The sequence below is a fragment of the Bradyrhizobium sp. S3.7.6 genome (assembly GCF_054061875.1).
This window is the reverse complement of sequence record NZ_JBSSEQ010000001.1, coordinates 4055303-4110822: the sequence shown is the minus strand read 5'-3', so window position 1 is coordinate 4110822 and position 55520 is coordinate 4055303. Positions and strand designations below refer to the sequence as shown.

General features: G+C 61.4%; 57 protein-coding genes and 6 pseudogenes (1 of these 63 cut by a window edge). 39 read left to right on the top strand and 24 right to left on the bottom strand.

What is annotated here, in order from left to right:
- The first annotated feature begins 389 nt into the window (after positions 1–389).
- From ACVJ5M_RS19620 to ACVJ5M_RS19605, 4 genes are all read left to right on the top strand, one after another.
- Positions 390–617 (top strand): hypothetical protein, encoded by a 228-nt coding sequence (locus ACVJ5M_RS19620; RefSeq protein WP_354098566.1) that lies wholly within the window; start codon positions 390–392, stop codon positions 615–617.
- 358 nt (positions 618–975) lie between these two features.
- Positions 976–1188, top strand: a complete 213-nt coding sequence (locus ACVJ5M_RS19615; protein WP_354098567.1) for a hypothetical protein — start codon at positions 976–978, stop codon at positions 1186–1188.
- Between the two features lie 7 nt (positions 1189–1195).
- Positions 1196–1381: a hypothetical protein gene (locus ACVJ5M_RS19610; RefSeq protein WP_354098568.1), complete on the top strand. Its 186-nt coding sequence runs from the start codon at positions 1196–1198 to the stop codon at positions 1379–1381.
- Positions 1382–1408: 27 nt separating this feature from the next.
- A complete protein-coding gene (locus ACVJ5M_RS19605) occupies positions 1409–1585 on the top strand; it encodes a hypothetical protein (RefSeq protein ID WP_354098569.1) in 177 nt (58 codons plus the stop codon).
- A 1082-nt stretch (positions 1586–2667) separates the two neighbouring features.
- On the opposite strand, the gene ACVJ5M_RS19600 is transcribed toward ACVJ5M_RS19605, so the two are convergent.
- Complete coding sequence (locus tag ACVJ5M_RS19600; RefSeq protein WP_354098570.1) at positions 2668–3057, bottom strand: Crp/Fnr family transcriptional regulator; 390 nt, start codon at positions 3055–3057, stop codon at positions 2668–2670.
- Between the two features lie 70 nt (positions 3058–3127).
- On the opposite strand from ACVJ5M_RS19600, the gene ACVJ5M_RS19595 reads away from it, so the two are divergent.
- Positions 3128–3472, top strand: coding sequence for a response regulator (locus ACVJ5M_RS19595; RefSeq protein ID WP_354098571.1), 345 nt, complete (start codon positions 3128–3130; stop codon positions 3470–3472).
- Between the two features lie 889 nt (positions 3473–4361).
- On the opposite strand, the gene ACVJ5M_RS19590 is transcribed toward ACVJ5M_RS19595, so the two are convergent.
- From ACVJ5M_RS19590 to ACVJ5M_RS19575, 4 genes are all read right to left on the bottom strand, one after another.
- Positions 4362–4628, bottom strand: coding sequence for a hypothetical protein (locus ACVJ5M_RS19590; RefSeq protein ID WP_354098572.1), 267 nt, complete (start codon positions 4626–4628; stop codon positions 4362–4364).
- Between the two features lie 230 nt (positions 4629–4858).
- Positions 4859–5014, bottom strand: coding sequence for a hypothetical protein (locus ACVJ5M_RS19585; protein ID WP_354098573.1), 156 nt, complete (start codon positions 5012–5014; stop codon positions 4859–4861).
- 260 nt (positions 5015–5274) lie between these two features.
- The gene (locus ACVJ5M_RS19580) at positions 5275–5493 is read right to left on the bottom strand and encodes a hypothetical protein (RefSeq protein ID WP_354100402.1); all 219 of its coding nucleotides are present in this window, start codon (positions 5491–5493) and stop codon (positions 5275–5277) included.
- 11 nt (positions 5494–5504) lie between these two features.
- The gene (locus tag ACVJ5M_RS19575; RefSeq protein WP_354098575.1) at positions 5505–5915 is read right to left on the bottom strand and encodes a hypothetical protein; all 411 of its coding nucleotides are present in this window, start codon (positions 5913–5915) and stop codon (positions 5505–5507) included.
- Positions 5916–6186: 271 nt separating this feature from the next.
- Here ACVJ5M_RS19575 and ACVJ5M_RS19570 point away from each other — a divergent pair, with 271 nt between their 5' ends.
- Together ACVJ5M_RS19570 and ACVJ5M_RS19565 are read left to right on the top strand one after the other, a co-directional pair.
- Positions 6187–6399 (top strand): PRC-barrel domain containing protein, encoded by a 213-nt coding sequence (locus ACVJ5M_RS19570; RefSeq protein ID WP_354100404.1) that lies wholly within the window; start codon positions 6187–6189, stop codon positions 6397–6399.
- 1038 nt (positions 6400–7437) lie between these two features.
- Positions 7438–7851 carry a hypothetical protein gene (locus tag ACVJ5M_RS19565; RefSeq protein ID WP_354100403.1) on the top strand — a complete coding sequence of 138 codons (414 nt, stop codon included), beginning with the start codon at positions 7438–7440 and terminating at the stop codon, positions 7849–7851.
- Positions 7852–8499: 648 nt separating this feature from the next.
- Here ACVJ5M_RS19565 and ACVJ5M_RS19560 read toward each other — a convergent pair.
- Positions 8500–9535: pseudogene (locus tag ACVJ5M_RS19560) on the bottom strand (IS110 family RNA-guided transposase).
- A gap of 77 nt (positions 9536–9612) precedes the next feature.
- Here ACVJ5M_RS19560 and ACVJ5M_RS19555 point away from each other — a divergent pair.
- A pseudogene (locus ACVJ5M_RS19555) lies at positions 9613–9875 on the top strand (SOS response-associated peptidase); the annotation flags it as partial.
- Positions 9876–10039: 164 nt separating this feature from the next.
- Complete coding sequence (locus tag ACVJ5M_RS19550) at positions 10040–10213, top strand: hypothetical protein (RefSeq protein ID WP_354098576.1); 174 nt, start codon at positions 10040–10042, stop codon at positions 10211–10213.
- Between the two features lie 284 nt (positions 10214–10497).
- Here ACVJ5M_RS19550 and ACVJ5M_RS19545 read toward each other — a convergent pair whose 3' ends face one another.
- On the bottom strand, positions 10498–10683 hold the full coding sequence (locus tag ACVJ5M_RS19545) for a hypothetical protein (RefSeq protein WP_354098577.1): 186 nt from the start codon (positions 10681–10683) through the stop codon (positions 10498–10500).
- Between the two features lie 382 nt (positions 10684–11065).
- On the opposite strand from ACVJ5M_RS19545, the gene ACVJ5M_RS19540 reads away from it, so the two are divergent.
- The 4 genes from ACVJ5M_RS19540 (at position 11066) to tnpC (ending at position 15173) form a co-directional block, all read left to right on the top strand.
- Positions 11066–12226 carry an IS30 family transposase gene (locus ACVJ5M_RS19540; RefSeq protein WP_354100742.1) on the top strand — a complete coding sequence of 387 codons (1161 nt, stop codon included), beginning with the start codon at positions 11066–11068 and terminating at the stop codon, positions 12224–12226.
- A 542-nt stretch (positions 12227–12768) separates the two neighbouring features.
- A complete protein-coding gene (tnpA, locus tag ACVJ5M_RS19535; protein ID WP_144030647.1) occupies positions 12769–13221 on the top strand; it encodes an IS66-like element accessory protein TnpA in 453 nt (150 codons plus the stop codon).
- Positions 13218–13574: an IS66 family insertion sequence element accessory protein TnpB gene (tnpB, locus tag ACVJ5M_RS19530; RefSeq protein WP_007606730.1), complete on the top strand. Its 357-nt coding sequence runs from the start codon at positions 13218–13220 to the stop codon at positions 13572–13574. Before tnpA ends, tnpB begins: the two co-directional genes overlap by 4 nt.
- Before the next feature lie 69 nt (positions 13575–13643).
- Positions 13644–15173, top strand: a complete 1530-nt coding sequence (tnpC, locus tag ACVJ5M_RS19525) for an IS66 family transposase (protein WP_283018506.1) — start codon at positions 13644–13646, stop codon at positions 15171–15173.
- A 279-nt stretch (positions 15174–15452) separates the two neighbouring features.
- On the opposite strand, the gene ACVJ5M_RS19520 is transcribed toward tnpC, so the two are convergent.
- Positions 15453–16115: a response regulator transcription factor gene (locus tag ACVJ5M_RS19520; RefSeq protein ID WP_354099204.1), complete on the bottom strand. Its 663-nt coding sequence runs from the start codon at positions 16113–16115 to the stop codon at positions 15453–15455.
- A gap of 373 nt (positions 16116–16488) precedes the next feature.
- Positions 16489–16872, bottom strand: coding sequence for a response regulator (locus ACVJ5M_RS19515; RefSeq protein ID WP_354099203.1), 384 nt, complete (start codon positions 16870–16872; stop codon positions 16489–16491).
- A gap of 326 nt (positions 16873–17198) precedes the next feature.
- On the opposite strand from ACVJ5M_RS19515, the gene ACVJ5M_RS19510 reads away from it, so the two are divergent.
- The 12 genes and pseudogenes from ACVJ5M_RS19510 (at position 17199) to ACVJ5M_RS19455 (ending at position 31585) form a co-directional block, all read left to right on the top strand.
- The gene (locus ACVJ5M_RS19510; protein WP_354099202.1) at positions 17199–17906 is read left to right on the top strand and encodes a Crp/Fnr family transcriptional regulator; all 708 of its coding nucleotides are present in this window, start codon (positions 17199–17201) and stop codon (positions 17904–17906) included.
- Positions 17907–18852: 946 nt separating this feature from the next.
- The gene (locus ACVJ5M_RS19505) at positions 18853–19059 is read left to right on the top strand and encodes a hypothetical protein (protein WP_354099206.1); all 207 of its coding nucleotides are present in this window, start codon (positions 18853–18855) and stop codon (positions 19057–19059) included.
- A 15-nt stretch (positions 19060–19074) separates the two neighbouring features.
- A pseudogene (locus tag ACVJ5M_RS19500) lies at positions 19075–19239 on the top strand (DNA polymerase IV); the annotation flags it as partial.
- 626 nt (positions 19240–19865) lie between these two features.
- Positions 19866–20015 (top strand): hypothetical protein, encoded by a 150-nt coding sequence (locus tag ACVJ5M_RS19495; RefSeq protein WP_354099201.1) that lies wholly within the window; start codon positions 19866–19868, stop codon positions 20013–20015.
- A 494-nt stretch (positions 20016–20509) separates the two neighbouring features.
- The gene (locus ACVJ5M_RS19490) at positions 20510–25669 is read left to right on the top strand and encodes a trifunctional serine/threonine-protein kinase/ATP-binding protein/sensor histidine kinase (protein ID WP_354099200.1); all 5160 of its coding nucleotides are present in this window, start codon (positions 20510–20512) and stop codon (positions 25667–25669) included.
- Between the two features lie 157 nt (positions 25670–25826).
- The gene (locus ACVJ5M_RS19485) at positions 25827–26423 is read left to right on the top strand and encodes a DUF427 domain-containing protein (RefSeq protein WP_354099199.1); all 597 of its coding nucleotides are present in this window, start codon (positions 25827–25829) and stop codon (positions 26421–26423) included.
- On the top strand, positions 26347–26892 hold the full coding sequence (locus tag ACVJ5M_RS19480) for a DUF427 domain-containing protein (protein WP_354100474.1): 546 nt from the start codon (positions 26347–26349) through the stop codon (positions 26890–26892). The genes ACVJ5M_RS19485 and ACVJ5M_RS19480 overlap by 77 nt, the downstream gene beginning before the upstream one ends.
- Before the next feature lie 345 nt (positions 26893–27237).
- Positions 27238–27948 (top strand): annotated as a pseudogene (locus tag ACVJ5M_RS19475) (SDR family NAD(P)-dependent oxidoreductase).
- Positions 27949–28059: 111 nt separating this feature from the next.
- Positions 28060–28593 carry a YkgB family protein gene (locus ACVJ5M_RS19470; protein WP_354099198.1) on the top strand — a complete coding sequence of 178 codons (534 nt, stop codon included), beginning with the start codon at positions 28060–28062 and terminating at the stop codon, positions 28591–28593.
- 132 nt (positions 28594–28725) lie between these two features.
- A pseudogene (locus ACVJ5M_RS19465) lies at positions 28726–28836 on the top strand (haloalkane dehalogenase); the annotation flags it as partial.
- A gap of 407 nt (positions 28837–29243) precedes the next feature.
- A complete protein-coding gene (locus ACVJ5M_RS19460; protein WP_354099197.1) occupies positions 29244–30605 on the top strand; it encodes an NAD(P)/FAD-dependent oxidoreductase in 1362 nt (453 codons plus the stop codon).
- A 419-nt stretch (positions 30606–31024) separates the two neighbouring features.
- Positions 31025–31585, top strand: a complete 561-nt coding sequence (locus ACVJ5M_RS19455; RefSeq protein ID WP_354099196.1) for a phosphotransferase family protein — start codon at positions 31025–31027, stop codon at positions 31583–31585.
- A gap of 223 nt (positions 31586–31808) precedes the next feature.
- On the opposite strand, the gene ACVJ5M_RS19450 is transcribed toward ACVJ5M_RS19455, so the two are convergent.
- On the bottom strand, positions 31809–33065 hold the full coding sequence (locus tag ACVJ5M_RS19450) for a chloride channel protein (protein WP_354100471.1): 1257 nt from the start codon (positions 33063–33065) through the stop codon (positions 31809–31811).
- Positions 33066–33370: 305 nt separating this feature from the next.
- Here ACVJ5M_RS19450 and ACVJ5M_RS19445 point away from each other — a divergent pair, with 305 nt between their 5' ends.
- Positions 33371–33523 carry a hypothetical protein gene (locus tag ACVJ5M_RS19445; protein ID WP_354097546.1) on the top strand — a complete coding sequence of 51 codons (153 nt, stop codon included), beginning with the start codon at positions 33371–33373 and terminating at the stop codon, positions 33521–33523.
- Between the two features lie 304 nt (positions 33524–33827).
- On the opposite strand, the pseudogene ACVJ5M_RS19440 reads toward ACVJ5M_RS19445, so the two are convergent.
- Positions 33828–34866, bottom strand: a pseudogene (locus tag ACVJ5M_RS19440) (IS110 family RNA-guided transposase).
- Here ACVJ5M_RS19440 and mddA point away from each other — a divergent pair.
- Together mddA and ACVJ5M_RS19430 are read left to right on the top strand one after the other, a co-directional pair.
- Entirely contained in the window at positions 34866–35603 is a 738-nt protein-coding gene (gene mddA / locus ACVJ5M_RS19435; RefSeq protein ID WP_456679374.1) for a methanethiol S-methyltransferase, read from the top strand. The pseudogene ACVJ5M_RS19440 and the gene mddA sit on opposite strands and share 1 nt — an antisense overlap.
- 21 nt (positions 35604–35624) lie before the next feature.
- Positions 35625–36026 carry a nuclear transport factor 2 family protein gene (locus tag ACVJ5M_RS19430; protein ID WP_354097545.1) on the top strand — a complete coding sequence of 134 codons (402 nt, stop codon included), beginning with the start codon at positions 35625–35627 and terminating at the stop codon, positions 36024–36026.
- A gap of 69 nt (positions 36027–36095) precedes the next feature.
- On the opposite strand, the gene ACVJ5M_RS19425 is transcribed toward ACVJ5M_RS19430, so the two are convergent.
- Positions 36096–36944 carry a LysR family transcriptional regulator gene (locus tag ACVJ5M_RS19425; protein ID WP_354100473.1) on the bottom strand — a complete coding sequence of 283 codons (849 nt, stop codon included), beginning with the start codon at positions 36942–36944 and terminating at the stop codon, positions 36096–36098.
- 103 nt (positions 36945–37047) lie between these two features.
- Between ACVJ5M_RS19425 and ACVJ5M_RS19420 the strand changes: the two genes are divergently transcribed.
- Positions 37048–38040 (top strand): zinc-dependent alcohol dehydrogenase family protein, encoded by a 993-nt coding sequence (locus ACVJ5M_RS19420; protein ID WP_354100470.1) that lies wholly within the window; start codon positions 37048–37050, stop codon positions 38038–38040.
- Between the two features lie 44 nt (positions 38041–38084).
- Here ACVJ5M_RS19420 and ACVJ5M_RS19415 read toward each other — a convergent pair whose 3' ends face one another.
- Positions 38085–38276, bottom strand: a complete 192-nt coding sequence (locus ACVJ5M_RS19415) for a hypothetical protein (RefSeq protein WP_028150253.1) — start codon at positions 38274–38276, stop codon at positions 38085–38087.
- 315 nt (positions 38277–38591) lie between these two features.
- Positions 38592–39575: an aldo/keto reductase gene (locus ACVJ5M_RS19410; protein WP_231142216.1), complete on the bottom strand. Its 984-nt coding sequence runs from the start codon at positions 39573–39575 to the stop codon at positions 38592–38594.
- Positions 39576–39678: 103 nt separating this feature from the next.
- Here ACVJ5M_RS19410 and ACVJ5M_RS19405 point away from each other — a divergent pair, with 103 nt between their 5' ends.
- Positions 39679–40572, top strand: coding sequence for a LysR family transcriptional regulator (locus ACVJ5M_RS19405; RefSeq protein ID WP_354097544.1), 894 nt, complete (start codon positions 39679–39681; stop codon positions 40570–40572).
- Between the two features lie 275 nt (positions 40573–40847).
- On the opposite strand, the gene ACVJ5M_RS19400 is transcribed toward ACVJ5M_RS19405, so the two are convergent.
- Positions 40848–41921, bottom strand: coding sequence for a hypothetical protein (locus tag ACVJ5M_RS19400; protein ID WP_354097543.1), 1074 nt, complete (start codon positions 41919–41921; stop codon positions 40848–40850).
- 244 nt (positions 41922–42165) lie between these two features.
- Here ACVJ5M_RS19400 and ACVJ5M_RS19395 point away from each other — a divergent pair, with 244 nt between their 5' ends.
- Positions 42166–43209: a patatin-like phospholipase family protein gene (locus ACVJ5M_RS19395; protein WP_063982500.1), complete on the top strand. Its 1044-nt coding sequence runs from the start codon at positions 42166–42168 to the stop codon at positions 43207–43209.
- Positions 43210–43228: 19 nt separating this feature from the next.
- Here the strand turns inward: ACVJ5M_RS19395 and ACVJ5M_RS19390 are convergent, their stop codons facing one another.
- Both ACVJ5M_RS19390 and ACVJ5M_RS19385 read right to left on the bottom strand, forming a co-directional pair.
- A complete protein-coding gene (locus tag ACVJ5M_RS19390; protein WP_063982499.1) occupies positions 43229–43657 on the bottom strand; it encodes a CBS domain-containing protein in 429 nt (142 codons plus the stop codon).
- Positions 43658–43847: 190 nt separating this feature from the next.
- Positions 43848–44654, bottom strand: a complete 807-nt coding sequence (locus tag ACVJ5M_RS19385; RefSeq protein ID WP_071912648.1) for a rhomboid family intramembrane serine protease — start codon at positions 44652–44654, stop codon at positions 43848–43850.
- Between the two features lie 466 nt (positions 44655–45120).
- On the opposite strand from ACVJ5M_RS19385, the gene ACVJ5M_RS19380 reads away from it, so the two are divergent.
- The 3 genes from ACVJ5M_RS19380 to ACVJ5M_RS19370 all read left to right on the top strand — a co-directional run bounded on the left by ACVJ5M_RS19380 (position 45121) and on the right by ACVJ5M_RS19370 (position 47106).
- On the top strand, positions 45121–45675 hold the full coding sequence (locus ACVJ5M_RS19380; RefSeq protein WP_041958462.1) for a PAS domain-containing protein: 555 nt from the start codon (positions 45121–45123) through the stop codon (positions 45673–45675).
- A 64-nt stretch (positions 45676–45739) separates the two neighbouring features.
- A complete protein-coding gene (locus ACVJ5M_RS19375; RefSeq protein ID WP_028150261.1) occupies positions 45740–46168 on the top strand; it encodes a cupin domain-containing protein in 429 nt (142 codons plus the stop codon).
- Positions 46169–46311: 143 nt separating this feature from the next.
- Positions 46312–47106 (top strand): Crp/Fnr family transcriptional regulator, encoded by a 795-nt coding sequence (locus ACVJ5M_RS19370; RefSeq protein ID WP_283016914.1) that lies wholly within the window; start codon positions 46312–46314, stop codon positions 47104–47106.
- Positions 47107–47398: 292 nt separating this feature from the next.
- Here the strand turns inward: ACVJ5M_RS19370 and ACVJ5M_RS19365 are convergent, their stop codons facing one another.
- Positions 47399–47884 carry a phasin gene (locus ACVJ5M_RS19365; RefSeq protein WP_354100469.1) on the bottom strand — a complete coding sequence of 162 codons (486 nt, stop codon included), beginning with the start codon at positions 47882–47884 and terminating at the stop codon, positions 47399–47401.
- A 535-nt stretch (positions 47885–48419) separates the two neighbouring features.
- On the bottom strand, positions 48420–48806 hold the full coding sequence (locus ACVJ5M_RS19360; RefSeq protein WP_063982498.1) for a COG4315 family predicted lipoprotein: 387 nt from the start codon (positions 48804–48806) through the stop codon (positions 48420–48422).
- 146 nt (positions 48807–48952) lie between these two features.
- Between ACVJ5M_RS19360 and ACVJ5M_RS19355 the strand changes: the two genes are divergently transcribed.
- Positions 48953–49459 carry a GNAT family N-acetyltransferase gene (locus tag ACVJ5M_RS19355; protein ID WP_354097556.1) on the top strand — a complete coding sequence of 169 codons (507 nt, stop codon included), beginning with the start codon at positions 48953–48955 and terminating at the stop codon, positions 49457–49459.
- A gap of 117 nt (positions 49460–49576) precedes the next feature.
- The gene (locus ACVJ5M_RS19350) at positions 49577–49873 is read left to right on the top strand and encodes a hypothetical protein (RefSeq protein WP_354097541.1); all 297 of its coding nucleotides are present in this window, start codon (positions 49577–49579) and stop codon (positions 49871–49873) included.
- A 77-nt stretch (positions 49874–49950) separates the two neighbouring features.
- Here ACVJ5M_RS19350 and ACVJ5M_RS19345 read toward each other — a convergent pair whose 3' ends face one another.
- A complete protein-coding gene (locus tag ACVJ5M_RS19345) occupies positions 49951–51924 on the bottom strand; it encodes a DEAD/DEAH box helicase (RefSeq protein ID WP_354097540.1) in 1974 nt (657 codons plus the stop codon).
- A gap of 178 nt (positions 51925–52102) precedes the next feature.
- Here ACVJ5M_RS19345 and ACVJ5M_RS19340 point away from each other — a divergent pair, with 178 nt between their 5' ends.
- The 3 genes from ACVJ5M_RS19340 (at position 52103) to ACVJ5M_RS19330 (ending at position 53711) form a co-directional block, all read left to right on the top strand.
- Positions 52103–52498 (top strand): hypothetical protein, encoded by a 396-nt coding sequence (locus tag ACVJ5M_RS19340; RefSeq protein WP_354097539.1) that lies wholly within the window; start codon positions 52103–52105, stop codon positions 52496–52498.
- Positions 52499–52552: 54 nt separating this feature from the next.
- Positions 52553–53293: a metallophosphoesterase family protein gene (locus tag ACVJ5M_RS19335; protein ID WP_354097538.1), complete on the top strand. Its 741-nt coding sequence runs from the start codon at positions 52553–52555 to the stop codon at positions 53291–53293.
- A 64-nt stretch (positions 53294–53357) separates the two neighbouring features.
- Entirely contained in the window at positions 53358–53711 is a 354-nt protein-coding gene (locus tag ACVJ5M_RS19330; protein ID WP_028154742.1) for a cupin domain-containing protein, read from the top strand.
- Positions 53712–53732: 21 nt separating this feature from the next.
- Here the strand turns inward: ACVJ5M_RS19330 and ACVJ5M_RS19325 are convergent, their stop codons facing one another.
- The 4 genes from ACVJ5M_RS19325 to ACVJ5M_RS19310 form a co-directional block, all read right to left on the bottom strand.
- Positions 53733–54245, bottom strand: a complete 513-nt coding sequence (locus ACVJ5M_RS19325) for a hypothetical protein (RefSeq protein WP_354097537.1) — start codon at positions 54243–54245, stop codon at positions 53733–53735.
- Positions 54246–54340: 95 nt separating this feature from the next.
- Entirely contained in the window at positions 54341–54757 is a 417-nt protein-coding gene (locus ACVJ5M_RS19320) for a VOC family protein (protein ID WP_354100467.1), read from the bottom strand.
- 105 nt (positions 54758–54862) lie between these two features.
- The gene (locus ACVJ5M_RS19315) at positions 54863–55345 is read right to left on the bottom strand and encodes a DUF5680 domain-containing protein (protein ID WP_456679373.1); all 483 of its coding nucleotides are present in this window, start codon (positions 55343–55345) and stop codon (positions 54863–54865) included.
- Positions 55346–55348: 3 nt separating this feature from the next.
- Positions 55349–55520, bottom strand: the end of a protein-coding gene (locus tag ACVJ5M_RS19310; protein WP_166342414.1) for a zinc-binding dehydrogenase. It continues 980 nt past the right edge of the window; only the last 172 of its 1152 coding nucleotides appear in the window; the start codon falls outside the window, past its right edge — the gene reads right to left on this strand; the stop codon is at positions 55349–55351.

Genomic DNA, 55520 nt, shown 5'->3' with positions numbered 1-55520 from the left:
GCACGAGAGCGTCGTTGAGTGACTGACATGGGCTCGCATCCTCGCGGCGCATTTCGCCCGAGCTTTGCCTGATCGCCTCACCCTCGAATGAAAGAGGGCGCAGGGAAGACCGGGAGCCCGCTGGCACCCGAGGTCCACTGTGCGGAGTTGTAGTGAGAAGTCTGCACAGCGGCATACAGGTGTAGCCAGGACATCCCGGCCTTCCCTGCGCAGGGAAGAATTCAAGAGCAAAAAGCACAATTAAATCAATGGTATGCGGTTGTCGTGTTTACATTTCTATCGCGATCCGGTGAACGATCCGGCCGCGAAAATATATATGAATGCCTATCAAGCCCTGTGGATGGCGGCGGACGTGATGGTCAAGCTACGATCAGCAGATGGCGAATCCCATGTCCAAGATCCTGCTCGCACTGGCTGCACTCGCTGTTCTGGCGACCGACGCCTCGGCTGACCTGCTGAGATGCAAAATCGAAGGCTTCAGCGACAGCATTTTCATCACGTCTCCACCCGACACCAATCAGAACGACGGTCAATACGCGCGGATCGGCATCTCCCCCGGCATCGGAAACAGAGCTTTCGCTTTCGCCGACCGCATGGGCGCTCACCTATTCGTTTAATTGAATGCTGACGGTACGCCCGTTGGGTTGGACGGTTCAGAAGGATATGCGCGTGGTCAATTCACGTCAGTCAATCGATCCTTCGGGCATGGTGTTTGCGCCATCCCAAACTGTGGGCGTGTGTACTCGATGCGAGTCGCTAAAGGCCTGTTCGTCACGATGACCAAGAGATATCGCACTCCTCGCGTTCGCGATGATGATGACCGAGCGTCGGCGCAATCGCCGCTTGCCGTCGCCAAAAAATACAGCGAAGCCGCATTAACCAGCTACGGCTTGTCCAGCGGCGAGCCCGCCAAAAATGGCTTTTCGAAAATGCGCCGACAAGTGGCGCTAAGCCTTTAAGCTCGTCGGTCAACAGATGGATGCAAATCCGGCGCTCAAAGAGGCACAAGAAACCTGCATCAAAAAATCAGGTCCATCGTCTTGCCCAGCACCGCTGCCGTCGATCGTCCATCTGATGAACGCAGTACAACGGACCTTCCAAAATTACACTGTGACCAAAGTCTTCGACATCCGCGCCAAGACCGCCGGGAATAGGATTGGCGCGCAGCTCGTCACAGCTCTGTTCTGATGCCAGAATGACCTACCCCGTCAAGATCACCTTCGGCGAGATGCGCGAGATGGGCGTCCGCGGCGTGCTGATCTACTGCCGCGACTATCGCTGCTCGAACCACACCAAAGCCAATGCCGACCACCGACGACGTCAGGCTGCCCGATGTCAGCCCAAGTTTGTCTGCACCGCCTGTGGCCAACGCGGCGCCTAGATCCGCCCAGATTTCGGGCCGGCCAAGATGGGCAGCGGTTCGGTGTCTGAAGTTGGCGAGCGCAATGTGGGTGGCTTTTTCGACGACATCGAGCGCATCGCCGCGCCGTTCGATGCGACCATTATCGACGCGGGGATGGTGCGAGGACCTAGCGCTGTTCTGCCTCCCGGCGTGGCCAGGCGCAGCACTACAGTTTTAGGCTGACGGCGCCTTTGCGTTCGTTGCCTAGTCTAGGGGCTCAGCTTCGCCGCAGACAAACCAATTGCGGGGGCGGAAAACCGCTGAACGATGCTAACCTATTGATTGGGAGTGCGGTTCCGAGCCCGCAATCGTCAAATTAGCCTGTCGCGCCTCTGGTCTTCAAAACTGCGCACGAATTTTTCTGCGATGTCAGTCGCTTAAGGCCATAGCGAGCGAGTACCGCAATCATCAGCGGTTTTTTCCCGAAAGCGCGCATGACCGCCGCATCGCCGGCGTCTTTCGCCCGTTGATCATCGCTGGTCAGAGCGCCTTCGAGCAACTCGCGGTGCCGTTGTTAGAAGGCGAGCGCCTGGAGGCCATCAACGCGGTATTCGAGTTTCTCTTTCATAAACTGAAGTGCGGCATAAGCCGCAAAGCCCCTGCGCATGAGAAGTATGTGCGCAAAAAAACCTTTATTAATCAATGTGATGCGACTTTAGTGTCGTCATTTGTGTCGCGATCCGCCGGGCGACCGATAGCTGTGCATAATTCTGCGATGCGCGCCCATGCAATGGTTGCTTGCACCCTGATTTCGCCCTGCGCTGTGGTTGCAATTTCGGGGCAACTCGCTCGCGTCACAGGGACGCGCGCTGGTGCGTCTGCGGGCTACGCGCGTCATTCGATGCGCGACGGGGCAGACACGCACCACGGGGCGTCCCTGCACAGTCAGTGTGTCGGAAGCCGGACAGACAGAAATGCCATAGGGATATAGCTTGAGGCATGGCGGGACTGCTGGCCCGTCCATAAAAGGACGGCCCCGGCCATTGCCACCAGCCCCGCAATGCTGGGGCCGCTTCTTCAGGACCCGTCGCGGCACTTAATGATTGCCATCTACCATAACGGGTCAGCGGCCACCGCAGGGGATGCGGCTGCAATGACAGATCAGTCCCACGAGAACCCGCAGGACTTCCGTACCCTCGTTCGCATAGTCTCAGCTTGCACGTTGGGCCTCTGGGCATTTGCAGCAGGTTTGCTAATCGGGGTCTTTCTATTTTAGAGATAGAGTGTCTGCCCCTGCCGCCGAATTTTTTTGGCGCGCGTACATTCTAGTCTAAAGGTCCCAGCAATTCCTCATAGCGTCGCTCGATCCGGTCGTAGCAATCGCACGCGACCGCGTGGAGGCCGTTCACGTCTAAAATGGAAAGCCGACCTCTCCCGACCTGTATGAGACCGGCGTTCTGTAGGCTGCGTTCGACCAGATTGATGGTCGTGCGCTGCACTCCGAGCATCTGCGCAAAGAATTCCTGGGTCAGCGGAATATCGTTGCTACCTAGCCGTCTCCTGCACTGCATGAGCCAGCGCGCGGCCCGGCTCTCGACCTGGTGCGGCGCTTGGCATGCGGTCGATTGCTGTGACTGCGCCAGCAAGGAAAGGTCGAACGCCAGCACCGACCAGGGCGCAACCGCCGAGAGACGAAATTGACTGTCGTCCGTCATTTAACGGCCGAGAATGTCTCGGCAGGACGGGTCCGAAATGCCGTAGACGCCAGATCGAAACCTCGTTTTAGTGGTCGACGACGACCCCGGAATGTTAAGGGGAGTAGAGCGTCTGCTCCGGCGGCACGGCTACGAACCCATCCTGTTTTCGTTCGCGCAGGCTTTCAAGAGCCACACCGATTTCGAAAAGGCGGCTTGCGTCATCCTCGACATCAACCTGAACGACGGGTTAGGGATCGAGCTGAGACATGGTCTCAACGAAGCAGGGATTTCCGTGCCCGTGATCTACATGACCGGCAATGAGGACCCTGCCGTTCGCAGATCTGCGGTGGCCTCCGGCTGCATCGCGTTTTTAACAAAGCCCTTCTCGTCGCAATCGCTCATTGAGCCGCTCAAGAGAGCATCGGCAGGTTAGTGATAGGCTCGATCAGGCTCAGCTTGCCATTGCTTTGGGGTCCTTCCCCAGAGGGAGATAAATGGGGGGACCGCGCAACGGCACGTCGTGAAGATATTTAACCCGGGTGTTATCCAGATTGCGTTGCGGAGGCGGTGCTGCCTAAGAATGGGCCGGGGCCTTCGAGGTTTGCCCTTACGAGCTTGGGCGTCGGGAAAACTCGGCAAAAGCCGCGATGTTCCTGGCGCCGATCCGGTCGGCAATCGAGCCTTGTCCCTGCCCGGCGGGTGTGAGTTCCGACAACCGTAGCGAGCAGATTGCGGACGAACTATTCCCAGCGACCACTCAGCTTGGTTCGCGCGGCGATCGTCGTCTCGATTTCCTAAATCATGTCCCGGAGCCGTTCGGCAAGCCGTCCGAATAGGGCACGCGTCTGCCTGTCTGGCGCAGTTCTCGCCAATCGGCCGCAATACTCTGCCTCCGCCCGAAACTTATCGAGCTGGGCCATCAGTTCTTCCATCCCGCGACGTCCCACCCAAGCGATCCAATGGGCGGAAGATGTAGCGCCCAGCGACTGGGCCGGACACTTGGGAAATTTCCCAGGGTGCGAGCTCTACGCTTGCGCGGCAGAAGAAAGATTGCGGAGGCGGTTGCCGTCTAAAAAGGAACCCCGGCTTTGGAGCATGAGCCGGGGCCTTGAGGCTGCCCTCACGGCTTGAGGGTAGCCGGAAAACTTGGCAAAAGCCGCGATGTTCCTGGCGCCGAGCCGGGACCCACGTCACGGGTCGATGCTGCGAGACAAACCGCGTGTGTTTCATGCCGCGATGCCGCTACCCGATATCGGTCGCTCCCCTCGCGCCGAGACGAACCGTAACGGCATTTTTCTCTCTCGTGGCTGCAATCAAGTGCTTTACCGCCGCACTCCGACGCGATTGACGCCGCCATTTGCATTGCCACCGGCGTTATGACGGACTGCAGCGCGCGCCACCGGACGGGGACTGAGCACGACGCCAGCCCGGGCAACGCAACCAGCCGGGTATGCAGTGTACTGGCAGTACACGACCGCATTGGCTGGGGACGGATTGAGTGTGAGACCTGAAAGGCCTAACAGGGCGCTAGCGGCAATCCCGGCAACTGTCGCTGACTTGATCGAAAGACGCCTTCTTGAATGCTGCATGGCGGACCTCCTTCTTCTTGCGTCACTGATAAGGTGACGGGAGCCGCCTCAGGCGGCTGAACATAGCGTGAGCGCCAGAGGATCGCTGACATTGACCTAGATCAAGGGAGGGCCTGTGCCGATGCGTCGCTCCCGTTGTGACGCTGGCGCGCTCGGCGTGCTGATGAAGCGATGACGTGGTGTCGTCCGCCATCGGTTGCCAGTCCGCACCCGGGTTGGCGCGCTTTAAGTCAGTCGCTCTGACGATAGCGATTAGGCCGAAACGGAATGTCGTCGATGTACGGTCGCACAACCCGCTTGGTCTTGAGCATGTCGCGCCACGCATAGGCATAAAACGCGATCAAGACAGATACGAAGGACGTCCACAACAGGATGATCCACTTCATCTGCGTCCTCCTCTCGATGTAGGCGAGCAGATAGCGTCTATGCGTATCGGAACCCAGTTTGGAGGTGCTTGCGTTAGATCAACACTCGGGCTGATTGTGGCGTGGCCTACGCGACGGCACGAGCGCGATGTTCCTAGCGCGCCAGAATAGCGGAAGCTGGATATCGACCCGGTCCCCGTACCGGTCCAGAAACGCCTCTAGCGCGCCGGGAAACTTTCCAATTTCGGACGCTTATTTGAGCAGTGCTTCGCGCGCCGACCTCATGAGAAGCGTAATGTCGGCCTTCGAGATTGCGAAGCGGGCCGGATCGACCGGCCGGCGAGCGGGGGTTCGCCTATCCGCCGCATGAGCCATTCGCGAAATTCCTGCCGCTCAAGGCGCAGCGCCGCCCGCAGGCCCGATTGGAAGAACCGCTCGCGCTGCTGCGGGTTGAGCCGCGCCCAGCCCTGCATCGTGGCCTCAAACAGATCACGCGGCATCTCGCGACCTTTCAACAACGTGGTGGCTGTAACACGGGCGATGTTAGAGCCAACAAATCGGATAGGTCGAGGCGGTTTGTCGAAATCTCGTAGCCACGTCTTTCGCCGAGAGCCGGGTTTTCAAGTCCAAAATTGGACTTTCGCGCACCGCCATGCTGCGCCTCCGGATTAATCCGGGCATAGGCCATTGCGCGCTGGCCCGCCGTCATGTGGCGGCGCGGCGATGGCTTGATCCAGATCAGAACCGAGATCAGCGAGGCGCGCAGAGTTGTAGTGAGCGGGGGCGTAAGAATGAAAGCATCGGAGGGACCGATGTGGCCCATGGAAACCTCTGGAAGCCTGATCTTTATCGGATTGGTCGCCGTGATGGTCGCAGTCGCGGTGATGCTGGCGCTGGCGTGATCGTTGATGACCGGCGGCACTGGTGAAGCAAATCCGGCGGCAGGCTATCGACGTACAGGCGGTGCGCAATATGGCGCATGTCGAGCGCCCAGGCGCTGATCTTTCGTCGGTCTTCTTCGCGGCGGTCGCTTGATCGTTCACGCCTGCTGCGGGCGGCGACCCGTCAATGACGCGACCTGCGGCTTTGCCGTTGTCAGCGCGGGTTCCATTGACACCCGTTTGCCGTACACCGGTCCCTACTTGCCCACCTTCAAATGCAAACACCGCCCCAACTCTGGTTCCGGGTCACCTATGCCAACTGTGAAAGACCGTGCGTCCGCAATCCTCGGCGAGTACCAGCAAGCCCAGACAGAGGTTGTCGGCAAGGCCGTGATCCTCTCCGACGGAACGGCCGAGACGGTCGAGAGCGTTTGGCTAGACGATATGCACGGACTGCGAATTTCTATTGTAGGCCACTTTGGGAAGTGGCCTGTCTCCACCATCAAATTCATGCAGCCGGACTGAAAATTGGATTTTAGCTGCGGCGAGCGGCTTAGGCGCGACCGAGACGATCCTGCGCGCGCTCAGCAACCTGCCGATGCGGCTCTGCCTAGCGTTCGTTTCCGCATGTAAGGGCTTTGCTCGGAGACGCGTTTTTGTTCGGGATTGGCCTTGATCTCTTGCACAGTACGCAGACGGGCCGGGTTCTCCGGATTGCCCCAGAAGGCCCAAACGGTCGCACCGACGGTCCCGCCGGTTATAGCCAAAAGGTCCCGCCTCATTGCGTTCTCCTGTTTTATTGGCTCGTTCCGGACTGACAAAGCGCTAAAATCGCTCGGGCCGCAACCCGCGACTTCCAGTTTTGGACCCATAGCGGACCTGCCAAACGTATTCAGACAATGACGCTTTTGACCCCAGCAGCGTCGCTGGGTTGACTTTTGTTCTGGCGTCGCTCTGGTACCGGGTGCACACTGGTTCCGTCACCGCACGGCACCGTGCTTTGCTCGGTGATGAGAACGCCGGTTGCGCTCCCGCCCAATTTCGTCCTCGCACATTAGAACGATGCGAAGCTCGATATGCCCGTCGAGGCCCATGATATGTGCGCGGTACTCTTGCATCTGCTCCCTACGCGCCCAGTCGGCCTGATACGGCCTTATTGCTCAGGGGGTTGCAGACCTGACGACGTCAGCCATTCGTCTATATTAGAAGCGGTTTCGAGCTGGCGCAGTCTGCGTTCTAGAAGATCACGCTGCGATCCTGGCTGCGTATTTTCCAGCTCCGCTATGATGCGGGCTCTTTCCACGTTCAGATTGTCGTCAATGTGGGATTGTGTGCGTCGTCCCATGGCACTCTCCTGTCCCTGCGTGAACCGAAGCCAAGAAGCGCGCCAGATCCTTGGCTGACGGCTTCGACGTAGAGCTGTGGTGTCAAGAGCGAAAGGTCGCGGAATTTAAGAGTGAGTAGCGGCGCCTCGGTCGGCGGCCCTTCGTTGTGCCCGTCACGTCATCCACCGCAATCTGTAGCGGCTTGCCTGTTCCGCGTGGCCCGGCGATCTTGTCTCGTATGGGCACCAAGTCACGCGAGAGGATTTACGGCGCGTCCGTCCGGGCGGCGGCAGAACGCGCGGCCGAAGCGCGGAAGGAGGCCGACCGGCTCGCCGTCGCGGCGTGGAACGCGCGCATGCTCGGTTTCCAGGGTCCAGCGCAGCCGTCGTCCAAGCTCGGCGATGCGCTCAATGCCGGTTACCGCTACCTCGAAGTCCGCTGCCTTGGCTGCGACACCAACCAGACGGTTGCGCTCGACATCGTGCGACGACCGAAGGCAACGCCGGTCCATGAACTGGAACGGTACATGCGGTGTAAGGACTGCTCGCAAGTCCGGGGCTATCCCTACAAGCGAAGCCATCTGGTAGCGCTGCGGGCGACCAAGATCAGCGCGAGCGATCCGCCCTCGACGTGGTGGCCGGGCGAGCGATGATGCAGCCCTTCCGATTTACACTACCTCTGGCCCTCATAGCAGCCGTGCTTTCTGGTTGCTATTCAGATCAAACGCTAGCTCTCGCTACGTGCAGGGACAACGCGGAAAGCCGTGTGGACCGGTCTACTGGCGATGTGGCACAGATGGAAATCTCGGACGCGATCGCGCTTTGTATGGAAGCGTCAGGGTATGAGCGGATTGAGGAGGAATGCCCAAAGTCTTTTCGAACTGCCGGTGTTGTTCGAGGCAGGACGTACGAAGAAACCAGTCGAAAAATCAAGATGCTTGAAAATATGCAGAAGAACGAACCCTCCTGCTACGCACCAATCAAGTGGTTTGGAAAGGCAATGCGCAGGCTAGAAAAAGCATTATCGCTAGCTCCGTCCTACAAGTAGCCTGCATGTGCAACCTCTTGTCTGATTGCGGTTGCTGGCACAAGGGTTCAGCTCGTTACCGACAGCCTGCGAGGCTCGCTCTTGTCTACGAGGTCGACGTTCATAGCCGCCTCACGATGGTAGTCCGAAGATCGGGAGCTGCTATCTATTAGGCGCGTGCTGCAGGCACAGAGGTTGCAGCGCAGTCACCCCGACCTCGTCCTCGCAGGACGTCGTCCCGCCTTTTCGGCGGATCCGCTGAATTGCTAATTGATCATGCGGTCGCCTCCTCGCGGGTCCATCGGAACTCGCTTCCATCTGCCCAGATCCGATGCATCACGATCGCTAATTTTCGTGCGACTGCTACGACCGCTCGGCGAAGGCCGCGTCGCTTGGCCACCCTTACACCCCAAGCTTTCAATGCGGACCAACGCTTGGTGCGGGTTAGAAGTGCAAGCGCGGCCTGATAAAGTATGGTCCTGAGCATCACATCGCCACACCTCGAAATAGCGCCATTCCGATCGGTTTCCCCAGATGCGTATTTGCGTGGCGTAAGGCCAAGATGCGCGCCAACATCGCGGGAGCGTTGAAAGCGATCCGGGTCATCAATGGTTGTTAGAAACGTGATTGCCGTCAGTGCACCTACGCCCGGTATCGTCATGAGCCGCTGACATGTCGGTTCGCGGCGTACTATTTCAAGTACCATCTTGTGCAGGACGCCGTACTGTTCACGCAGCGCGGCTCGAGCCACAAGCATTGGGCGCAGCATCGCCGCGAGTCGTGGATGGCCATCTGTGAGTTCATTAGTCTGCTGCTCAAACCTCGCTTGAGGTATACGACCAGATAGCTTTAAGCCGAAGATCGCGTAAGACGCCGCGAATTTCGTTCTCGATATCGATCTGCTTGATCAAAAGCGTCTTGCGATTGTTGAGAAGCATTCGTAGCTCCTGGCTCACGTCACCCTTGATATGAACAACGGTGTACCAGCCGACCCGCATTACCTGTGCAATGGCGCGAGCGTCGTTTCGATCGGTCTTAATCGGCATCGTCTTAGTCACGCCACGCAGTCTTCGGGGATCGATGCAGACTGCGTGTAAGCCGGCAGCACGCAGTTCGCTGTACAGCCAACGAGCGAGACCACCAATCTCAATCCCGATCTTGACAATGGGCAATCCGCTTTCGTTGAGCCAGGCAACAATAGCCTCCGGTTCCGAAAGTGCCTTGCCCTCGCGAATGACGACGCCATTCTCGTCCACAACACAGATAGCCGTCTCCTTTAGCGAAACATCCAGACCGACATAGTGCTTCATGTTCCCGCTCCTGCTGCCACCGGCTCGCCGGCTTCCCTTCCAGGCTGAGCCTTTCGAGCAGCAACCGCAATCACCCCATCTACAGCATCACGACCAATCAAGCCGCCATTGCTGCGCTGTTCCGCGTCGTCAACCGCTATGTCGGCAATCTCGCGCCGATGCCCGGCGTGTTCCCGGATTATCCGGCGCCCGTCGTGCGCAACACGGACAACGGGCGCGAGTTGAGCATGATGCGATGGGGCATGCCGCCGCCGCCCCCCAGGCGGGCCGCCGGCTACCAACATGCAACACGTCGTCACCGCACTGGCGCGGCTGGCTCAAGCCGGAGAATTGCTGCTTGGCAACCGCACTGAAGAAGGGGGACGGCCTGTTGATCCGAAACGGACCTCATCGCCAACGCCGCGTTCGCGACCCTGCCAGGTTCCTTGATTTGTCCGCTATCGGACTGACAAAGCCCGGGAAGGGTTTTATACTGTCGAGCGGAAATTCGTTGAATGCGCCGATATGAAAAATCCGTTAGACGAGAAACCGACCGGCAAAGAGTCCAAACTGTCCCGTACCGATCAGGCCCGGGAAGTCGCCGAGGAATATGCCGATGATCTGCGCAGGATCATCAAAAAGCTGCTCAAGATGCTCCCGCGCTCGCAGAACCAAGACAGCCCTTCCGGACTTAGCTGATATCGTTAGGTCGTTCGCTCGCGACCGAATAACTGACGATGACTGAGGGCGCGGTCGCTCCCGGAACAATCGGGAGGCTTTCGATGATTTCCGTCAAAGAGTGAAAAACATACACAGCCGAATACAAAATTCTGGGACGCGAACCGCATATTCCTGCTCGCCGATCCACTGTGCTACTTGGCATCTCACGTAGTTCGACGGCTGGCGCACCAACTTGAAAGCCTGACGATGGTAGTCAAAGACGAACAGAAGTAAGGCCGCCGCAGGTGGCGGCAGTTGGCGATCTAAACTATCTCAACCGCCATATCGCTTCCGGGTTTTGCGTGGTCATCGTCCAATCGAAAAATTCTGCGCGGCGCTAAACCCGATACGATAAGCCACTCGTCAGGCTTATTCCCCTCGCCAATAACCACCGTAGCATCCTGATCGGGCAGCGCTTGAAGCGCCTGCACAAGTTCACGAACTTTCATCTGCCATTCCCCTCTCAGCTGGAGGCCGCCTCAGGCATCAAAGAAAGCATAGTGAGCCTGCTGATACTGGCGAGCCCAAACCATCGATTGAGTGATGGTCGCACATGCGCGATACGGGTTTGGTCGCCCATACCAAGCAGCACCTGAGAGTGGGAGGTGAATTGAGATAGATCAATGGTGGAGGATCAACGCCGAGAGGCGGCCTCGGCGAAGACACCCGCCACAACAGCGACAACACGCCTCTTTCATCGGGCTAAGCCTGCGATGTCGCCTTTTGGCCCTGCAGAGACTTGCCGACCTCCACGGTGAATGTCCGCGTTCTAGGGGCGGTCTCAACTGATCGACGCAACACTTTATCTTAGAGGAAAAGATGGAGTGTTGGATGGAACGGAGATTTCATAGAGGTTTCACTGCGGCAGAAAAGACGGAGTTATGGGACCGGTGGAAGCGCGGGGAGTCACTGAAGGCGATCGGGCGAGCTTTTGGTAAGCAGTCATCGTCGATCTATTTTCTAGTTGCTCCGCATGGAGGGTTTCGTCCTGCGGAGCGGCGTCGCTCCAGGCTGGCATTGACGCTTGCGGAACGCGAGGTGATTTCCAGAGGCGTTACGGCACATCAATCGGCCCGGTCGATCGCCAAATTACTTGGCCGCTCCCCATCGACGGTGAGCCGGGAAATGAGCCGCAATGGCGGCTATGACCGCTACCGGGCGACACTTGCGGACGAGAATGCCTGGGCACGATCCCGTCGTCCAAAATGTTGTAAGCTGGCGACCAATCCGCGGCTTCGGCAGGCAGTGGCAAGGAAGCTCAGATTAGATTGGTCACCCGAGCAGATAGCCGGTTGGCTGAAGAGAACGTATCCTGAAGACGAGTGTAATCAGGTGTCACACGAGACCATCTACCGCAGCCTGTTTGTCCAAGCGCGTGGCGTGCTCAAGAAAGAGCTGCATAGTCATCTTCGATCGAGGCGTTCGATGCGCCGCTCTAGGCCGGTTGATCCGAATGGCGATAGACGGGGACACATGAAGGATGCCGTCTCAATCCGTCAGCGACCGGCTGCGGTTGAAGATAGGGCTGTGCCTGGCCATTGGGAGGGCGATCTGTTGTCCGGGCCGAACAACACCTACATCGCGACCTTGGTCGAGCGTCAAACGCGTTACGTGATGTTGGCCAGGGTGGCAGGCAAGGACACCCGGACTGTAGTCAACGCGCTCATCAAGCAGGCGAAGAAGCTACCTAAAGAGCTGTATAAGTCCCTGACCTGGGACCGGGGCAAGGAACTGACGGATCATCGGCGCTTTACGATGGCGACCAACATCGATGTCTATTTTTGCGACCCGCAAAGCCCGTGGCAGCGCGGGTCGAACGAGAATACCAATGGCCTGCTCAGACAGTACTTTCCAAAGGGCACCGACTTGTCGGTGCATTCGCAAGCCCATCTGAACAAAGTGGCTCGTCAGCTAAACGAACGACCACGTGAGACCTTGCAATTTGAAACGCCAGCAGAGAGATTTAATGCCTGTGTTGCGTCGACCGGTTGAGCCGGCCAGGGCAAAGCGGAAAAAAATATACTCGCACTGAATTCTTCTCAGTTTGACCCTGAGCGCGCGCTCGGCGAGGTTTCACTCCCCTTTGCCCCGGGGCGGGGCAGCTGGTCTCTCCCCCTAGAATTCCCAGTGGTCCGTTTTGGCGCGAACTGCGCAGGCTTTCTGGCCTTAACCTGAGTTAGTTTAGGTCATGGGCAGTGAGGCACCAACTGACGCGGCCTTAGTCGTCCCGGCCTAGTTCGCTTTTGAGCCAACGCTTTGTTCTCGGTTTCATTGGTCCTCCCAGCGCCTTGTAGACCAGTTTGCACTTAGGACATTCAAGCGTGCGCAAATCGGGACCAGCAAAGCTGGGCTCGACACCGACCAGCATCATGCAAATCTCGCACTTGGGGCAGCGAGACCGCTCGATCATGCGAGCGGAATGAGATTCCGGCATGTGATGCACTCCCTACGATCAGGGTAAGCGCTGTTTCGGTCCCACCTTCCATTGAAGGCGTCGAGCGAGGAATGATCGATCTCTGATTGGAGATCGGCTTGTGTCTAAGCTTGAACATATGCTTGAGCCCAGGACCTCGGTTCGTCTGGTCGAGGTCATCACGGAGAGCGGCCGACGCCGGCAGTTCTCGGCCGACGACAAGGCGCGGTTCGTCGAGGAGACGCTGGCCCCGGGAGCCGTGGTATCGGAGGTCGCGCGGCGGCACGGATTGTCGCCGCAACAGCTGTTTACGTGGCGCCGGCAAATGCGACAGCCGGTTGCGATCCCTGTGGCTCCCGAGCCGCAGACGTTCGTGCCCGCTGTCGTTACCCCATCGTCCACGCCGCCGGAGCGCTCACCGCGGCAGCGCCGACGCCTCCGGAAGGCGCTCGAGGGCGCCGAGAACAGCAGCATCATCGAGCTCGAGATCAACGGCGTCGCGGTCCGGGTCGGCCGCGGCGCGGATGCCGCGACGATTGCGGCCGTGATCCATGCGCTGAAGACCTGCACGTGATCGGTCCGACGGGCGCGGTGCGGGTGATGGTGGCGACCAGGCCGGTCGACTTCCGCAAGGGTGCCGAAGGGCTCGCGGCCCTGGTGCGTGAGAGCATCCAGGCCGATCCGTTCTCCGGCGCCGTGTATGTGTTCCGCGCCAAGCGCGCCGACCGGGTAAAGCTGATCTATTGGGACGGCACGGGTGTGTGCCTGTTCGCCAAGCGGCTTGAGACCGGTTCGTTCTGCTGGCCCAACGTGCAGGACGGCGTCATTCGCCTGACCGCGGCGCAGCTGTCAGCCTTGCTCGAAGGACTAGACTGGAAGCGCGTCCACGCCGCGCGCGAGACACCGTCGCCGATCCAAGCGAGTTGAACTGCGGCACAGTGAATCAGTATGCATGTCGCGCTCGCGGGATGCCGCGACGCATGGTGTAATCGCATCATGGCGACGACGGCCGACACGCTTCCGGACGATCCCGGCACGCTCAAGGCGATGCTGCTGGCCGAACGGGCGCGCGCCGCGCGGCTCGAGCAGATCATCAAGGAGTTGCAGCGTCATCGCTTCGGCCGCCGGGCCGAGACGCTGCCGGAGGACCAGTTGCTGCTCGGCCTGGAGGAGGTCGAGCAGGTCGAGGCGAGCAGTGATGCGGCGACCGATGCAGCCAATGCTGCCGAGCGATCGAGCCGAGCCGCACGGCGCCGCAGGAACAGAGGAGCGTTGCCGGCGCATCTGCCGCGGGTCGAGATGCTGGTCGACCTCGACGATCACGCCTGCCCGTGCTGTCAGCAGGCGCTGCACCGGATCGGCGAGGATGTGAGCGAACGACTGGATATCGTCCCGGCCCAGTTCCGGGTCCTAGTCGTAAGGCGGCCGAAGTATGCCTGCCGGGCCTGCGAGACCATGGTACAGGCACCGGCGCCAGCGCGGCTGATCGAGGGCGGGCTACCGACCGAAGCCACCGTGGCGCAGGTACTCGTCGCCAAATATGCCGACCATCTGCCGCTGTATCGGCAGGCTCAAATTTACGCCCGCCAGGGCCTCGAGCTGGATCGCTCGACCCTGGCCGATTGGGTCGGGCGGGCAGCCTTCCTGTTGCGGCCGGTGCATGAGCGACTGCTCGCGAGGCTGAAGCAGTCGCCAAAACTATTTGCCGACGAGACCACCGCCCCGGTGCTCGATCCCGGACGCGGCCGCACCAAGACCGGCCAGCTCTGGGCCTATGCCCGCGACGACCGGCCCTGGGGCGGCACGGACCCGCCCGCCGTCGCCTATGTCTACGCTCCCGATCGCAAGGCCGAACGGCCGATCGTCCACCTCGCGGGTTTTGCCGGCATCCTCCAGGTCGACGGCTATGCCGGCTATCGGGTCCTGGCCGAGCGCGGTGACGTAGAACTGGCGTTCTGCTGGTCCCATGTGCGCCGGCGCTTCTACGAACTCGCCGCGGCCGGTCCCGCACCGATCGCCAGCGAGGCACTCGAACGTATCGCCGGGCTCTACGTCATCGAAGCCGAGATCCGCGGCCGCACCGCCGACGAGCGTCGCGCCGTCCGCCAAGAGAAGAGCCGGCCGATCGCCGACGAGTTCGAACCCTGGCTGCGCGCCAAGCTTGGTCTGATTAGCCAGAAGACCAAACTCGCGGAGGCCGTCCGATATGCGCTGTCGCGTTGGGACGGGCTGACGCGCTTCATTGCCGACGGCCGCGTCGAGATCGATTCCAACGTCGTCGAGCGCGCTATCCGCCCAATCGCGCTCAACCGCAAGAACGCCCTGTTCGCTGGCTCGGACGGCGGCGGCGAACACTGGGCCGTCATCGCCTCACTGATCGAAACCTGCAAGCTCATCGGCGTCGAACCCCACGCCTATCTCGCCGACGTCATCACCCGCATCGTCAACGACCACCCGAACAGCCAGATCGACGAACTGCTACCCTGGGCCTATCTCGCTACCCAAGAACGCTGGCGCGTGGCCTGAGAACATCGCTTACCGATCAGGCGGGAGCGCAACACTCTCAGTCACCGATAACAGCCGAGGGTGGGGCGGTGATCAGGTATCCTACACCGGCAAAGATGGCGGAGAGCCGACGTAAAAGTGCAATCTAGGACACGATTTCCAACTGATGCGGCCAATGTCCGAGCCCTCGGAGATGACCCAGCCGGCTCGAACCGAGCGCCGCTTTCCTGCATAGAATACCAACCGTACTACAAAACCCCATACGTCAGTTAAGTGCCCCATAACCGGCCGCTGATTTCCTCAGCGGCTCAATGATCGCTCGGCAAAGGATACTAGGTGCGCGACGGATTGGACCTGCATTTTCTTCATGACCATGTGGCGATGAGCCTTAATAGTACGTTCGGTGCAACCTAGCGCGCAGGAGGCACGCTTGCTGGTGTTGCCGCTAACGATCAGGTCGAACACCTGTCGTTGGCGCGGCGTCAATGCCGCGAGACGAGCATGAGCTACGTCCGACTTGATCTTTAAGTCGCGCGCTGCGTCATGCTGCGCAATCGCCCGCTCAACGACCTCAAGAAGTTGCTTCGATGTTATGGGCTTGATCAGAAAGTCAAGCGCACCCGCCTTTATCGCCGCCACCGTTGCCGGTATGTCGGGATAATCAGCAACGAAGACGATTGGCAGGGTCGCGCCGAGTTCGCTCAATCGAGACTGAAGTACCAGGCCACCCAATCCGGGCATTTGCGCGCTGAGGAGAAGGCAACCTGGGGCACTTTCGCGCGGCAAGTAATCCAGCAGATGCTGAGAAGAATTGTAGGTCGCAATCGCATAACCGGCGCACCTTAAACGGCGTTCTGTCGCTGTCAGGAAGGAGGCATCATCATCGAATATATGCACGAGCGCAGACCGCAGATGCTGGGCGGAACGGGGCTCCGGATCAGAATTAGGATCCTGTTGGTTCATGTCGCGCCAGACAGTTCAGGCGGGAGCATGAAGCACTCTCAGTCACCGATGGATGCCTAGGCGGGTCGATGATGAGATTAAACTAGCTCTGTCCGATACCCGACACAATGGGCGAACAGGGGCCGGAGGGACAGTGTCGCTGCTGAGGTCAGCCAAGCTGCCCCTTTTCGTTGCTCGATGCAGCTCTTGTGGACTAGCGCGATTGATTTCCCGCGATGGCGAGGCGATGTTGGACTGCCTTCGGCTTTGCCTCTGAAAGCCAACATGACACGGGTTCAAGCGACCTTCGGCTAAGGGCCAACTCTAGACCATACCGGCTTCGGCCTGCTTTCTCTCATCGACGGAGCCGCGAAGCAAGAACACTCGGCGAAACCTACGGACCGACCGTTAACTCCCGAAGTGTCGCCATCAATTGAGTGGGATCGTAGGGCTTAGGAAGAAAGCGCCCGCCCTCAGGCAAGTCGTCTGCTCGTACGTCGACGATCCCCGAAGTCGCGACGATCTTGATCGGGGGCCAGCGCCCTCTGACCGCAGCCGCCAGTTTTAGGCCATCCATGCTGCCCGGCATTTGAATGTCCGTGAACAGAATGGTGATGTCCGATCTGGCTTCAAGAATCGAAATAGCTTCATCCGCGTTCGATGCTTCGATCACATCGAACCCGGCATCTTCAATGATTTGAGCCGCATGTAACCGGATCAGCAGATCGTCCTCGACGATAAGGACCACCGGCCGCCTCGCTGCGTGTGCAGAACTCATGGGCCCGTCCTTTATCCAAGACATCTAAACAAATGGCCGCAGGAGCAAACGTTCCTGGCTCAGCGAAGATATATGTCCGGGACCGGACAATTATTCTTCGATTCAATATCCGGCCCCTTGCCCCCATCTAAGCGATAGGCATTGCGGGACAATCAGATCGTTGCACGTCGACTGCAAACGCAAGATTTGGCGCAAAGCACGGTACCGGACGGACAATCCGTATAGTTCGTCACTATATAGAATTCTTCCCGCGAGGACCGCCTTCGGAGCGGCGTCCACCTTCCCCCCTGCGAGAAACGGCCCGACCGATCGGGCAGGATATCGCAGTGCACATCAAAAATTTAGGGCGTCCGTTGGACAATAAGTTGCTTGCTGCTCTGCCGCGCCACCAATTCGATTTGCTGGCGCCCAATCTGACCACCGTTTCGTTGCAGCAGGCCGAAGTCTTGGCTGAGCCGGGTGATGAGTTCGATCAGGTCTACTTCCCCCAAAGCGGAATGCTCTCGCTCCTTGCCGTGCTGCGAGACGGCAAAGCGATCGAGACGGCGACGGTAGGACGTGAGGGGGTTGTCGGCGCGATGGCTGGATTGGGGCTCTATAAATCCCTCGTTCGGGTTGTCGTTCAGCTCCCGATGATGGTGAGCAAACTTCCTGCTTCACAATTCAGAAAAGCCGCGGCTCAAAGCGAGGCGGTCCGAAATATGTGTATCCAGTATAATGAAGTGCTTCTGTCTCAGGCGCGGATCACCGCGGCCTGTAATGCCCTACATGCCGTCGAGGCGAGGTTCTGCCGCTGGTTGTTGCAATCTGCAGATCGCGCCGAAAGCAATACCGTGATGCTGACCCACGAATTTCTTGCCGAGATGCTTGGAGTTCGCCGTACCTCGGTCACAGAAGTTGCGAGCAAGATACAGGCTACGGGGGCCATTAGCTACACGCGCGGGCAAATTACGATTCTGGATCGATCCGCTTTAGAGAGAATGTCCTGTGAGTGCTATCAAACACTGGTGGACCAGTCGGCTATTCTAATCTAGGCCAGCCTTGCTGCGACTCTGATCTCTGCCCGGCGACAAAACTTGCCCGCCTCCTCAGAGACGGACTTACTGCCTGCTTTTAATTTCTGCGATCTTTCTATCTTGGTGCCATACCTCTATGTCGTGGTCGTCCACGTACTGCTCGGCATGCTTTTTGGCTGCTTCATCGTCTTTAGACCAAAACTCGATGCGGTCCTTTATGTGACCATCGGGTCCCATGACATATGCGCTGTAGTCTCGCATCGCCCCCAGCGAAAAACTTTAACAGACCCTAGGATGATAAAATTATCACTTCGGCGGCTGCAAATCCCGGCGACGGTAGCCATTAGTGCATGTGTGAGGCCGTTTCGGCTTGTCGCGCTCGGCGCAAAAGCAACTCGCGGGCCGTACTGCCAGGAGGTTGCTCTTCGGCCGCTTCCGTAAATCGCCGGGCCTCTTCCGCTAGTCGCTCCTCAAAAGTGGTCGTGTGCTTGACCCGCCGTCGCACCATCGTACGGCCCTCACTCTTACGCCCCAATAAAACTAAACTCCTGTTCCCGTTCCCTGTCTGTCCGGGACCGCACACAAATCAGACAAGACACTTCCAAATTCTCTTAGGACACTCGGATCGCCGCCGCCCTATCTGAGCATGCGTGGTCAGTCGATCAACTTAGGAACATGATGGGACGTTCGAGCGGAGGTCGGCTACCCACAATCCAAACGTGCAATTCGCCTTCGCAGATCGTCCCCTCAAACTTTTCTTGTTTCTGTCATCTAAGTTCGCCAGAATTAAAGGGCCGGGATTTCCAGAATTAAAGGGCCAGGATTTAAAGACCCGGCCGATGGGAATGCCGGCGTTGAGAGCGAAGATACTCCGCGCCAGCAACGTCTTTGGAATGTTGCCTCGGGGTCACCTCACCCGTGAAGCAAAAAGGAATGTGATAGTAGCCGTCAAAGGAAGACGATGATGATTGACGACCAGTTGGCGCGTGCACACCGCAACAACATTCGACGCTATCGACACTTATTGCGGACTAGCCTGACAGAGTTCGAGCGCCAGTTTGTCGAAAGGCGTTTGAAGGAAGAGCAATCGAAGCTCGAACTATTAGTCGTCTCGTTCACAAAAGAAGCGCGCCACGATCCTTTCAAAGGGCCGGACAGCAGCTTGGCTTAAGTCGTTCAAGCGGCCGTGGGACCGGCGGCCGCCGAGGCGCTGCCCGTCGGCAAATTTCTCGGCATCGGGCCGGCGACCAGCGCGAAGATGAACTCGCTTAGTCTCTACACTGGGCCCGACATGCGAACTCAGATGTTGGAGTTCATGCAAGCCAACTTCGGCAGGGACGGCACGTACTTTTCGCCATCGGACGTATCTGAGCAGTTCGTCGGCGGCTTTCGCGAAGGCGTGTTGCACGTCTGGCGCGGAGCTTAGGCCTCAGCACAGGGCGGGGCAGCGAGCGTGCACCGGGGCCCGCTCTCCGACAATTTGCCTGCCATAGATTGGCAGGAAACGGCCCATTAACCCCCAACGTCCATCATTTATCCTGTCTAGCGCATAGTCGTTATCAACGAACTCACACAGGAGCCGTCGCTGATCCCAACTCGGCGACGGTCTTTCTGTTGATTGGACCGATGGACTATCGAGCTTTCACGAACGACAGTATCACCATGATGTATGAGAGTGTTCGTGGCGCTCTCGCGTCGGACGATGCTCAGAGGGCTGCCGGAGAGAAACCTCGCTTCCAAGTTCACGAAACATCTGATTGGCAGGAGCATGCCGCCAATCTAGAGACGGAAATGCTTCGGCGAGGCATGTTCTTCGAGATTATTGATTGGTCCGAAGATCAGGGGCGATTGTCTTTCTAGCTCTGCTTTATGGAATTTTAATGGATCGTCGCCCACGTTGAGACCATTGCAATCGTCGCGGCGGCGACACCCGTTTCGCTAACTATTGTCTGGACCTGCTCGGTTGGCAGTCTCTTCATGGGAGAGACCGTTATGCTCAAAGGTTGCATGATTGTTGCTTTCGCGCTGCTTTTTCTGACGCTGTGCGATCATCAAGTATCAAATGGCAAGTATACTGACGCGGTTATCGTCATGGCGAAACAGATCACGCGTTCGTTCGGCGTTTGACGTTGGCGGCGCCATGAGCGAGACGGATTACCTTTTAAGGCGTCGCCTCTCTAGGGACCTCACGACCTCGAATAGGACAAGGATGGACCCGACCATGACGGTTCCGATGGTCAGCAGAAACAGGATCATTCCCAGCTTGATCGGTCTGCGCATGCGATGCCGTAGGCGGGATCGGGGGCGGTCTGGGCAAGCCATTCGTGGACGGGCGCGGCTTGGTTACAGCGCGAGCCAAAAAGGCCCGCCAGCCCAAGGAATCTGCAGCTCACGGGAGAGTTCCCGACAGCCAGAGTTCGCGATCAAATGCAAATCTGCCTGTAACCTTTGTGGCGAGATCTTCGAATAATGGAGGCCAGAGGAGCAGCGTGAAGCGGGCAGGTTCGTTCTGATGAGTGCCGTTGTGGGGGACCTTTTCGGGGATTAGGGTGATGACGGGGCGATTGGACGGTTGGCGCGCTTTCTCCACGGGGCGGCCGGTCAGTTCCGGAGTCCGGCAGATGAATGTGTCCTCGCCGATCCCCACGCACGGAGATGGCGGTCTCGAACTCCTGTGGGACGACGGGGAGCGCGTCTTTTGCCGTGAATGGCGCCGTGGCGCCGATGGCAACGTCAACAATGTCTTGATCGTAAAGGCCGCTACAGAACATCCGCCGGCCGCGGTCCTCGACCGGCTCGCCCATGAATACGCCTTGCGCGACGAGCTCGATGGGACCTGGGCCGTACGGCCGCTGGAGCTGATCCGCGACGGTGGTCGAACCCTGCTGATATTGGAAGATCCCGGCAGCGAGCCGCTCGAGCAGTTGCTCGGCGCGCCGATGAAGCTGGACCATTTCTTGCGATTGGCTCTCGGCATCACCACCGCCGTCGACCAGCTGCATCGGCAGGGCCTGGTCCACAAGGATTTGAAGCCGGCCAATCTTCTGGTGAGCGGGGCAGACGAGGTCAGGATCACCGGATTTGGCCTTGCATCTCGCCTGCCGCGCGAGCGACAGCAGCTCGAACCACCGGAGACCATGGCGGGCACGCTGGCCTACATGGCGCCCGAGCAGACCGGCCGCATGAACCGGTCCGTCGATTCCCGCAGCGATCTGTACGCACTTGGCGTGACGTTCTACCGGATGCTGACGGGCGTACTGCCGTTTACCGCGGCCAATCCGATGGAATGGGTGCACAGCCACATCGCGAGACGTGCCGTTCCGCCTGCCGAACGGATCGATGGCGTGCCTCGCGCCGTGTCGGCGATCATCATGAAGCTTCTCGCCAAGACTGCCGACGACCGCTACCAGACCGCAGCCGGCCTCAAGAGCGACCTCGAACGGTCACTCGCCGAATGGGAAGCGCAGGGGCGGATCGATGATTTCGTTCTGGCCCAAGCCGATATACCGGACCGCCTGCTGATTCCCGAACGGCTCTACGGCAGGGAGCACGAGATCGAGGCGTTGCTCACCTCGTTCGATCGCGTCACCCGGAGCGGCACGCCCGAGCTCGTCTTGATCTCGGGCTATGCGGGTATCGGTAAGTCGGCCGTAGTCCACGAATTGCATAGAGCCCTGGTCTCGCGCGGTGGCCTTTTGGCCTCGGGCAAGTTCGATCAGTACAAGCGCGACATCCCTTATGCGACGCTGACACAGGCCTTTCAAAACATCGTCCGTCGCCTCCTCGCCAAGAATGACGCCGAACTCGCATCGTGGCGCGACGCGATCTGCGGAGCATTGACGCCCAACGGCCAGCTCATGGTCGATCTGGTTCCCGAATTGAAACTGATCATCGGCGATCAGCCGCCGGTCCCGGATGCTTCACCGCAAGACGCCCTGCGACGATTTCAACTGGTCCTGCAGCGCTTCATCGGCGTCTTCGCGCAACCGGACCGGCCGCTTGTGCTGTTCCTCGACGATCTGCAGTGGCTGGATGCTGCGACGCTCGATCTGCTCGAAGAGTTGCTGACCCGATCAGACTTGCAACATCTCCTGCTGATCGGCGCTTATCGCAGCAATGAGATCGATGCCAACCATCCGCTGAGGCGCAAGCTCGCCGCAATTCACGATTCGGGCGCGCGCGTCCGGACGCTCAGCCTGGCACCCCTCATTCGCGCCGACGTCGAGCATTTCATCGTGGATGCGCTTCGCTCCGAGCCGGCCCGCGCCGCGCCATTGGCGCAGCTGATACATGAGAAGACCGACGGCAATCCGTTCTTCCTGATCCAGTTCCTGCACGCACTCTCGGAGGAAAGCTTGCTGGCCTTCGATCATGAGGCAGGCCACTGGCGGTGGGACCTTGAGCGCATCCATGCCAAAAGCTATACCGAAAACGTCGTTGACTTGATGGTCCGCAAGCTGAGCCGCCTGCCGGAAGAAACGCGGACGGCTTTGCAGACGCTTGCATGCCTCGGCAGCGGCGCCGAGATCGCAACGCTGTCATTGATGCTCGGCACATCGGAACAGCAGGTCGATCTGGATCTCGTCGACGCGGTGCGTCTTGAGCTGGTCGAGCGTCAGGACCGGCACTGCAGGTTCGTGCACGACCGGGTCCAGGAAGCCGCCTACGCACTTATTCCCGAATCCGAGAGGCCTGCGTCGCACTTGCGACTCGGTCGGCTCCTGGTGGCAGGCACACCGCCGGAGCAGCGCGAGTTGGCGATCTTCGATATCGTCAATCAGCTCAACCGCGGCCTGTCCCTCGTCGGCTCGCCGGACGAGCGCGAGCAACTCGCCGAGCTCAACTTGATTGCCGGCCAGCGCGCCAAGGCATCCTCGGCCTATAGCTCGGCACTTGCCTATCTCTCCACCGGAAGCGAGCTCCTGACCGCCGATTGCTGGGTGCGGCGGCACGAGCTTGCCTTCGCATTGGAAATCAATCGGGCCGCATGCGAGTTCCTGACCGGCGAACCGGCTGTCGCCGACGATCGCCTGACTGCACTGGCGACGCGCGCGACCAACCCGCTCGAACAGGCCGCCGTCGCATGCCTGCGCATGGATGTCTATACAACGCTCGGTCAATCCAGCCGCGCCGTCGACGTCGGCCTGGGGTACCTGCGGCAGCTAGGCGTGCACTGGTCTCCCAATCCGACTGATGCGGAGGCGCGTCGGGAGTACGATCTGATCTGGACGGGCATTGGGGAGCGCAGCATCGAAGACCTCGTCAAGCTGCCCTTGATGAGCGACCCTGCCTCCCTAGCGACGATGGATGTTCTGACAAAGCTGCTGCCGCCCGCCCTCTTCACGGATATGAACCTGCTTTCCCTCACGATCTGCAGGGCCGTCAATCTTGGGCTCGAGTGGGGCCACAGCGACGGGTCGTGCGTTGCTTATGTACAGCTCGGAATGGTGGCCGGCCTGCAATTCGGCGACTACAGATCCGGCTTTCGCTTCGGAGAGCTCGGTTATGAATTGGTCGAGCAGCGCGGAATAAGCCGCTTCCAGGCTGCGACCTATCTGATTTTCGGCGCACACGTCGTGCCGTGGACCAGACACTTCAGGATCGCGCGCGATCTCCTTCGCCGCGCTTTCGAAAGCGCGCACAGGAGCGGCGATCTTACCTATGCGGCCTACAGCTGCAGCAATCTGAACGGCAATCTTTTCCAGGGAGGCGATCCACTCGTCGAGATTCTGAGCGAGGCCGAGACTGGCCTCGCCTTCGTCCGGAAGATGAGGTTCGGGTTCATCGAGGACATCATCGCCGCGCAACGCGGGCTGTTCCGGACGCTCCGCGGGTTGACCCCAACATTCGGCTCCTTCGACGACGAGCAGTTCGACGAGCTTCGGATCGAACAGCACTTCGCCGCCAATCCGAATTTGTGGCGCGCTGAGTGCATTTACTGGATCCTAAAGCTCCGGGCGCGCTTTCTTGCCGGCGACTACGCAACGGCGGTCGGCATCCTGTCGAAGCTGCAACGGCGGCGATGGACGCCGCTCACTCCGGCGGAGGCAGCTTCGTATCACTTCTATAGTGCGCTTTCTCTGGCTGCACTGCCGGAAGCGATCGCCGCCCAGCAGGGGCACATCGACACGATTGTCGGGCATCATCGGCAACTCCAGGCCTGGGCGGAGAATTGCCCGGACAATTTCGCGCATTGCGCGGCGCTGGTCGGTGCCGAGATCGCCCGGCTGGAGGGCCGCGACTCCAATGCAATGCGCCTTTACGAACACGCAGTTCGCTCGGCCCGCGCAAACGGACTCATTGCCGATGAGGGTCTCGCCTACGAACTGGCTGCGAACTTCTATGCGGCTCGCGATTATGGCGCGTTCGCCGACATATATCGTCGGAATGCGCGCGACGCCTATTCCCAGTGGGGAGCAGAGGGCAAGGTACGCCAGATCGATGAGATGTATCCGCACCTTGCGGAGAACGCACCCGTGGCCATTGCAACTGACACGATCGGTGCACCGATAGAACATCTGGACCTTGTGGCGGCGCTGAAGGTCTCAGAGGCCGTGTCCGGAGAGATCGTCCTCGATAAGCTGATCAACATTCTGATGCGCACGACCATCGAGCACGCCGGTGCGGAACGAGGATTGCTGATTTTGCAGCGGAACGCAGCGCTGCGAATTCGAGCGGAGGCGACGACCCGGGGAGCTTCGATCAATGTCGATCTGTGCGATCGCCCGATCTCCCAGACGGAAATCCCGGAGTCGCTCGTCCTGTACGCGGCTCGCACGCAAGGGAGCGTTATTCTCGACGATGCCGCGGAAAGTGGAACCTTCAGAGGGGACCCGTACCTTCAGCTCGAGAGCGCACGGTCGGTTCTGATCATTCCGCTCACGAAGCAAGGCAGCCTGGTCGCTCTGCTGTATCTCGAGAACAATCTTGCGAAGGGTGTATTTACGCCCGCAAAGGTCGCCCTTCTCAAATTTATCGCGTCCGAGGCCGCGACGTCGCTCGACAACGCTCGTCTGTACCGGGAGCTTCAGGAGCGCGAGCAGCGTTACCGCGAGGCTCAGATGGAGCTGGCCCACGCCAACCGCGTGGCGGTGATGGGACAGCTGACAGCGTCGATCGCCCACGAGGTCAATCAGCCGAACACCGCCGTCATCGCCAGCGCGCAAGCGGCCTTGAGCTGGCTCGATCACCAACCGCCGGCGCTGGAGCAGACGCGCAGGGCGCTGACACGCGCCATCGAGAACGGCATCCGCTCTAGCGAGGTCATTGAGCGAATCCGGGATCTCGTCAAGAAATCACCGCCCAAACGGGATTCCCTGGCGATCAACAACGTCATCGGCCAAGTCATCGAACTCACGCAGGCTGAGGCGGCACGGAACGATGTCGCGATCCGGACGGTATTCGCCGATCGTCTGCCCAAGGTCATCGGGGATCGCGTCGAGCTGCAGCAGGTCACGCTGAACCTGATCCTGAACGCCATCGAGGCGATGAGCGAGACAACGGAGGGCAAGCGCGAGCTGTTGATCCAGACCGCGAGAGCAGATGCCGAAAGCATACGCGTATCGATCACCGATTCGGGACCGGGCTTGTCTGCGGAGGGCCTCGCGCGGCTGTTCGAACCCTTCTACACGACCAAGTCGGGCGGCCTGGGTGTCGGACTGTCGATATGCCGCTCGATCATCGTGGCGCATGGCGGCAGGCTCTGGGCGACTGCAAACGAACCGCGCGGCGCCGTCTTCCAGTTCACTGTTCCGATCGATGACGGCTTTACGGTTGGTTGAATCATCTCGGCTGGCGTCATCACACCGCAAAATTGGTGGGATGACCTGTAACCAAGGCCGGGCCGCGGGCGAAATATGACCATCGGATCGCGCCGGCGAAGCCAAGCACGGGCCGGAACAGATCCGCCATCGACGGCGTGCTGCAGGGAGAGATCAGTTGGGACTGTCCTGGCAACAAGGCCCGCTTTCAACGGGAGCAATCGGCCGCTTTCTCGTCCCCGAGCCGCTGCCCAAGCGTCTCCTGTACGTCGAACCATTACGCCGCCGCCTCCGCGTGCGCTTTGGGGGAAGCTGGATCGCCGAGAGCGAACGAGCGCTCCTGCTTTTCGAACCGGGCCGTTATCCAGTCGCCTATTTCCCGGAGGCCGATGTTTCCCCACATGTGCTGGAACGCACCGAGCACATCACTCAACACGCCGATCTTGGGCCGACGTCCTGGTACAGCGTTCGGGTCGACGAGCAACACATCGCGGCGCGAGGAGCATGGCGGCACACCGACCTGCCCGCCCATGCGGGCGATTTGCAGGGTCTGATCGCCTTTGCCTGGCGGGCCATGGATGCCTTCTACGAGGAAGACGAACGCGTCGTGGGCCATGCCGCCGATCCCTATCACCGCATCGACATCCGCCAGACCTCTCGTAACCTCGTGGTCAACCACCAGGGCCGGGTCATCGCCGATACAAAGCGGCCGGCAGGTCCGTTACGAGTCCGGCTTTGCACCGCGTTGGTATGTTCCACGTGCCGACATCGATGAGTCTGCCCTCACTCCGGTCAAGCTCCAGACCTTCTGCCCTTACAAGGCCCTCTGCAGCTATTACTCCATCGGAGATGCGCGCCAGGCGGCATGGTCGTATCCCGACGCCTATCCCGAAGTCCGCCGCATCTCCAATTTTGTATCGTTCGAGCCGGACATCGTGTCGGTCCATCTCGATGGCACGCAGCTGCGTCTCGAACCCGGCCAATTGGTGGTTCCACGCGGCCCCGATCGCAATCTTGACATCGCCGAGGTGATCCCCGAGCCAACGCTGCTGACTGTGGTAAGCCGCCAGCGAGCATTCAAGCTCGCTGGCGACTTCTCGCTCAAGCAAAAAGGCGATCAAGGAGGCTGGTCGCTGATCCAGACTAGAGGCGTCCGGCGGCGAGCGGCATCGATACTCCGCCATGCTCCAGGTACAGGTCGTTCGCCAACGTCCCGGCGCTCTGTTTCCTCTAGAGCTTTATGATTACGCTCGCGACACGCGCACGAAATCATCGATTTCGGCGAAGCCGTCTCCATTCCCCGAGACCGTATTGGGAAAGCCGCGCTCTTCGGATGTCCTGCGGCCGGTTCGAGAAACCCATACTTCCGTCTGCATTATTGCATCATAACCGCTAGGTTGTGCGCAGTCTTTTCAGTGGGCACCCTGCAACAGGCACTGCATTCGGCGAGACTCGACGCGAGTTGGATCTGTCCGGGAGATTTCTCACTTTCCGAGGAATTGCTACTGCGCAACCGCCATGATCTCGCGTTGGGGCACGCCGTCTAAATATTTGTAGCTGAGCTACAGCACACCCAGACGAGGCGTACTATGAACACGGACCAGAAGGTTGTTGTAGTTACGGGCGCTTCGCGAGGCCTTGGCGAAGCAATCGTCAAAGGATATCGCAGCCGCAACTATCGCGTTGTCGCAACTTCTCGATCGATTGCACCATCTTGCGATCCTGACCTCCTTGCAATTCGTGGTGACGTCGCCGATCCGGAAAACCGGAAGGCGCGTCATCGAATCTGCTTTGGAGCGGTTCGGTCGTGTCGACAGGTTGATCAACAATGCCGGCATCTTCATCCCCGGGCCGTTCGAAGAATATACCGAACAGAATTACAAGGACGTGCTCGCAACCAACCTGAACGGCTTCTTCTTCATTACCCAGCATGCCATCAAGGCGATGCTCGCAAAAAAAGTGGTCACGTCGTCCAGATTACCACCACCCTTGTCGAATACGCCAACTCAAACGTTTCTGCCGTTCTGGCGTCGATCACCAAGGGCGGCCTCGCCGCCGCAACGCGCGGTCTCGCAATCGAATACGCTTCCCGCGGCATTCGGGTAAATGCGGTGGCTCCCGGCATGATCAAGACGCCTCTTCGCTCCCCAGAGACGCACGAAGCTCTGGCATCGCTGCATCCTCTCAAGCGGATGGGTGAACCCGAGGATATTGCGCAGGCGATCCTCTACTTGGAAGACGCCAGCTTCGTCACTGGCGAAACCATTCGCGTTGATGGTGGCCAGATCGCAGGTCACTAATTCAGAGACTGCCGCCGCAATTCGCGAGCGTACCCCTCTCTGAGCTATCCCCCTTGGCGGGGTGCCACCATGGCGATGTCCCCTTCCCTTTTGTCAACAGGAGAAAACACCATGAATTTTATCGTCGATGCGATCGGCCGTTCGGGCCTGCTACGCCGCGATCTCGACTATCACCTGCTCCGTGCCTCGATGGTGATCATCTTCGCGTGGTTCGGGTACGACAAATGGTTCGAATCCGAGATCAAAGGGTTGGTTCCATTGATCACCCACGGGCCGTTTATTTTTTGGACGATTCCGGTCTTGGGGATCGGAGGCACAAGCGTTCTTCTAGGAGCTTCAGAATGGACCTTTGGTTCGCTACTGCTACTGGGATATTGGAACAAGAAACTGGGTGTACTTGGCGCTCTCGGTTCTTGCTGCACCTTCATTGCAACCTTTACGATTTTGCCATTCGCTCCTGACGCCTGGGATCCCGGCGCCGGAGGGTTCCCCGCCATGGGAATAGTCGCCGCCTTCCTTTTGAAAGATCTCGTCTTGCTGACTGTCTCTGTCTACCTGCTGAAGCAGGATGTCCAGCGGGTGATCGCGGCGCGTGAGAAACCGACATTGGCCCGAGAGCGTAGTGCGTTGTCCGCTACGAACTGAGAAACACCCGAAAAACGTGATCCACACCGCCGTAGTGGCGGAGCGAAACTGTATGCATCGAGCGATTTCAGACTTCGATGAGGAAGGGAAGATGGTATGATTTCCGCGGCTTTTCCGTACCAAAAAAAGCGCATGCAGATTCTGGGTAGAGAGATGGCCTACGTAGAGGTGGGAGAGGGCAACCCCATTGTGGTGCTACACGGCAATCCTAGCTCCTCGTACCTCTGGCGCAACGTATTGCCACGTCTACAGATTGTGTTGCAAAAGTCGAAAGTTGCAGGACTCAAGATTTTTCGCAAACACCAAGCAGCGAGCGATCGCTGATTCGTATGACCGCAATCGCGTTACCGAAGTCGCCTGTGAATTTTGCGTGAGGCCGTGCGGTCCCTCGCATCTTGTACGCGAAAGTCCGCCCAGGGCCCGCAGAATTTTGGTCATCTGCGAAAATCGGCTTTTTGCAACAATATCGGCCAACAAGCGACATCGCCCTTTTGGAAAGGCGAAGATGCGGGCGACAGGACTTGCTCATTTGAAGGAAGCCGCGATCCGCTGAATCGCTCGCGGATACGTGTCTTCCAAGGCTCAGGGAGGGCATGGTATTTTGTCATACCAACGTCATCGGTAGTCTCGCGCCAAAAAAGCAATGTGCGATGTCTCAGGCCGCGATAGAGGCTCATCGCCGCATCGTCATCGTCGGAGCCGGATTTGGTGGCCTAAGCGCCGCCAAACGTCTGGCGAAGTCGCCGCTCAACGTCACCATCGTGGATCAACACAATTATCATCTGTTCCAGCCGCTGCTGTACCAAGTGGCGACTGCCAGCCTGTCACCAGCCGACATCGCCTCTCCCATCCGCAGCCTTCTTCGGAATGTCGACAACGTTAAGGTCATCTTGGCCAAAGTCTCCGGCGTGGATGTTGCGCGCCAGGAAGTAGTGGCCGAGGGGCACCGCATTCCGTTTGATGATCTGATCATCGCCACCGGGGCCGAGCATGACTACTTTGGGAACGAATGGGCGCAGTTCTTACCCGGTCTTAAGACCATTGACGACGCCACATCTATCCGATGCCGGATCCTGCTCGCCTTCGAGCTTGCCGAGACAGAGCCGGACGCGGACGAGCGGCGACGGCTGTTGAATTTCGTCGTCGTGGGCGGCGGCCCGACCGGCGTCGAAATGGCGGGCTCCATCGCGGAACTCGCCAATCGCGCGCTTGCGTCGGACTTTCGCGTCATCGACCCGCGAGTCGCCCGCATCATCCTCATCGAGGCTGCGCCGAGGCTGCTGACGTCCTTCGACCCGTCACTGTCTGAGACGGCACGGCGTTCGCTCGAGCAGCTTGGAGTCGAGGTGCGTCTTAGAGCGGGCGTCACCGGATGCGATAGCGGCGGCGCGTCGATCGGCGCGGAACGCATCGAATCCCGCACCATTATTTGGGCTGCCGGCGTCAAGGCAACGCCCGCTGCCGAATGGCTCGGCGCAGAACACGATCGCGCCGGCCGCGTCAAGGTCGAGACGGACCTTTCGATCCCCGGCCATCCGAACATCTTCGTCATCGGCGACGCCGCGCTCATGCTCGGCGCGAATGGCAAGCCGAAGCCCGGCGACGCGGGGGTCGCCAAACAACAGGGCAAATATGTCGCGAAGCTACTGATCGCTCGCAACAAGTCGAAGTCATTCCCGCCATTTCGTTACCGCCACCTCGGTTCGATCGCGGCGATCGGACGCAAGAGCGCAATTGTGCAAATGCACTGGCTGAAGCTCACCGGTTTGCTGGGCTGGCTCGTCTGGAGCATCGCACACATTTACTACCTGATCGGCTTCCGCAGTCGCACCATCGTGGCGATGAACTGGGCGTGGAACTACCTGACGCTCCAGCGCGGGACGCGACTGATTACGGGGGTTGCCGGCTCCGGCGTCGCGGAAACGGCACCTTGCGTCCCGTCGCCGGCGGCCGCCAAGGTCGACGGCGCGGCGGTGCCTCGTCCCGCCGGCCCCGACGCTCAAGCACAATAACCGTCATGCACCGCGCAACCCGTGCTTGGCGACATCCACTGTGTGTCAATCGAGTCGGTTTGCGCTGAACCGGTGACTTCCGGTCTGACCAGATAAGCGGACATCGTCACATCGGACCGGCATGTCTCGAACCGGCCAGTTCCGGACACCGACAGCGCACGATGTACTCGCCCATCATCGTAACGGAGCGTACTGCTGGAGGTGGAGCGCAATGGAAGAGGCACTTGGTCGGTTGCTTGCAACTGGCAACACAGCCGAGATATTCGAGTGGGGCTCTCGGGTGATGAAGCTCTACAAATCGCCCGCGGCAAAGCCAGCGGCATTCCGAGAGGCGGCGACGAGCGCAGCTGTGGAGGCTCTGGGACTTCCCGCTCCGAAAGGTATGGAACGTACATGATGTTGGGGGTCGATGGGGACTGGTGTTCGACCGGGTGACTCAAAAGTCATTCGCCGAGCAAATGTTCGACAAACTGGACGATGTTCCCCGATATCTTGAATGCATAGTGCAGCTCCAGATACGAATTCATAGTCACCAAGCAATACAATTTACTGGGCTTAAGATCACACTTGCGGGCAACATTGCGGCGAGCTTGCCTCTCGACAAGCTGCGCAAACAAGAACTGCTGGACACACTCGTGGATATGCCGGATGGCAACCGACTATGTCATGGCGACTTCCATCCATTGAACATTCTGGGTGACACTTCGGACCCGGTGATCATTGATTGGCTGGACGCGCGCCGAGGCGATCCGGCGGCTGATGTGTGCCGTTCCTACCTGCTGCTCAAATTGCATGCCGCTGAAATTGCCATGCCCTACCTCGACGCATACTGCCGCCTCGGCGATATGGATCGCGATGCCGTGCTGCGCTGGATGCCCTACCTTGCGGCCGCAAAGCTCGCTGAGGGTGTCCCTAGCGAGCGCGCTGGATTGCTCGAAATCGTCGGCTCGAGTCCGATGAGAGGGGCCTCATCGACGTAGGCTTCTGCGCCGCCTCCCGCCCAGAGGGCCGCTTTGGGTCAAGAGCGCCGTCTCGACTGGCGACATCAAGGGGCTCCATTCTAAGGGAAAATGAGTGAGAGAAGATAGAGCAAGTATCCGACCACGAGCGCGCCCTACGGCCACTGAAAGTCATAATAGGGGTTTGTCATCGCTCATCGGCAACCTTCCGGCGAAATCCCGAACTCGTGGATCAATCGGTCGGCTAGGTTGGCGAAACTCGCTCGATGAAGCCCTTGGCCAGGGCGTGATAGATGCCCTCGTCGCAAATCATTCGAGAGGTTGCATGCGCGATCAGCGCAGCCGCCATCAATGGTACGACCATGCCGTGATTGTCGGTCATCTCGGTCACGATCACGAATGCGGTGATCGGCGCCTGCACGACGCCAGCGAAGTACGATACCATGCCGAGCAGCATGATCGCACCGAGCGGTGCGTCGTGGAAGATCGAAGCGACATTACTGCCAATGCCGGCACCGACGGCAAGAGACGGGGAGAAAATGCCGCCCGGTATGCCGCTAATCGCGGCAAAGGTCGTCGCCAGAAGCTTGAAGACGCCGAAATCTTGCGGTAGCGGCGAGCCATGATCAAGCGCTGTCTTCACCTGCGAGTAGCCCGTGCCATAGATCGTATCGCCGGACATCAAGCCGCAGATCGCGACAGCGAAACCGGACGCGAATGCGAACCACAGCGGATTAGCCTTGATTGCACGGCCGAGTGGATTCCTGAAACCGCGAGCCATCGTGATGACGATCCGACTGAATAGCCCACCGGCCAGGCCGCCAACCACGCCGCAGATCGGAATGGCGAGCCAGTCCGCGCCGCGCGCAAGAGCTGCCGCGCTGCTGCCGAAATAGGCGTAGTTTCCGGCCAGTGCGAGCGACGTCAGGCCTGCAGCGATCACGGCGCCAATAATGAGACTGGATGTGCGGGTTTCAAAGGCGCGGCTCATCTCCTCGATACCGAAGACGATTCCCGCCAGCGGTGTGTTGAAGGCCGCAGCAACGCCAGCGGCGGCACCGGCCAGGATCAGCCCGGGCTTGCGGCGCGGCGAGAAGCAGCCGAGCGCAAACATGATGGAGGCGCCGCACAGGAGCCCGAACAAGGTGAGGACCATCTTGCCGATTGCGATCCGGATTGAGACAAGACGCTCGCGTTCGCTCTGATCCGTCAGATGCCGCGCGGCGATCGCTTGCGGGATTCCACTGCCCTGGGCGTTCGGGAACAGGCGGATGGTCAAATAGGCCGACAGCATGAAGCCCAGCGGCGTCACCGCCAGCACGGCGTAACGGGACTTGGCGAGCAGGAGCGTAAAGCCATGCTGCGCGAGATCAGCGAGTTGAGCCAGAGCCACCGCCGCTGCGCCGACTCCGATCCCGCCGAGCAGGAAGATCGCTCGCCGTTGCCATCGCGTGGAGGTGATTTTGAATAGCCGCTTGTGGCGGTTCGAGAGGAGCGTCATGATCAAGATCGAAGCAAAGGGGCTCGGCTAGAGGCCGCCGATTCAGGCGGCATTAGACTTCGGTCATATCGGTTCAAGCTGGATTTGGCTTAAGATCGCCTCATGCGGGGAATGCTCATAGTCACGATAGGCTTTTTGGTGCTGGCGCTTGCGTTCTCACGAACGCACCAATTCGTGATCCAGCCGACGAAGCCGCTTCCTCCTGTGAATGCACTCGCCGACTGAGGCGACCTTGCCCCGTTGAGCAGTGTACGCCCATTATGTTGAACTGTGGCGATTTAGTGGAGTTTCTCAAAAGTTTCGGATTGGTCTCGAAGCTCGGCTTCAAGGTCGGCGATCCCGTCTGCCATAACCCCCACAAGGAACTGATGCCTGAGTTCAAGGCAGCGCGCGAGGTCGGCTTCGGGTCAATCGCGCCGGCTTGCCCCGATGTGATGACTTCCGGTCTGACCGGATAAACCGATATCTTCAGATCGGACCTGCATGTCTCGAATGGGCCATCTGTGGACGGCTCCGGGTTGGCAAGAAGAATCTTCACGTCGCAGTATTGGTCGGAGCAGCCATGTGTTCGGCCTGTTTGCGCGGCTCACATGACCGCTGGCCATAATGCCCTCCGCGGATCAGGTCCCGGTCAATAGCACGCATTCGAAGATGCTGTGGCCCAAGTGGGTTGTCCTGATCGCCGGATCGACCGGCACTGCATTACGTGCTGTTCGTCCTCCCAACCGTTACGTGACGCCGGAATGTCCGGCGCGATGTCGTTTAGGCCGCCAGCGCGGCCGGTTCCTGGTAGCGCTCGTTCCTGGCCATCATAGCCCAGGCCATCCTGGCGAGCTTGTTGGCGAGCGCGATGGCGGCAACCTTGGTCGGTCGCCGCGCCAGCAGTCCCGTAAGCCAGGGCCGATGCCCGGTGCCATGGATCTTGGCGTAGCGGATTACGGCGAGTGCGTCAGCGGTAAACAGGCTGCGCAAATAGCGGTCGCCTTGCTTGCTGATGCTGCCAAGCCTGTCCTTGCCACCACTGGACTTCTGCTTCGGCACGAGCCCGACCCAGGCCGAGAAGTCCCGTCCCGATCGGAAAGCCTTGGGATCCGCAATGCTGGCGACCAAGGCTGTTGCCAACGCCGGCCCGACGCCGGGGATCGCGTCCAGCCGTTTGCTCGTCGCGCTTGATCGATGCCAGGCGATGATGCGTCGGTCGAACTCCAGGATTTGGGCCTTCAGCGCTCGCAACTGAGCGCCGAGTGCCGTAATGCAGGCGCGGGCCACTTCCGGGAGCCGGGAGTCAGCTGTATCGGCTACGACTTCCAGAAGTTGCTCGACACCTCTGCGTCCGACGGGGGCGACGATCCCGAACTCGGCAAGATAGGCCCGGATCGAGTTGATGACGGCCGTCTGCTGGCGGAGTGAAGATGAAGAGATGGCGGGCGCGGTGAAGCATCAGGCAGCTCTGCTGCTCGACCGTCTTGGTCGGCACAAACCGCATGTTGGGTCTGGCGACCGCTTCGCAGATCGCCTCCGCGTCCGTGGCGTCGTTCTTCTGCCGCTTGACGTAGGGCTTCACATGGGCCGGCGGCATTAATCGCACCGTATGCCCCAACGCCTGCAACTCGCGGGACCAATAGTGGGAAGACGCGCAAGCCTCAATCCCAACCAGGCATGACGGCAACTTCTCAAAGAACGACAGCACGAAACGGCGCTTTAGCTGGCGACGGATCACCACCTGTCCAGCAGCGTCAATGCCGTGAACCTGAAAAACCGACTTGGCAATGTCCAGTCCGATTGTCGTAATCATCTGCATTGGTAGCTCCTCAAGATCGTGGGAGCTCTAGTAGCTCCCATATCCATGGCACTCCGATCTTTCTGGGCACGTTCCTCTATGCCATCGGCTTCGTCACGCAATATATCGTGCCCAAGACCATCGACACCGGCGCGCCGACCTCGCTAACCAACGCGCTCGCCATCAATCTGCTGTTGCTATCGACCTTCGCGGTTCAGCATAGCGGCATGGCGCGGCAGGGGTTCAAGCGGCTGTTCGCGCGCTTCGCTTCGCCGGTCATCGAGCGCTCCAGCTACGTGCTGCTGGCAAGCCTGACGCTCTTGCTGCTGTTCTGGCAATGGCAACCGATTCCGACGGTCATCTGGAACATCGAGTCTCCCGCCTTGGCCGGGCTCGTGATTGCGGGCGAGTTCCTGGGCTGGCTGATTGTGCTCTACAGCACATTCCTCATCAGCCATTTCGAACTGTTCGGCTTGACACAGGTTATCAGCCATTTCGCCGGCCGGCTCACCGCGCCCGTCAAGTTCAAGTCGCCGGGCCTGTATCGCCTCATCCGCCACCCGATCTATCTGGGGTTCATCATCGCCTTCTGGTCGACACCGGTGATGACGCTCGGACACCTGATATTCGCATCAGTGACAACGGCCTATATCTTCGTCGGCATCTGGCTCGAGGAGCGCGATCTGGTGGCGCTCTTCGGCGACGAGTACCGAAAGTATCGGGAGCGCGTCGCGATGCTGTTGCCGGGCCTTTTCTGAACAGATTGGAAAGGCACCATCGTGACCGGACAGGATTTGATCGATCGTGCAAAAGCCTTCGTCGCGGCAGTCGCCGCGGCGAAGCCCCGCCAGACCGTCGAGGCCTTTTATGCCGATGATATCGTGCAGGAGGAATTTCCAAACCTTCTCCTGCCGCAGGGCGCAGTGCGCGATTTCATCAACTTGCGAGCGTCTTACGACAGATCCCGTTACATCCTTGCCTCGCAATCGTTCGAAATCGTCAACGCCCTTGCGTCAGGCAATTGCGTGGTGATGGAGACGATCTGGACTGCAACACTGGCGGTCGGCGTCGGCAAGCTTGCTCCCGGCCACACTATGCGCGCCCGTTTTGCGCAGTTCTTCGAATTCCGTGACGGGCTGATCTTCAGGATTCGCAACTACGATTGTTTCGAGCGAATCTAGTCCGTAGGGTGAGTTACGCCTGTCGACTGCGCTTCGCACGGCCGAAAGGCTAATCCACCCTGCAGGCCGTCATGCCAACCGTTCGATCACGAGATCCAGCAGCGCGCGCAGGCGCGCCAGGCGCCGGAGATCGCGGTGATAGCCGACATAGGTGTCGCGGCCGGGCGGCGTTGCGCCGATGTCGAGCACGACGAGACGGCGGTCGCGGTCGCCGAGGGGGCGTGGCAGCACGGCGAACCCGCCGCCGCCGGCGCACAGCTCCGCCTGCGCCTGGCGGTTGTTGCTGCGCGAGGCGATCTCCGCATTCGGCAGCGTGCGCTTCAACCAGATCGCATCTGGCATGTCGGCGAATTCGGCATTCATGGTGACGACGCGGGCGCCGCTTCCGTCGCCGGCGCGCGGCGGCTTGCTGCCCTTCCTGCCATAGAGCGCGTAGGGAATGTGGAGCAGCTTTCTCGAGATCACCTCGGGTTCGCTGAACGGCTTGATGCGGAAGACGAGATCGGCCTCGCGCCGCGGCAGGCTGTAGAGACGGGCATCGGTCAGGAGCTCGACGGTCACCTTGGGATGGCGCTTGCCGAAGGCGGCGATCACCGGCGACAGCATCACCGCGCCGAACCAGTCCGACGACGACAGGCGCAGCATGCCGTCAAGCTGCGTCTCCGCACCCGAGGCGTGGCGCTGAAGCGCGAGCGCCTCCTCCTCGATCCGCTCGGCGTGGCGCAGCACGGCGGCGCCCTCGTCGGTCAGCACAAAACCATCGGCGGTGCGCTGGAACAGCGTTTGTCCCAGCGCGGTTTCGAGCGCGCGAAGCCGCCGCCCCATCGTCGGCTGGGTCTGGCCGATCTTGCGCGCGGCAGCCCCGAGCGTGCCTTCGCGCGCGATCGCCAGGAAGATACGCAGATCGCTCCAGTCCATCGAAATGACCTCATACAGAAATGCACGATCATCGTACATCCTTGTGCATTTCCATGCAAAAATTCATGGGCATATTGGAGGCCAACAACGGAGCAAGACGATCATGACGAGACAATCGACGATGCGGGCGGCGATCCTGGAGACCCACAACGCACCGCTGCGCCTCTCAACCGTCTCCACGCCCGAGGTCGGGCCGCGCGAGGTGCTGGTGCGGGTGCATGCGAGCGGGGTCAATCCGCTCGACACCAAGATTCATGCCGGCGCGGCAGCACATGCGCGTCATCCGCTACCCGCCATTCTCGGAATCGATCTCGCCGGCGTGGTCGAGCAGACCGGGCGCGACGTGACGCGGTTCAAGCCGGGCGACGAGGTCTATGGCATGACCGGCGGCGTCGGCGGCGTGCCGGGATCGCTCGCCGAGTTCGCCGCGGTCGATGCCGACCTGCTGGCGCCCAAGCCCGCCAATCTCAGCATGCGCGAAGCGGCCGCCCTGCCGCTGATCTTCATCACGGCCTGGGAAGGCCTGATCGATCGCGCGGCGCTGAAGGCCGGCCAGAGGGTTTTGATTCATGGCGGTGCCGGCGGCGTCGGCCATGTCGCGATCCAAATCGCGCGCGCCATCGGAGCAGACGTGTTCGCGACCGGCTCGGCAGCGCAGCGCGCCACCATCGAAGGCTTTGGCGCTGTGTTCATCGACCGCGGCACTGCGATCGAAGCTTACGTTGCAGAGCATACCGGCGGCCGCGGCTTCGACATCGTCTACGACACCGTCGGCGGCAAGGTGCTCGATGCCTCCTTCGAAGCCATGCGCCGTTTTGGCCATGTGGTGAGCGCGCTGGGCTGGGGCACGCACGCGCTTGCGCCGCTGTCGTTCCGCGCCGCCAGCTATTCCGGTGTGTTCACGCTGCTGCCGCTGCTATCAGGCGAAGGCCGCGCGCATCACGGTGAGATCATGGCGGAAGCGACGCGCCTGGTTGAAGCCGGCAAGCTCGCGCCGCTGGTCGATGCAAGGCGCTTCACGCTGGAGAGTGTTGGCGATGCCTACGCTCTGATCCGGCATCACGCCGCCAAGGGCAAGCTGGTCGTCGACATCTGAGGTGAGGCTCGTAGCCCGGATGGAGCTGTCTGCTGCACCCGCCGCTAGTCCTCGCTGGCCGCCGCTGAGCGATTGCGCAAGTAAGCCTGCGACAACAGGAAGAACAGTGCGCGCTCGCCATGATATTTGGCGGACGGCCGGGTGCGCTCGAAGCCATCGGCAAATATCTTGCCGGACTGGCACACCTGCCATCGCCAGCCAAACCGCTTACGCCTGGTGATGATCACTTCAAACATGCCGACGGGCTTGGTCCCCTGCTTCTGCCGGTCTCGCAAGGCATGCGCCTGCTCCGGCCTCCCCCGTTAGACGGATGCCCGACATATAGCGCAGCAGGACGGAAAGAGAATAAAATTGATTATCGGAAATCCGTATCTTCCACCGGCTATGACGAAGTCGCGACGCTTGCGGAATAAGCCTGTGCTGGCGGTGTTAATCGCTTCCTTCAACACTGCTTGCAACGCTGCTTGGTAGCGCTGGCAAAGGTATTCAAGTTGGAACACAAGACGCGTATGCCCGGTAAGCGAACGCTCACCGGGCATTCACGCCGCAGCTCAGCGGCCGACTCGCGCCTGGAGATGCGCAGGATAGCGGTCGCCCTGCACGGCGACCTTGGACAGCACCCCTGCAATTGCAGTGAGGTCCGCGTCCGACAGCGTCACCGCAGCCGCGCCGAGATTTTCCTCGAGCCGGTGCAGTTTGGTGGTGCCGGGGATCGGCACGATCCACGGCTTCTGCGCGAGCAGCCAGGCCAACGCGATCTGCGCCGGCGTCGCTTTCTTCATTGCGGCGATCTCGCCAAGCAGATCGACGAGGGTCTGATTGGATTTGCGTGCGCTGGATGAGAAGCGCGGCACGATGTTGCGGAAGTCGCTCGCATCGAACGTCGTGCTCTCGGTGATCGCGCCGGTGAGAAAACCCTTGCCGAGCGGGCTGAACGGAACGAAGCCGATGCCGAGCTCTTCCAGCGTCGGCAGGATCTCCTGCTCCGGCTCGCGCCACCACAGCGAATACTCGCTTTGCAACGCGGTCACGGGCTGCACCGCATGGGCGCGGCGAATGGTCTGCGCACCCGCCTCCGACAAGCCAAAATGCAGCACCTTGCCGGCCTGGATCAGATCCTTGACCGCGCCCGCGGTCTCCTCGACCGGCACGTCGGGATCGACACGGTGCTGGTAGAACAGATCGATGCGATCGGTCTTGAGCCGCTTCAGCGCAGCCTCCGCCACCGCCTTGACGTTGGCGGGCCGACTGTCGAGCCCGGCCTCGACCTTGCCGCCCTTGAAGCCGAACTTGGTGGCGATCACGACCTTGTCGCGGAACGGCTGAAGCGCCTCGCCGAGCAGCTCCTCGTTGGCAAAGGGCCCATAGGCCTCGGCGGTGTCGAAGAAGGTCACACCGCGCGCGACCGCGGTCCTGATCAGCGCGATCGCCTGCGACGTCTCGGTCGCCGGGCCATAACCGTAGCTCAGGCCCATGCAGCCGAGGCCGAGGGCCGAGACCTCGAGGCCGCTCTTGCCCAATGTTCGCATCTGCATCGTCAGCTCTCCCTGAAGTTCATGTTCGGCAGCGAATTTAGGCCACGCGCCGGCCCGCGATTAGATGATAAAATCGGTATGTACTGATGAGATGGATTCATGAATGACCCGCACCAACGTCAATGACCTCCTGGCCTTCCTCGCGGTCGCGCGCGAGCGCAGCTTTACCCGCGCGGCAGCCCAGCTCGGCGTGTCGCAGTCGGCGCTCAGCCACACTGTGCGCGGCCTGGAGGAACGGCTCGGCCTGCGGCTGCTCACCCGCACCACCCGCAGCGTCGCGCCAACGGAAGCGGGCGAACGTCTGCTCCGCAATGTCGGGCCGCGCTTTGCGGAGATCGACGCAGAGCTGTCGGCGCTGACCGCGCTCCGCGAGACGCCGGCGGGCACCATCCGCATCACCGCCGGCGAGCACGCCGCACAGACGGTGCTGTGGCCGGCGCTCGCAAAGCTGCTGCCGCGCTACCCCGATATCAAGGTCGAGCTCGTCGTCGACTATGGCCTGACCGATATCGTCGCCGAGCGCTACGACGCCGGCGTGCGCCTCGGCGAGCAGGTCGCCAGGGACATGATCGCGGTGCGGATCGGGCCGGAGATGCGCATGGCCGTGGTCGGCGCGCCCGCCTATTTCGCCGCGCGGGGCAAGCCGAAGCTGCCGCAGGATCTCACCGAGCACAATTGCATCAACCTCCGCCTGCCGACCTATGGCGGGATCTATGCCTGGGAGTTCGAGAAGCGCGGACGCGCGATGAAGGTGCGGGTCGACGGCCAGCTCGTGCTCAACACCGGCCTGCTCAGGATGAATGCCGTGCTGGCGGGGCTTGGCCTTGCCTATATCCCCGACGATCTCGTGAAGCGCGAGATCGCCGACGGCCGGCTGATCCGCGTGCTCGCCGACTGGTGCGCACCGTTTGCGGGCTATCACCTCTATTATCCGAGCCGTCGGCAGCCGACGCCGGCGTTCGCGGTGCTGGTGGAGGCGCTGCGGTATCGGAAGTGACGGGGCGCGGCCCTCCTCCTTGTCATTGCGAGCGCAGCGAAGCAATCCAGAATCTTTCCGCGGAGATACTCTGGATTGCTTCGCTGCGCTCGCAATGACGGTGGGGAAACAGCCGCGCGTCGAAACTGCGCTCTCGTGCCCCGGACGCGGCGTAGCGCTCCTTCAGCGGTGCGCCGCTGAGCCGGGGCCCATCTATCGAGATATGTGCTTGTGGCTTCCTGGGTCCCGGCTCTGCGGAGCGGCATTGCATGCCGCACCGCGTCCGGGACACGAGACTAGCGCGCGACCACTTCCACTTCGCCGTCGACGCCGTTGACGACGTTGAAGCCGCGCTCGTAGACCTTGCCCTCGTTCTTGGCGATGGCGCGGTATTCGCCTTCGGAGAGCACGACGCGCGGGAAGGCGCCGATCGATTCCTTGATGACGTCGCCGCCGGGGGTCAGCACCGACCAGGCGGTGTTGGCGAGCGCCTCGCCGCCCCTGTCGCTGACGAGCTTGAGCGTGATCACGGCGGCGCGGTGGGTGATGGTGACGTCGGTGAGCTTGCCGGCCTGGACGCGGATATCCGAGCGCACCACCGAATTGGCGTCGCCATAATTGGAGATGATGTAGTAGGTGCCCTCCGGGATCAGCACGACGTCGCCGGCGGCGACGTTCGGCACCAGCGAGGCGCGCTCGCCGGACTCGAACTGGCTGCCCTTGTAGATCGCGAACGAAATCTGGTTCTGCGGAATGCGGCTGGTGCCGACGCGCCCCTCAATGCGCAGGCCGCCGGCCGGCAGCACGAAGGATTCGCGATCGGTCTCGGCCTTCAGGCTGACGGTGCGCACCGCGCTGACGAGGCCGAAGGCGACGTGCACGACGTAATTGCCCGGCGGCAGCACGATGTTCGGCGTGGCGTTCCGATCCTCGCGGATCAGCTTGAAGGTGCCGTTCTCGTCAGGACGGTCGGCAAACACGCGCCAGACCAGGCCGCTGGTGATCGCTGGTGTATCCTTGCCGTATTTCGCGGTCAGCGACAGAACGCCCTGGCCGGGCACGGCTGCGTTGAGCGGCGGGGCCGCCGGCACGGTGCTGACCGCGGGCGGTGGCATGCTGGGCGTATTCGGCTGCAGCAGGGTCGGCGGCAGGCTCGGCGGCCCAGCACCCGGGCCTGAGGGGGGCGCGAGGCTGACGGCGCCGCCGGGGTCGGGCACCGAGGCGGGCGGCACCGGGGGCGGACGATCGGAGAAAAGCTGCGCCTGGGCAGCATTTTGGCCAAGGATATAGAGGCAGGCAGCAAGGATCAGCGTCGGCAGCAACGATGTGCTGCGCCGCCATCCGATGATGCCGTCACCCCCGAGAGTCATGCCACCTGCTTTTCACCGAAAACGCGGCAAATTCAAGCCTCCGAATCCCCGGGGAATACGGCCGGATACAGTTCTTTGGAACCCGGTTGACGCCTGCGTGATTAAACGGGAGGCAGCCGCTCCTCGCCACACTCCTGCCCCCTGCTTCCCGAACGGTATAAACCATGCTTTGCCCTCGTTCTGGCGGAGCGGAAGTACGGCGCCTACTCTGCTGTGAGGGCTGGCCCGGGGTAGGAGGGTTTCGGTGCTTGATATCTTGAAGGGTCGGGGCGCGAACGGCTCCAATGGAGAGAAGGTCGGTCTTGGCAGCGTGCGACGGCCGGTCATTGGCCTGGCGCTCGGCGGTGGCGCGGCGCGCGGCTTTGCCCATATCGGCATCCTCAGAACCCTGGCCGCCAATGGCATCGTGCCTGACGTCGTGGTCGGCACCTCGATCGGCGCCGTGGTCGGCGGCCTCTATGCGGCCGGCCGGCTCGACACGCTGCAGGAGTGGGGACGCAGCCTGCAGGGGATGCGCAACATCCTCGGCTATCTGGACATCCGACTGAGCGGCTCCGGCCTGATCGGCGGTGAGAAGCTGGCAACCCGGCTCGAGGACGCGGTCGGCCAGACCCTGATCGAGGATCTTCCGATCAAGTTCGCCGCCGTCGCAACCGAGGTCCGTACCGGCCACGAGATCTGGCTGACGCGCGGCCGCGTGGTCGACGCCATGCGCGCCTCCTACGCCCTACCCGGCATCTTCTCGCCCGTCCTGATCGGTGACCGCTGGCTGGTCGACGGCGCGCTGGTGAATCCGGTGCCGGTCTCGGCCGCCCGCGCGCTCGGCGCAGAAATCGTCATCGCGGCAAATCTTTCCAGCGACATCTTCACCCATTCCACGACGATCTATTCACACGGCGCGGTGCCCGAGACGGTCCCGCCGGCGGCCGAGGCAACCACGGCGAAGCGGCGCTTTCCGCGATTGTTCTCGCCCGAGAAAACCATGAAGCGCGAGTTCTTCGGCGGCGCCGGACGGCCCGGCATCTCCTCGGTGATGGTCGACGCCTTCAACATCATGCAGGACCGCATTACCCGCGCACGCCTCGCCGGCGATCCGCCCGATCTCCTGATCACGCCGCGGGTCGGTCATTTCGGCTGGTTCGACTTCCACCGCGGCGAGGATCTGATCGCGCACGGCACCCGCGCCGCCGAGCGCGCGCTGGAGTCGATCCAGGAGGCGATCGAGGTGCTCGCGCCAGCGCCCGCGGGCAGCGCGCCCAAGGCGGGCGAGCCCAAGGCAGACGAATAAGGCCGACGAGTAAGGCCGCTCAGGCCGTCTTGATATAGTCGCGCAGGGCTTCCTGCTCGGTCTCGTATTCCTGGACGCGGCGCTTGACGATGTCGCCGATCGAGATCAGGCCGACCACCTTGCCATCGTCGACGACCGGCAAATGGCGGAACTTGCCGGTGGTCATCGTCTCCATGAGCTCGGCGACCGTGTCGGTCTCCTTGCAGGTCACCACCTTGCGGGTCATGACCTGGGAGACCGGCTCCTCCAGCGCGCCGGCGCCGCGCTCGCCGATCACGCGCACGATGTCGCGCTCGGACAGGATGCCTTCGAGCCGGCTCTGGTTCATCACCAGCACCGCGCCGATCTTCTTCTCGCCGAGCAGTTTGACCGCGGCAGCCAGCTTGGCGTCGGGCTCGACGCTCATGATCTGGTGGCCCTTGGTGTTGAGAATGGAACGTACCGTCATTGTCGGCCTCCCTGAATCGGATCCGTCCGCATTTCGCGGACCGGACTTGTTCGTCGAGTCTTCAACTAACAGTTTAGGCGCCGGTTGCACGCTGAGGCGCTTTGCGAAGCATCGCCGCTAGCGGCTTGTCGCTTCGGAACATTCTTCTCGGGAATGATGGATGAATTCGGGCGGCGCCGCAAGCGGCGCTTCAAATGCGGTTTGAAATGTCCTGTGATGACGCATCCGCAGCATCGTTTCGCACGCGCGGCACGGGATCGAACAGCGCGAACAGCAGAAGGCCCGCGAAGAAGCCGCCGATATGCGCCTGCCAGGCGACGCTCGTGGTTTCGGAATCGACGCCGATCGCGCCGACGCCGAAGATGATGTTGACGCCGAACCAAACGGCGAGGAAGCCGACCACCCGACCGTCGCGCAGTGCGCGCGACAGTGGCAGTGCCGGAACCCTTGCGGCGGTATCGGCGTCCGATCGGCTAAACGACAGGAAGCTGCCGCGGACAAAGGCGAAGCGGATCGCCGCCGCCATCGCGCCGGACACCGAGGCCGAGGCGCCGATCATCGGCGCCACCGCGTGCTCATGGGTGACGAGATGGGCGAGCGCGCCGGCCGCTGCCGTCACCGCGAGAAACAGGAAGAACCTGATCGCGCCGAAGCGCCGCGCCAGCGCGCTGCCGAACGGCAGCAGCCACAGCACATTGAAGCCGAGATGTGTCAGATTGGCGTGCAGCAGCGAATAGGTGACGAAGGTCCAGACCTTGGCGCCGGCCCCGCCGGGGATCTGCAGGTTGAGCAGCGAGGAATCGTAGCGTTTCGGGATGAAGCCGAAGACGTCGATGGTCCAGTTCTCGAGCTCCGGCGGCAGCAGCACCCGCAGATGGATCACCGCCAAAAGGAGGATATAGGCGGTCAGCGCGACCGGCAGCGTCAGGATCGGCTCGCGCGGAGCTTCCTCGACAACGGCCGGCAGCTCCGGCGGAGAATCTTGCGGGGAATCCAAGGCAGCTTCGCTTTCAGGCGCGATCGGAGCGACAGGCTTAACGACAGCCTTGGAGATAGTCGCCTTTGCCGGCCTTGCGCAAGTGCACAAAAGGAAAAGGCAGGGCCCTGGGAAAGCCCTGCCTGTCCGTGTCGGTCTTCCGGTACCCAGAGGAATAAGGTGTATCCCCACCCCTCCCCGCGGCCCGTGACCAAACTGTTTGACGCCCGTGTACAGGCCCCGCCGAGAACCTGGATGAAAGCGGCAAGGCTTGCGACCGCGATCACCATAGCAGCGGGGCGCCGGACGGAAAGCGCATAGTTAATTTAACGTTAACGACGCAAAGACAGCCTCCGGAGGCCCGAAAACGCCTCCACGGCATGGACGCTGCAAATCCCCTCCTGCACAACAACGAAAGGGATCGCGGGTGCACTGAAGCGGGACAGGTTTGTCCCGCGAGCTAGCGCCCCGGGGTAAGCGTTCAGTCATGAAACATCCGTCGAGCCGCGCGTTCTTCGCGTATTGGGACAAGAAGCGCGGCACTGCGCGGGCCCCTGATCGGGCCGATATCGATCCGGCCGCGGTCCGCGGCCTGCTCGGCGACATCTTCGTGCTGTCCTGCGAACAAAACCTCGGCTTCCCGTTCCGCGTCGCCGGCACGCGCGTCTGCGCGCTCGCGGGGCTCGACCTCAAGGACCAGAGCTTTGCTGCGCTGTTCACCGAGGCCAGCCGCAGCGAGATCGAGGAGATCACCACCATCGTCGCCGACGAGACGTTAGGTGCGATCGCCGGCGTCACCGCCGCGCGCGAGGATGGCAGCAAGGCGCATCTCGAGCTGCTGCTGCTGCCCTTCAACGCCCGCCCGCATACGCCGGTGAGTGTCACCGGCGTGCTCGCACCATTCAACGACGAATGCGGCGCATTGTCCGCATTCGCCCTCACCTCCTGGCGCTATCTGCATCAGCCGGAGAAGCTGCTGCCGCGCGCAATCCGCAAATTGCAGATCGCACGCGGGCTGATGGTGTATGAGGGGCTGAGGTAGTTTTCGTTTCGACGAGGGCGAACGCCGCGACCTCGATACGGTCTCTCACCGGGATGACACAGCCATGTCCGACATCATCAGTTTCGGTACGCTTCAGCTCCGCTTCCTGCACAGCAAGGACGACACCGGCGGCAGCGTCGACATCTTCGAAATGACGCTCCAGCCGAATGCGCGGATGCCGATCCCGCATTATCACGACCGCTGGGACGAAACCATCTACGGGCTGTCCGGCGTATCGACCTGGACGATCGACGGCAAGCAGAACGATCTCGGCCCCGGAGAATCGGTCTTCATCAAGCGCGGCATCGTGCACGGCTTCACCAACCGTTCGACGGGACCGGCAACATGCCTGTGCATCCTGAGCCCCGGGGTGCTGGGCCCGCAATATTTCACGGAGATGGCCGCACTCCTGTCGGCCGGCGCGCCACCCGATCCCGCAAAGATGAAAGAGACGATGCTGCGCTACGGACTGGTGCCCGCGCCGGCAGCGTGAGCCAGGCTCGCGATCCATCATTGGAACCTTACCTGCTGCAGGACGTTTAGCTGTTTGCCGGGCATATGCCTGCACGGCAACGCGGCTCGGCCGGAGACGATGCGTTTGCTCGCCGCCGGGCCTCCGTCGAGGGACGATTCCCCGTGATGGAGCACGCGACCAGAGTTGGTAATCGCCTGTTAGCTGCATTACCGCCGGCCGACTTCGCTTTGCTTGCACCGTATCTCCGGAAAGTACCGCTCCAGCACGATGCAGTCCTGGTTCGATCGGGGGACCGGGTCGAGCACCTTTGCTTCCCGTGCAGCGGCGCGATCGCCCTCATCATGGAGTTGCCGAACGGACAAACGGCCGCAACCGCCGTGATCGGCAACGACGGCGTCGTCGGCCTCATGACGGCGCTCGGCCCCGTCCGATCCCCCCTGACGGCGGTTGTCCGCGTGGCCGGGACCGCACTGCAGATCTCGCCCGCGCGATTTCAAGCGACGCTCGAACGCAGTCCCGCCCTCGCAAGCGCGGTTCAGATTGTGACCAGGGCGATGATGACGCAATTCCTGCACGTCGCGGCCTGCAATGCCCTGCACTCCGTCGAGGCCCGCCTCGCCCGCTGGCTGCTTCACATTCACGATCGGACGGAGGGCAGTGGTGACGTCCTGCACCTGACGCAAGAGACGTTGTCGGAATTGCTCGGCGTCCGGCGGACCACCGTCACGCACGTCGTGAGCGCACTTCGAACCTCAAGGGCCCTGAAATCCAGTCGGCGCGGCCAACTCGAGATCGATCGGCCCCGGCTCGAGGTCGTCGCCTGCGAGTGCTACAAGGTGATGAGCCGCAGGATCGATCGGATCGTTTCGCAGGATGCTGTCAGGCGGCTTCACACCGCGCCCGCGCGGAACGGCTGCCCGCCCCCGGACTTCCCGTTCGCCAAGACCGATTCATAGACCCAGGCCTCTCGGGCGAACCACTCATGCGTCGCCGCGCACATCCCGCAATATGTGCGCGAAAAGAACACCGTACTGCACCGAAATCTTTCGCGATCTATCTCGATGCCCGTCGGAATGGCGTGGCCCGTTTCCGGGCACTTGATCATCACCATACCCATCCTGACTTCCTCCAGCTTGGCATCACCTCACGGCAAGGCTTCTCACGGCAAGGCCTCGCCGCCTCGGCCGGACCGCGTCTCTTCTGGCGAAGACGCTCGTCCAGCCGATCCACGCGGCCAGTAGCCTCGATTCAAGCAGCCCTATGCAGAACCAGGTTGAAACTCTTCTTGATCGGCTCGGCCGTCTCGGTTGCGACCTTCTGGGCGAGGTCCCAAAGCTCCCGGTTTTGGCGAGAAGCCGCTTCAAAGGTCTTGCGGCTGTGGGTGGTGGAGAGGTTCACGACATCCGCAAACGACCTCGCATCCGCAAGCTGGGACATGAACTCCAGCGCGGAGCTGGTATTGATGTTTGATATTTCGATGACCTTGGTGCCGTAATCGGCGGCACGCGTGGCATTGGTCGAACAGGCTTCGCGGAGCGCTTCGGTGATCTCCTCGGAAGCCGCCTTCATCCGCTCTAAATTTGCCTTGGCCCGGGCGGCGCCCTGTTCGGCGAGATCGCCGAAGATCGCCTGGAAGTTGAAAAACGGCAGGTCGAACCTGGGCATTGCACCGCCATTCGCCGTCCCGTTCAGTGCAGTGGCGTTCGTCCCGGCTTTCAGATTGGCGTCATTCATGGTCGTTCATCCCCTCACGCGAAACCAGATAATGGATTGAAGACTCCCAGAAGCTCCCAGGTGCGGACCGCACCGGGAAACCAGTGCCCCTACTCTCAAATGGAGGGATGCTGCTGCCGATATGCCGCTTTCGCCCCCTGCCGGAACCAACTATGACCAACCAAAATCGGGCCTTCGGTTCGCTTTCGGACTCTCGACTTGAATAAATTCGATTCAAGCGACGGCGCGCCACGGGCGGCGTTTTTACTTCTTCGAAGTTGTCGCGATTACCTCCGCCAACTTGAGATCAGTCCGGCAAGCGGTTCGGAGACGCCGGCGCCGGTGGCCTTCCGCTGGGGCGCGGCGAGGATTCGGCCGCTTCCAGATGGCGCCCTGTCACTAATTGACAGCGAGTTGCTGGAGCCGCTCCGCAGCGCACCGCATTGAACGATACGTCGCATCGCCAACGCGGCGTTGCGCTGCGTCCGAGGCACGAGACCGGTGGCATCTCGTCAATGTCAGACACCACCTCGCATTCCCGCGGCGGATTGTCCGCTCACGGCATCGCCAGATGCCAGGCGCCGTTCAGAAAGCCGTCGCCGGTGATGTCGCCGGGCTTCTGGTCCTTGGCGAAGGTGTAGAGCGGCTTGCCCTTGTAAGCCCACTGCCTGGATCCGTCGTCGCGCGTGATGACGGTGTAGCCGTCGGCCGCGGCATCGCTCGCCTCGGCCTTCAGCACCGGCCAGTTTGTCGCACACGGTCCGTTGCAGGCCGACTTGCCGTCCGCATCCTTGTCGAAGGTGTAGAGCGTCATGCCCTTGGCGTCGGTGAGCACGTTGCCCTTGTCGGACTTGCCGGTCTTGGTCGGCGGCGCGGCGAAGGCAGCGGGGATGATGGCGAGCGATACGGCGAGCGTGAGCGCGAGGCGGATCGAGGACGTCATGGGTTCTCCTGTCATGCAATTGGCTTGCATGGGGTAGGACGCCGCGCAACGCTTCGTATTCCTGGGACGGCGGCAAAGATATTTTTCGCTGCGCGCATCGTCGCGACGGAATAAACTGAATGGGTGAGACCGACCAACGGACCGACATGAGCAAGCCGCATTGGCGTCCCGCGCGCGCCGCCGACCTGGTCGCGATCAGCGCGATCGCAGCGCGGATCCATCCCGATCTCCCTGAGAGTCCCGACGTGTTCGCGGAGAAGATGCGACTCTATCCCGATGGCTGCCGACTGCTCATCGCCGACGAAGAGATCGCCGGCTACGGACTCGCGCATCCGTGGAAGCAGCACCGGATTCCGCCGCTCAACGGCTTCCTGCAACAATTGCCCGATGATGCGGATTGTCTCTACGTGCACGACGTCGCCGTGCTGCCCGATTTCCGCGGTGGCGTCGCGCGCGATTATATTGCCGATATCGAGAAGCTGGCGCGCGCATCACACATCACAACGCTCGCGCTGGTCTCGGTCTACGCCACGCGGCCGTTATGGGAGCGTCTCGGCTTCCGGCCCGTCGCGGCGGATGCGGAGGCGCGCGCAAAGCTCGCCTCCTATGGCGAAGGCGCGACCTACATGCTTCGCGATCTCGCTGCGACATAACGTCCCCGCCCGGCTCACGCGGGCGTGAAGCGTCCCCTCGAACCGCCTTCGATCACCCCCCGTCGAAGGTGTGCGCGGGCCGTTCTGGTCTCGCCTAACCGAGACTGGAGAATTTCCATGAAACTCACATTGTCGAAAGTTGCTTTGATTGCATTCGCCGCGGCGGCCGCGTTCAGCGCAACCAGTGCCAACGCGGCGCAGGTCCGGACCTACGGCTGCGATTCCGCCTTCTTCGAGGGCTGCGGTATCCCGGTCGAGACGCCGACCCCGGGCAGCAGAAGCCGCGTCAACCTCACTCACGACACCTCGCCCATCTACATGAAGCAGACCGACCCCCGCTACAGCTCGTCGATGCGCGATGCCGGCGGTGGCGGCGGCGGCGGAGGTGGTGGCGGCGGCGGCGGTGGCCGCTGAGTTCGCAGCTGACTTTTCAGATGATGTCGCCGGCGCAATCCGGCGGCATCATTGCTGTCTGCACGGTCAGGCGCAGTTCAGCCCCGATGCTTTTTCTTCGCCTTCTTTTTTCCAGGCGCACCCTTCAACGGCCACGGCGTGACCGCCGGCTCGGCATGGCCAGGCTTGTTCTTGTGCTTCTTTTTCTTTCCGAACGAAGGAGCATCGTCGAATTTCGGCCTGCGCTCGCCGTGAGCCTTGTCGCGTGGCTTGAATCCAGCTGCATCGCGCGGGCGATCGTCGCGACGTTCGCGATGATCGCTGTCGCCGCTCTCGCGCCGCGGCGGCTTTGACCGCTCTTCCGAAGGCGCCTGCCGCTGCGGCGCATCCGTCATCGGTTCCAGGCGGATATTGTCTTCCTTGTCCGGACGCTTGATCTTGGCAGCGAAGGATTCCGCGACCCGCTCGGAAATTTCGAACTCGGTCGTCGTGTCCATGATCTTGATGGCGCCGATGTCGCCCTTGTCGATGCCACCACGGCGGCAAATCATCGGCAGGAGCCAGCGCGCTTCCGCATTCTTTTTTCGTCCGATGTTGGCCCGGAACCAGACGCTGCCCGCCGCCATGCCATGTTTCGACGACGACTTTCCTGATTTGGGTCGAGGCCTTTCGGGGCGATCATCGCCGCGCGAAGTGCGGGCATCGTCGCGCGGCGCGCGGACGTTGTCGCGACCGCGATCGTCGCGCGGCCGGCCGGCTCGCTCGCCGGGATCGATGATGTCTTCGGGAGACGGCAGCCGCGCGCGATAGAGCCGCGCGAGTGCGGCTGCGATATCCTCGGCCGACCGCTCGGCCAGCAGCGCCTGCGCCAGCACCAGATCGTCCGTGGTCGTCTCCTCGGTGAACAACACGTCCTTCATGCGGTCGTGATCGAGCTTGCGGATTTCCTCAGCTTGAGGCGCCGTTCCCCAGACCGCGTCGATCCCCGAGACATTCAGCAGCATTTCCGCACGTCGCCGCCGTACAGGCGGCACCAGCAGGACGCTCGTCCCCTTGCGGCCCGCCCGCCCGGTGCGGCCGGAGCGATGCTGCATCACCTCGGCGTCGTTGGGCAGATCGGCATGGATGACGAGATCGAGGCTCGGCAGGTCGATGCCGCGGGCGGCGACGTCGGTCGCCACACAGACGCGGGCGCGTCCGTCCCGGAGCGACTGCAGCGCCATGGTCCGCTCGTTCTGCGTCAATTCGCCTGACAACGCGACCACGGAGAAGCCGCGCTCCAGCAGCGCCGCCTGCAAATGCCTGACGTGATCGCGCGTGCTGCAGAACACCAGCGCGCTCGGCGCCTCGTAGAAGCGCAGCACGTTGACGACGGCATGTTCGACATCACCGGGGGCGACCCTGATGGCACGGTACTCGATGTCGGCGTGACCGCCTTCATCGCCGGCGACCTCGATTCGAAACGCCTGCTGCTGATATTGCTTGGCCAGCGCCACGATGCCGCGCGGAAACGTCGCCGAGAACAGCAACGTGCGGCGTGTCTCCGGCGTGGTCTTGAGGATGAATTCCATGTCCTCGCGAAAGCCGAGATTGAGCATCTCGTCGGCCTCATCGAGGACGACCACTTTCAATTCCGTGATGTCGAGACGGCCGCGACGCAAATGGTCGCACAACCGGCCGGGCGTGCCGACGACGATGTGAGCGCCCGCCGCAAGCTCGCGCTGCTCGCGCCGCGGATCCATGCCGCCGACGCAGGAGACGACCCGCCCGCCGGCATGCCCATACAGCCATGCCAGTTCGCGCTGAACCTGCAAGGCGAGCTCGCGGGTCGGCGCCACGATCAGGGCGAGCGGCGCCCCCGCCTGCTCGAACCGCTCGGCATCGCCAAACAGATCCTTGGCCATGGCGAGGCCATACGCGAGGGTCTTGCCGGAGCCGGTCTGGGCCGAAACCAGGAGGTCGCGGTCGGCGGCTTCGTCCGCGAGGACGGCGAGCTGGACGGGGGTGGGTGAATCATAGTTCCGCTCGGCCAAAGCGTGGGCGAGCGGCGGGGTCAGGGCCGGAAAAGACACGGGATGGAGAACCTTGGTTAATGTCAGGCGCGGAACGGTGAACCGGCGGACCTGAGTTGCGTGCGCGGCAAACGGCCCGGCCGCACGCTGGATGTGATTAGGGCGCTCTTTACGCCAAGTGCTCTTGAATCACCATGCCTATGATGCATGGCTTGACGGAAAGAACCGCGCCTGAAGGTTGCAGCGGACCTTTGCGGCCACCTCCATTAACCTGAAGCCAACCGGCTTAGAGGGGGACGACCGCGTGACGCCTTCCGCCAAACGCGCCTGCGGCGATTGCACGCTTTGCTGCAAGGTCATGGCCATCGAGGCGTTGGCCATACCGGCTGGAAGCTGGTGCCGGCACTGCAAACCCGGCCAGGGCTGCGCGATCCATGCCGAACGCCCGGCCATCATGGGCCAGCGCATGATCCTCGTCACGCCGGACCGCGAGTTCGATCGCGGCATCGTCGGGCCGGACGAGCGGATCGTGCGGGAGCTGGAGGGGACCAAGGTCGTCGGCGCGACGGTGGTGAAGGAACATCAGATCAGCCATGGCTGGTTGGTGAACGTCCCATCAGCCGATGCTAGATAGGTCCGGTGACCTGGCAGAGTTAAGTTCAGGCAAAGCAGCACGGGGAGCATGACGATGCGATTGGCAGTCATTTCCGATATCCACGGCAATCTCGCTGCGTTTGAAGCGGTGCTGGCCGACATCAAGGCGCGCGGCGTCGATCGTACGGTCAACCTCGGCGATTGCGTCACCAGCCCGCTGTGGCCAAAGGAAACTTTCGAGGCTCTCCAGTCGCTGTCGTTGCCGACGGTGCGCGGAAATCATGATCGCTGGATTGAGGAGTTTCCAGACGACGAGCTCTCACCGGCAGGTCTGTTTGCGCGTAGCGCATTGACCGCGGAGCAGCGCCGCGCACTTCACAGCCTGCCCTCCCAAATACGGCTGGACGACGGGATCCTGGCCTGCCACGGCACACCCGACGACGATACGACGTGCCTGCTCGAAGAAGCGCTCGAGGACGGCCGCTTCGTGCCGGCGCGTCGCGACGTGCTGACCGCGCGCCTTTCGAGCGCGCCAACGGCGCGTGTCGTGCTGTGTGGTCACAGCCACCGCCAAGCGGCTGTTCAGGGCCCGGGCGACCGCCTGGTCCTCAATCCCGGCAGCGTTGGTTGCCCGGTGTTCGCGGACATTCCTTTTGCCGCAAACCTGGAGCATCGCTCGCCTCACGCCCGCTACGCGATCCTCACGAAACGAACAAGAGGCTGGCAAGTCGAACTGCTGGCCCTGGAATACGACTGGGAAGCCGCGTCCGCGCAGGCGCTCGCCAACGGCCGCCCGGAATGGGCGGAGGCCATGTTATCAGGACATGTCAAATAGCTGGCCTTGCCACGTCGGTCATTTGATCCCAAATCGTGCCTCACAAGAGCGCAAAGGGGGAAACATGGCCGACAGCATATCGCTTGCCGACAAGCTCGCGACCTTTGGGGATTATTGGTCGCCGCGCACGGTCACGACCTTCAACGATTGCGACGTGATGGTGGTGAAGGTGAAGGGCGAGTTCACCTGGCACAAGCACGATGACACCGACGATTTCTTTCTCGTCCTGAAAGGCAGTCTGGACATCGAATTGCGGGATCGCACGGTGACGCTCGGTCCGGGCGAACTCTATGTCGTGCCCAAAGGGGTCGAGCATCGCCCGGTGGCACGCGAGGAGGTTCACCTCCTGCTCATCGAGCCCACCGGCACCCCGAACACGGGCGACAAGGCCACAGCCGCAGCACGCAAGCTCGCATAGAGGACAACGCTTGGCGCGCGTCTAATCCCTGGAGGTCGCCAGCTTGCTGAAGCGGCCGACCAGCCTCGCCTTTACCCGTGCAACTGTGTCCCTCGCCGCGCGGCTCAGGGCGCGGATGGCGCGCCAGGCGTCGGTTGCCTGCAGCCACGCCTTCACCTCAGAGAACTTGCCGTACGCCCAGGCGAACGCCGGAATCCGCATCAGCTTGTCGCGCGTGAGATGGAACAGGCGCTCGACCAGCACGAGCTTGAGCAATTCGCCGACGATGAAAGTCACGGCGGCGCTCACGATCTGACCTGTTGCAGCGAGGTAGGCCGCCACCGGCTTGATCGGCTCCAGAATGATCACGGGCACGGAAAACAGGGCGAGCGAAGGATAAGGGGACAGCGACCTGATCCAGGTGCGCAACCACTTGAATTCGAAATGCCGCCCAATCCAGCGCGCCATTGGCCGCGCGACGGCCATGAAGACGGCATCCACCAGGAAGTAGATGGCCGCCAGGATGTAAGTAACGGGTTTCAGGATTCGCTTCACGATACCTCTCCCGTGAAGTGAAAGTCGGAACCTGGGCCTAAGTTTCACCTTAACATGGATAGATCGGGGATTCCCGATGGAACTTTTTGGGCGCCTCAGATCTCGGCATAGACCTCCAGCAAATTGCCGTCGGGATCGCGAAAGAACAGCGTCCGATGTCCGAACGACTGGTTCGTCGGCGGTGACAGCAGCGCCACGCCCTGCCGCACCAGTTCATCGGAACATTGATCGACCTCGGTCGCGGACACCTTGAAGGCCAGTTGCAGCGAGGCGCTGCCCGCCGGTGTCGGCGCGTCGGCCGCGGTCCGGCTCGGTCTCGCCAGCGCCAGCGTGTTGCCGCCCAGGCCGTACTCGATCCAGTTCAGCGAGAGCTCGCGCAGCAGCGGAAAGGCGAGAACGTCCTCGTAGAACCGGCGCATCGCCGCCATGTCGCGCACGAAGATGACGGTGTAGTCGATCGCGCCAATGGCGCTGAAGGGGGAGCGGGTGTGCGGGTTAGGTTCGTCTGTCATCGTAGCCCTCATTCCAAACTCAGGCTCGTAGCCCGCATGGAGCGGAATGCGGGACCGGCGGCCCCGGATTGCGCTGCGCTCCATCCGGGCTACAAGGTTCAAGAATTATCGCAACAAACCGCCGCTATAGCGCAGCTCGTACAGCGGTGCGCCATCATGCCGCGAGATCGTCTCGACGCCGTGGAAGCGATCGAGCGCCCTTTCGACCTCGTTGCGGTAAGTCATGCCTGCCTGCTCGAACAGGCGCGGTCCCCGATAAGGCTCCTCGACGCTTACGCCCAACAGCGCCTGGCGCAGGAATTTGTAGATCTCGAGCAGCGTGGACCGATCCGTGATGTCCGTGCGGACGCCGCCGCTGTAGCTCATCGACCAGATGACACGGTCATCCCGTGACGCGGTCTCTTGGCCAACGAAAAATCCCATCCCGAAATAGATATCGCGATAGGCAAAAGGTGGCGCGCGATGCTCGAGCTGCTTGGAGCCGGCGAGCAGCGGCGCGGCCACGGTCGCGTCGTCGTCCAGCCCCGCATAGGTGCGCCGCTTGGCTTCGACCAGGAACGCAGCGAGATCGGGTGGAATGGACGGCATTGTCTAGTCCACCAATTCCGGCCACGGCACGATGGTCGATTTCACCGTCTTCATCGCCATCGCATCCCTCACTGCCTGCGCGACGCCCACTTCCGTGAACGGATAGATCGTCTGCATCTTCAGCCAGGGATATTTGTCACGCGTGCGGTAGAGCATGTCGACGCCGAGCGGGAGA

Excerpts from the sequence above, each read along its gene's own strand:
- ACVJ5M_RS19620 (WP_354098566.1), top strand. The coding sequence starts at position 390 with ATGTCCAAGATCCTGCTCGCACTGGCTGCACTCGCTGTTCTGGCGACC.
- ACVJ5M_RS19615 (WP_354098567.1), top strand. The coding sequence starts at position 976 with ATGGATGCAAATCCGGCGCTCAAAGAGGCACAAGAAACCTGCATCAAA.
- ACVJ5M_RS19610 (WP_354098568.1), top strand. The coding sequence starts at position 1,196 with ATGACCTACCCCGTCAAGATCACCTTCGGCGAGATGCGCGAGATGGGC.
- ACVJ5M_RS19605 (WP_354098569.1), top strand. The coding sequence starts at position 1,409 with ATGGGCAGCGGTTCGGTGTCTGAAGTTGGCGAGCGCAATGTGGGTGGC.
- ACVJ5M_RS19600 (WP_354098570.1), bottom strand. The coding sequence starts at position 3,057 with ATGACGGACGACAGTCAATTTCGTCTCTCGGCGGTTGCGCCCTGGTCG.
- ACVJ5M_RS19590 (WP_354098572.1), bottom strand. The coding sequence starts at position 4,628 with ATGCAGCATTCAAGAAGGCGTCTTTCGATCAAGTCAGCGACAGTTGCC.
- ACVJ5M_RS19585 (WP_354098573.1), bottom strand. The coding sequence starts at position 5,014 with ATGAAGTGGATCATCCTGTTGTGGACGTCCTTCGTATCTGTCTTGATC.
- ACVJ5M_RS19580 (WP_354100402.1), bottom strand. The coding sequence starts at position 5,493 with ATGCCGCGTGATCTGTTTGAGGCCACGATGCAGGGCTGGGCGCGGCTC.
- ACVJ5M_RS19570 (WP_354100404.1), top strand. The coding sequence starts at position 6,187 with ATGCCAACTGTGAAAGACCGTGCGTCCGCAATCCTCGGCGAGTACCAG.
- ACVJ5M_RS19565 (WP_354100403.1), top strand. The coding sequence starts at position 7,438 with ATGGGCACCAAGTCACGCGAGAGGATTTACGGCGCGTCCGTCCGGGCG.
- ACVJ5M_RS19550 (WP_354098576.1), top strand. The coding sequence starts at position 10,040 with ATGAAAAATCCGTTAGACGAGAAACCGACCGGCAAAGAGTCCAAACTG.
- ACVJ5M_RS19545 (WP_354098577.1), bottom strand. The coding sequence starts at position 10,683 with ATGAAAGTTCGTGAACTTGTGCAGGCGCTTCAAGCGCTGCCCGATCAG.
- ACVJ5M_RS19540 (WP_354100742.1), top strand. The coding sequence starts at position 11,066 with ATGGAACGGAGATTTCATAGAGGTTTCACTGCGGCAGAAAAGACGGAG.
- tnpC (WP_283018506.1), top strand. The coding sequence starts at position 13,644 with ATGGCGACGACGGCCGACACGCTTCCGGACGATCCCGGCACGCTCAAG.
- ACVJ5M_RS19520 (WP_354099204.1), bottom strand. The coding sequence starts at position 16,115 with ATGAACCAACAGGATCCTAATTCTGATCCGGAGCCCCGTTCCGCCCAG.
- ACVJ5M_RS19515 (WP_354099203.1), bottom strand. The coding sequence starts at position 16,872 with ATGAGTTCTGCACACGCAGCGAGGCGGCCGGTGGTCCTTATCGTCGAG.
- ACVJ5M_RS19505 (WP_354099206.1), top strand. The coding sequence starts at position 18,853 with ATGATTGACGACCAGTTGGCGCGTGCACACCGCAACAACATTCGACGC.
- ACVJ5M_RS19495 (WP_354099201.1), top strand. The coding sequence starts at position 19,866 with ATGGGAGAGACCGTTATGCTCAAAGGTTGCATGATTGTTGCTTTCGCG.
- ACVJ5M_RS19490 (WP_354099200.1), top strand. The coding sequence starts at position 20,510 with ATGAATGTGTCCTCGCCGATCCCCACGCACGGAGATGGCGGTCTCGAA.
- ACVJ5M_RS19470 (WP_354099198.1), top strand. The coding sequence starts at position 28,060 with ATGAATTTTATCGTCGATGCGATCGGCCGTTCGGGCCTGCTACGCCGC.
- ACVJ5M_RS19460 (WP_354099197.1), top strand. The coding sequence starts at position 29,244 with ATGTCTCAGGCCGCGATAGAGGCTCATCGCCGCATCGTCATCGTCGGA.
- ACVJ5M_RS19450 (WP_354100471.1), bottom strand. The coding sequence starts at position 33,065 with ATGACGCTCCTCTCGAACCGCCACAAGCGGCTATTCAAAATCACCTCC.
- ACVJ5M_RS19425 (WP_354100473.1), bottom strand. The coding sequence starts at position 36,944 with ATGGACTGGAGCGATCTGCGTATCTTCCTGGCGATCGCGCGCGAAGGC.
- ACVJ5M_RS19420 (WP_354100470.1), top strand. The coding sequence starts at position 37,048 with ATGACGAGACAATCGACGATGCGGGCGGCGATCCTGGAGACCCACAAC.
- ACVJ5M_RS19415 (WP_028150253.1), bottom strand. The coding sequence starts at position 38,276 with ATGTTTGAAGTGATCATCACCAGGCGTAAGCGGTTTGGCTGGCGATGG.
- ACVJ5M_RS19410 (WP_231142216.1), bottom strand. The coding sequence starts at position 39,575 with ATGCAGATGCGAACATTGGGCAAGAGCGGCCTCGAGGTCTCGGCCCTC.
- ACVJ5M_RS19405 (WP_354097544.1), top strand. The coding sequence starts at position 39,679 with ATGACCCGCACCAACGTCAATGACCTCCTGGCCTTCCTCGCGGTCGCG.
- ACVJ5M_RS19400 (WP_354097543.1), bottom strand. The coding sequence starts at position 41,921 with ATGACTCTCGGGGGTGACGGCATCATCGGATGGCGGCGCAGCACATCG.
- ACVJ5M_RS19390 (WP_063982499.1), bottom strand. The coding sequence starts at position 43,657 with ATGACGGTACGTTCCATTCTCAACACCAAGGGCCACCAGATCATGAGC.
- ACVJ5M_RS19380 (WP_041958462.1), top strand. The coding sequence starts at position 45,121 with ATGAAACATCCGTCGAGCCGCGCGTTCTTCGCGTATTGGGACAAGAAG.
- ACVJ5M_RS19375 (WP_028150261.1), top strand. The coding sequence starts at position 45,740 with ATGTCCGACATCATCAGTTTCGGTACGCTTCAGCTCCGCTTCCTGCAC.
- ACVJ5M_RS19365 (WP_354100469.1), bottom strand. The coding sequence starts at position 47,884 with ATGAATGACGCCAATCTGAAAGCCGGGACGAACGCCACTGCACTGAAC.
- ACVJ5M_RS19360 (WP_063982498.1), bottom strand. The coding sequence starts at position 48,806 with ATGACGTCCTCGATCCGCCTCGCGCTCACGCTCGCCGTATCGCTCGCC.
- ACVJ5M_RS19355 (WP_354097556.1), top strand. The coding sequence starts at position 48,953 with ATGAGCAAGCCGCATTGGCGTCCCGCGCGCGCCGCCGACCTGGTCGCG.
- ACVJ5M_RS19350 (WP_354097541.1), top strand. The coding sequence starts at position 49,577 with ATGAAACTCACATTGTCGAAAGTTGCTTTGATTGCATTCGCCGCGGCG.
- ACVJ5M_RS19335 (WP_354097538.1), top strand. The coding sequence starts at position 52,553 with ATGCGATTGGCAGTCATTTCCGATATCCACGGCAATCTCGCTGCGTTT.
- ACVJ5M_RS19330 (WP_028154742.1), top strand. The coding sequence starts at position 53,358 with ATGGCCGACAGCATATCGCTTGCCGACAAGCTCGCGACCTTTGGGGAT.
- ACVJ5M_RS19320 (WP_354100467.1), bottom strand. The coding sequence starts at position 54,757 with ATGACAGACGAACCTAACCCGCACACCCGCTCCCCCTTCAGCGCCATT.
- ACVJ5M_RS19315 (WP_456679373.1), bottom strand. The coding sequence starts at position 55,345 with ATGCCGTCCATTCCACCCGATCTCGCTGCGTTCCTGGTCGAAGCCAAG.